The sequence below is a fragment of the Citrobacter sp. Cpo015 genome, from assembly GCF_030333035.1.
GTDB classification, from domain to species: Bacteria; Pseudomonadota; Gammaproteobacteria; order Enterobacterales; family Enterobacteriaceae; genus Citrobacter; species Citrobacter portucalensis.
Genome location: NZ_JAOWGS010000028.1, coordinates 171,980 through 229,650 on the forward strand (window position 1 = coordinate 171,980; position 57,671 = coordinate 229,650).

The following is a 57,671-nucleotide window of genomic DNA, read 5'->3' on the forward strand; positions in this document are numbered from 1 at the left end:
GACAAGATAAGCGCCAAACCATTTACGATTCGGGTGATACAATTTTGGTGGTAAGATAATGAAATTTATTATTATCTTCTTTCTATTTATGCTTTCGGGTGCCTCCTGCGCTGCAGAGCATACTGCACCTCAGCTTCTGCAGATGATAAATGAAAAAGGAGCAAATGCTGTTGTACACACACTTTATAATGACAATGAATCAGAATGGTGGAACCATATTATTCCTGAAATTAGCAAAGGTAATAATGACTGGTTAACGGTGGCAAGTGCTTTGGAACCCGGAGTTGATGCCAGTACTGCGGAGGATTTGCAGGGGGCGGTTTCTGAAGCCATTCCACATAACCCAGTCGGTGTTCTGGCTATTCTCAACGATAACAGACCATTGCTGACTATTGAGCAGATATGTGCATTTGCCTCTTTTTATGAGTCAGAAGAGGAAATGAATAAGCTATTTGTTAATTCCATCAGGGAAATGTATAAGGTCAAAACGGCAGAAGGGAAGCGGTGTATTGCGGTAATGATCAATACTGTCGAAAATTCTGTCCCATTTAATAAGGCGATGTAAATGGCGAGACCTGAGTTATCGCTTAAAGGCTTGAACAAACGGCTCCTCAGAAACTGTGGGGCTGATGACAAATCAGCGCCTGATGGCGCTTCGCTTATCAGGCCTACATGAGATCTACACAACGTGTTGATATTACAATACATGTAGGCCGGGTAAGACGTAGCCACCACCCGGCACAAACGCGAATCTATACTTTAGCGCCGTCTAGCATCTGAGAATTTATCCCTGCTTGCGCGGCTTCGCCGAAATCACGTTGATAAACTCCTGCACCTGCTGTTGCTTACGCGCGGACAGCTTGCATACTCGACGCAGCGACTGCAGTAACGCCGGTTCTTCCGGCTCCGGCAGTTTTGTCGTTAGCACAATACAGCCTGGCATCACTCTGACATCGAATTTGCAGCCGGTGGCGAAACCGGCGGCTTCCAGCCACTGGCCTTTCATAATAATTGCCGGAACATGCGTGTAATCCGGATAACGACTCGCATAAGTGACGGTACCCAGACGATTATTTGTTGGGGAGACTTCTGGATCGGTGAATTCTGCAATAGAATGCGGGGTAGTCATGGTCTCTATTCCTTTTCAATAGGGATTGTGATTAGCGAGGCGCTCGTGTTGCAGCACGGGCGTCTTGCGAAAAATAACACCTGTAAATCTAACCAGTAAATAAAAATAAAGCCAGCTAAAAATAGACAATAATAAACGCGTAACTGGAAATATAAATACGGGAATTAAATCGAAGGGAAATATAAAGTAGGCCGGATAAGCAAAGCGCCATCCGGCCATAAAATTAGTGCAGTGTAGTTATATGGTGCTGCTTAAAATTCTCCGCCTGCGACAGCACGCCCATATACACATCATCATTCGCCACCGGCGGGAACTTGTGTTTGTGCAGCAGTAGGATCAGCTCCACCTTCAGCTTCGCCTTAATATCATCACGCTTGCTCCAGTCCGGATACTTCGAGGTGTTATCGACCACCGCCTTCATCTCTTTCGCCAGCGCCAGCATCTTGTCTTCTTCATAGGTGAACTGATACTTATCGCGCATATGCGCCAGGATGTCGTAAAAGGCTTTCTCTTCGATATCAATCCCCATCTCGGCATAGGTGCCCATCTCGGTTTTAATATCGTAGATAATATCGGTCATCTCCTGGCTAAAGGTATCAAACTCTTCGCCGTTGAGGACGTCATCTTCCCGGCGCTCGTTATATTTATCCATAATCGACTGGAAACGACGGGTGAAGTTGATCCCCTGAAGCTGGTTGATCTGTTTAAAGTCGCTGATGGCTTTTTCCAGCAGCTTTTGCAGCAGTTGGATCTTTGTTGCCGGCAGTTTGATCTTATTAATGCGCGCCAGATAATCGTCGTCGAAAATATCGATCGACTCCGCTTTCTTATCGCCGAGGAAAAACAGCTCTTCCACGCCGTCGGCTTTCAGCGCTTCGGCGATCATCTCGCGCACGCGGGCGTTCATCTGCGTGACGTCCGGCGCGTCGCCTTTGGTCAGTTTGAAGACGATAGAGCGCACGGCAATATAAAAATGGATATGGTCGCGCTCGGCCTGCGACAGCGCCTCGCTGCCGCAGCAGACGTCATAGGCCGCTTTCAGCCGCTTCACCAGCCCCATAAAGCGGCGTTCCTGCTTCTGGGTGCGCATGACAAATTCTGCCGCGAAGTTCAGGCAGGCAAGCTGCGCCTGCGGCTCGCCGCTGAAATAAGGGCGGCTGTCGAATTCATGGAACATCTGCGCCAGCAGATCGAGATGATTTTTCACCTCAATCACCGACTGCTGAATATCTTCAAAGTTGGTGGCATCGATGCGTGAATACATCGCCAGCGCCTGGTTCATCTGGCGTTTAATACCGATATAGTCGACGACCAGCCCTTTGCTTTTGCCTTCCAGCTTGCGGTTAACGCGGGAGATGGTCTGGATCAGGTTATGCTTTTGCAACGGCTTATCGATATAAATGGTGTCCAGCTCCGGCACGTCAAAACCGGTCAGCCACATGTCCACCACGATGGCGATTTTGAAATTCGACTTGGCGTTTTTGAACTGTTTATCCAGCTCTTTGCGGTACTCTTTACTACCCAGCAGCTCGTACAGTTTCGCGTCATCGTCTTTACCGCGCGTCATCACCATCTTGACCATTTCGGACGGCGGCAGCTCTTTCTCCTCCTGCTCGGTCAGCTCAACCCCATCCGGGGCCTGCTTAACCTCAAACCATGCCGGACGAAAGTCTTTCAACTGACAATAGAAATCCCAGGCAATCTCGCGACTGGCGCAGACAAACATTGCTTTGCCTTTCACCGTTGAGCCTTCGGCGACACGTTTTTCATAGTGCTTCGCAAAGTCTTCCGCCAGCGCTTTCAGGCGGTCTTCATCGCCAAGAATGGCGTTCATGGTGGCGCTGGCTTTTTTGCTCTCGTCGATTTGCCACTCGTTGGTACCGGCATCAGCGCACTCTGCGTAGTATTTTTCCACCTCTTCCAGCTTGCGAGCATCAAGAATCACTTTCGCAGCACGGCCTTCGTAGACGATGCGCACGGTGATCTCATCCTGCACGGATTCGGTCATGGTGTAGCTGTCGATGATGTTGCCAAAGACTTCCATCGTGGCGTCGATAGGCGTGCCGGTAAAACCAACGTAGGTGGCCTGCGGCAGTGAGTCATGCAGATATTTGGCGAAACCGTAGGTTTTGCGCACCCTGCCGCTTTCTTTATCGACGATCACTTTCTGATCGAGGTTGACCTGGCTGCGGTGCGCTTCGTCGGAAATACAGATGATATTGCTGCGCCCGGAGAGCAGTTCAGTGTCTTCGGTAAATTTATGGATAGTGGTCAGGAAGACGCCGCCGCTGTTGCGACCGGCCAGTTTCTCCCGCAGATCGTCGCGGCTGGTGACGGGCACTACGGTGTCGTCACCGATATAGTTTTTGGCATTACACATCTGCGCCGAGAGCTGATCGTCCAGATCGGTGCGGTCGGTGATCAGCACGATCGTCGGGCTGGCGAACTCGACGCTTTTCATCAGCAGGCGGGTTAAGAACTGCATGGTGTAGCTCTTGCCGCAGCCGGTCGCGCCAAAGTAGGTGCCGCCCTTGCCGTCGCCGAAAGGTTTACGCGCTCGTTCGATGCTGTAGTACAGCTTGCGCGCCGCATAGTACTGTGGGTAGCGACAGCAGATTTTCACTTCATGTTTGGCTTTATCCGGGAAGCAGATAAAGTTTTTGATCACGTCCAGCAGGCGGACCGGATGAAACAGCCCCTGAATCATCGAGTGCAGGGAAGGGATGCCGTCCTGCTCGCGGTTTTCATTGCCGGTGACTTTGCGCCAGGAATAGAAATACTCGTACGGCGCAAACAGGTTGCCCATGCGGTTATTGACGCCGTCGCTGATAATGCACAGCGCGTTATAGACAAACAGCTGCGGAATATCGCGGCGATAGCGGGTGCAGAGCTGTTTATAGGCGTCGCCAATACTGGCTTCCTGCTCGCGCACCGCGCTTTTAAATTCGAATACTACTAATGGCAGGCCGTTGATATACAGAATGGCATCCGGAATGCGCGGCTGATTTTCTTTGCCGGTGATGGTCAGCTGATTGACGATTTTTACCCGGTTCAGCGGCTGGGTAAGATGATAACTTGCCGGCGTTTCCGCGGCCTGTTGCAGCGAAACCTCTTCGGTATCGAACAGTTCACGCAGCGCGGCGGGCAGATGCCGGGTGTCGAGCAGTTCGATATAAAGATCTTTCTGCTGGCGATCGTCACGTTTAAACAGGAAACCGTTGGCCAGCCAGGTGCAGAAGGTTTTATTACTTTCGTAGAGATCGGAGGCGGGCAGGGTGGTGAACTGTTTGATCAGCCGCTGGATCTCTTCTTCGGTGATGCCGTCGGCCTGATAACGTGCGGCGAGGTAGTGGCGAAGATCGTCTTCGATAATCACCTGATCGAGGCTGGAACGCGGCACATTGTCGCCGATCAGGTGCTGATAGCCCTGATCTTGTAACAGTTCAATTATCGCCTGTTCTAACTTCGCTTCACTGAATGAGAGATGCATATCCCGCTCCGGCCCTGGCTGGTTTTCTGGTAAGGGTTCCTGTAACAGAGAAAACCTTAACAGAAAGCCCCTGATTTTTCAGGGGCAAAATGCGTTATGCGGCTTCGGTTTTAGCTACTAAGTTTGGCAGATCCTCCAGGGACAGCTCGCCGGAGATGAGTTTTGGGAGCAGGGTGTCGCGGAGGTTAATTAAGTTTATATTCGCTTTTTTCGTTTCAATTATTTTATTATAAGCTGGTGCTAGATAACTATTAATAAATAACTTCATGATCTTATCATTATTTGGCATTATGAAACTAATAAATTCTAGTTCTTTAAAAGTTATTTGTGGGAAAGTACCAGATCTTAGCTCAGCAATTCGTTGTAATTTTTTAGTATTATCTTCAAGTGTTATAATAAAATATGGCAGCAAAGGGTTTATTTCATTTTTTGCACGTAATACCATTAACTTTGTTGATACAACATAATCATCTGATTCAAAATGAACAAAGGCATATCTTTTATTTTCTGGTCTAATTTCACTAAAGAGTATATCGCCTTTTTTTATCGATTTTTTAGCTTGACCAGGTAATCCTTCTGTCTTGGAGTAGTTTTGGTGTAGGAAAGATCCCTTTTCAATATCACCAGTATTGAGGAATATGACCTTATCTGTTTTGCTCAATGGGAATGTAATTGAGACACTTTCGACGAGATCATGCATTGACTTAGTTTGCCAACCTTTCGGCACCCAACCCAACTCTGTTTCTTCAAACTCAGCCGGGAAAAGTGCACGAATATCCGCCGGGAGTGGTTTGAAATCTGCACTATTGCGTACTTTTTGACGCAGTTCGGCGCGAGATTGCAGCGCTTCTGGGATTGGGTTTCCCGCATCCAGCGCGTTATCAATCACTGGATCGAAATCCACAAACCAAGATTTGAACAGGGTTTGGGACATTTGTTCTAAGGCTGAGTTAATTAATTTATTACAATTTATTTTCTCAAATATAATGTTGTTGATTTTTGATATGAATTTTCTTTTTTCACTTGAAGCTAATTTAAATTCATAATCTAAGATGGCTTTTCTGTCACCTCGTGGCATTTTTGTGCCTTTTGAGGTAAGAACAGTATGATCAATGAATTTCGGATCTATTAATACTGAGAAAATATATTCAGGCTCAATGTTGTCTTTAGGGCGAAAAACAATTACATCATTCGAACAAGCTCCAGGCCTATCTGCTAACCATATTTTCTTAAAATATGTTCGTATATTAGAAAATAGAATATCACCTTGACTAAATCTTGTTATTTTTCCGGTGTTAGGGATACTATTGGCCAAAGTAATACCCTGAAAATCAGTAAGCATATTTTCAGTCGAAATATAGTCTGAGATATTGATCAGGGATGCGTCAACTTTAGAGGTGATGACATCTACAACCTCTTTGAGTTTCACTATATTGCACTTACTCCCCATAACCCAGCGCCTCCAGGTTCTGGCGAATCGCGTTATCCAGTTCTTCCGCCTGCTTCATCTGCGCAAACAACGTCTGCGACAACTCGCGCATTTTGGTTTCAAACGCCACGCCGTCGTCTTCCTGCTCGGCGGCACCGACGTAGCGGCCCGGCGTCAGCACATAGTCGTTAGCCTTGATCTCTTCAATAGTGGCGACCTTGCAGAACCCGGCCTGATCGTCGTATTGCGCCAGTTTGCTGTCGCCGCGCTTGACGCGCTCGGCCAGCTCTTCCGGTGTGCTGCGCCATGCGTGGTAGGTATCGGCAATGGTGGCGATATCATCCGCCGTCAGCTCTTTGGTGGTGCGGTTCATCATGGTGCCAAGGTTACGCGCATCGATAAACAGCGTTTCGCCCTGACGGTTGCGGTAGCCTTTGGCCGGATCGGCTGCTTTCGATTTGGTCATAAACCACAGGCACACCGGGATCTGGGTGGTGTAGAACAGCTGCCCGGGCAGGGCAATCATGCAGTCGATCAGATCGTTTTCGATCATCTGCGCGCGGATCTCGCCTTCGCCGCTGGTGTTGGAGCTCATTGAGCCGTTCGCCAGCACAAAACCGGCGGTGCCGCTGGCCGACAGCTTGGAGAGCATATGCAAAATCCAGCCGTAGTTGGCGTTGCCGGTTGGCGGCGTGCGGTAGCCGGCAAAGCGCGGATCTTTGGTCAGCTCGGCGTCGTTACGCCAATCTTTCAGGTTAAACGGCGGGTTGGCCAGAATATAGTCGGCTTTCAGGTCCGGGTGCTGGTCGCTGAAGAAGGTATCCGCCGGGCGCTCGCCAAGGTTGGCGGAGAGGCCGCGAATGGCGAGGTTCATCTTCGCCAGCTTGTAGGTGGTGGCCGTCAGCTCCTGGCCGTACAGGGCGATATCGCGGCTTTTCCCCTGATGGCTTTCAACAAACTTCACCGACTGGACAAACATCCCCGCCGAGCCGCAGCACGGGTCATAAATTTTGCCCTGGAACGGTTCGAGCATTTCGGTCAGCAGCGTCACCACGCATTTTGGCGTATAGAACTCGCCGCCGCCTTTGCCTTCGGTGGCGGCAAACTTGCCGAGGAAGTATTCGTACACGCGACCGACCAAGTCTTCTTTCGACAGCGCTTCCACGTCGGTTTCGTGGGCCAGCGTTTCGATGTTATCGATGGTGTCGATAAGCGACGCCAGCTTCTTGGTTTCCAGATTCTGACGGCTGAAGTAGTTGTCCGGCAACGCGCCTTTCAGCGACGGGTTGCGCTTCTCAATGGTGGAGAGCGCGGTATCAATGCGCACGGCAATATCATCCTGCTTGGCGTGCTGTTTGATGAACGACCAGCGCGCCTCTTCCGGCAGATAAAAGATGTTGTCCTGCTGATAGAAGACTTCCATTTCGAGGAAATCGCCCTGGCCTTCGTCTTTCATCTTCTGACGGCGAGCCTCAAACTTATCGCTGATAAATTTGAGGAACACGAGGCTCAACACCACGTGTTTGTACTCGGAGGATTCTACGCTGCCGCGAAGCTGGTTCGCGGTATCCCATAATGTGTCTTCAAAGCCTTTCTTTGCTTTGGCTTTTTTCGTTGGTGCTTTGGCCATGATGAACTCAATCAGGAAAAATTTGTGGGCTATTGTAACGGTAAAAGCGGTGAAGTTCGCCCTTTAGTCGATTTCCAGTTCGTCGAACAACTGCAAATCCACATCCAGCAGCTCAACCGCATTGCTGCGTCGAATGCCGACGTTATTTTCAATCAACAGCTCCAGCAGGCGATCGCCGTCGATTAACGTAATCGGCGCGGCACCCGGAAACAACGCTGCTTCCGCGCATTTGGCAGCAAATTTCCCGGTAGTGATCAGCGTGCCGCGAATGGCTTTGTGATAGGGCAGAGCGCCGCGCAGCTGATCGATATACGGACGGGTAATGGTATTTTGCATCCGCTTCACCTGTACGACTTCGGTGATGGTGGTGATGCCCACCTGAACCTGACCAATCACATCCACGCCTTTATCGCCGGAGGCTTTGGTCACTTCAACCTGTTCGTAGCCCATCGCTTCCAGTAATTGCCCGACCAGATGCTCAAACTTGTACGGATTCATGGTGCTGATTTGCTCGCGCAGCAGTTCTTTTTGCTGTTCGTTATAGCGCTTCACGGCGTCCAAAAGCTCTTTACGCGGATCGCTTTTTCGCGCTGGCAGCGCTTTTCCGAGCCAGGCTCGCCCGGCATCAGTGATGCGATAGCTCATGCCTTCGCGGTTCACCATTTCGCGATCGATCAGGTTATTGAGGCGAGAGTAGAGCGTGCTCTTAACGGAACTGACTGAAGCGAATTTGGAGTGCTGGTGCAAAAAGGCCTGCCATTCGGGAAGTAAATCCGCGCGACGCGACATTTCCCGGCCTGCCAGTAGCTCCAGAAGCTGCAAGATGCCTTCCTGATCGTCTAACGAACGCAATGTCTTTTCGTCATCGTGCAGAAATTGTTGCCCACGAGGAGTCGGTTGCCAGACATCATCTGGCGTGCTTTTCATCAGGTCAAACTGAGGGTAGTTGAGGAACAAATAGCAGCCGTAGCTGTGGCGTGGGTTCAGAATATGGTTATCGGTATCCCAGATACGGCGGGCGATTTCGGCATCTTCACCTGACAAGCGCTCGCTGATCCACAGATCCGGTTCGGACCAGTCAACGGGTTGTTGCGGGGTTCCGGTTTGCTCGTGAATGGCGGTAATCATATCCCGCACTGCTTTCAAGGAATAGCCTGAAACGGCTTTCATCATCGCTTTTACCTGGGCGTAGGTCGGAAAAAGCGGGGTAATCACTTTGTAATTTTTCACGTTGGTCCCTTAACGAGTGCAATGGCAATAGCTTGCCACACCAGGTGAAAAATTCCATGGGATGAATCACTTATCGGAATGAAAACTGCCAATGCCGGATGGCGGCTGCGCCTTATCCGGCCTACAAGGAGCAGGATTTCCAGGCCCGGTAAGCGTAGCGCCACCGGGCAATTCAGCAGGGGATTACTTCTTCAATCCCGCAAACGCGGCTCTGATCTCGTCTTCCGGCAAATTAATGCCGATAAACACCAGCAGGCTGTGTGGTTGTTCGTCGCCCCACGGGCGGTCCCAGTCGGCGCTGTACAGGCGCTGGACGCCCTGGAACAGCAGGCGGTTTGGCTCGCCTTCAATCCACAGCATACCTTTGTAGCGCAGCAGCTTCTCGGCGGATTCCAGCAGCAGGTTTTCCATCACTCGCGACACGTCGCTGATGTTTACCGGGTAATCCAGCTCGACGACGATCGAGGAGATATCGTTTTGCTTGTCGGCGATAAAGTGGAAGCGCGGTTTGGCGCTGACTACGTTCTCTTCCAGCATAAAACCGTTGGTATCGAACAGCAGGGAGAGGTCGATATCACCATGTGTCACGGTGTAAATCGGCGCACGGGCGTTGATGCGCGCCAGGCGCTCACGCAGTTTTTCGCTTTCACCTGCGACGTCGGTTTTGGTCAGCAGGATCCGGTCTGCGTAGCCTACCTGCGACTGGGCGATGGTGAACTGGTTCATCTGCTCGTCGGCATGTACCGCGTCAACCAGCGCAATTACGCCGTCCAGCAGGTAGCGTTCGCAAATCACTTCATGGGAGAAAAAGGTCTGAATGATCGGGCCGGGGTCGGCCATGCCGGTGCACTCGATCACCAGACGGTCGAAATTGATGGCGCCTTTGTCGAGGTTGTCGAGCAGATCTAACAATGCGTCTTCCAGTTCACTGGAGCGGGTACAGCAAATACAGCCGTTGGTCAGGGTTTTGATCTGCGTGGCGCGATCGCCAATCAGCTGATCGTCCACCGAGACTTCGCCGAATTCGTTTTCGATAACGGCAATCTTGTAACCGTGCTGCTCGTTGAGAATATGGCGCAGCAGGGTGGTTTTACCCGCGCCAAGAAAACCGGTGAGTAGGGTAACTGCAATCGGGGTCATTCACTTCTCCTTCTAACAGCAACTGCTTCCGCCGCTACCGTAGCGGGCTTCCTGGCGCTCGCGGAAGAATTCTTCATAGGTCATGTACGGCTTATCGGGATGGTTGGTCTTCATGTGCTCGACATAGTTGTCGTAGTCCGGAATGCCAATCAGCATCTTCGCCGCCTGACCGAGATATTTTTTAGCTTGCCCTAAAGTACCAAACATAAACAATCCTGATAAGCGAAAAGCCCCGCCGGAGCGGGGCTGAATACATCTTAGTGATGTGAAGAGGTCTTCACGCCGCCTTCCGGCACCGGCACATACGGTGTCTCTTTATCAGAGCGACCGTTGATGGCGCGGGCTTTCTGCCAGGTACGGAACCCGTAGAAGATGATGCTGTACACCACCACCAGGAACAGAATACTCAGACCTGCGTTGGTGTAGTTGTTGACGACGATATGGTTCATATTGGCAATCTGCTGAGCGGTCAGTTCGCCGCCGTTAGCAATCTTCTCTTTGTACTGATTCGCCATGAAGAAGAAGCCTTCCATCTGCGGGTTGGTGCTGAACAGTTTCAGACCCAGCGCCCAGGTGGTGCAGATAAGCAGCCATACTGCCGGAACAACGGTAACCCAGATGTATTTGGTGCGCTGCATTTTAACCAGCACCACGGTGCCGAGAACCAGTGCCACGGCAGCCAGCATCTGGTTAGAGATACCGAACAGCGGCCACAGGCTCTTAACGCCGCCCAGCGGGTCAACAACGCCTTGATACAGCAGGTAACCCCACAGGCCTACGCAGCCCGCAGTACCGATGATACCCGCAACCAGGGAGTCGGTTTTCTTCAGGAACGGCACGAAGTTACCCAGTAAATCCTGCAGCATAAAGCGGCCAGAACGGGTACCGGCATCCAGTGCGGTCAGGATGAACAGCGCTTCGAACAGAATACCGAAGTGGTACCAGAAGCCCATATCGGCCATCGGCAGCACTTTGTGGAACACGTGAGCGATACCAACAGCCAGCGTCGGTGCGCCACCTGCGCGGTTCAGAACGGACGGTTCACCGATATCTTTCGCGGTTTGCAGGATCTGCTCAGGCGAAATGACGAAGCCCCAGGAGCTGACGGTCGCTGCCGCATGTGCGGTGACGTCTTTCAACTGCGCCATAATCAGCGGTGCGTTTTCGCCGCTCATTTCATGCAGGTTCGGCATGGTGATGCCAAGGCCCGCAGGCGGGGTGTTCATCGCGAAGTACAGACCTGGTTCGATGATAGACGCGGCAACCAGCGCCATAATTGCGACAAAGGATTCCATCAGCATCGCGCCGTAACCGATAAAGCGCGCGTCGGTTTCACAGGCCAGCAGCTTCGGTGTGGTGCCGGAAGCAATCAGCGCGTGGAAGCCAGATACCGCACCACACGCGATGGTGATGAACAGGAACGGGAACAGAGCGCCTTTCCACAGCGGGCCAGTACCATCAACGTACTGCGTCATTGCCGGCATTTTCAGTTCCGGGTTGAGGATAACAATCCCCACCGCCAGACCGACGATAACGCCGATTTTCAGGAATGTAGCCAGATAGTCGCGCGGGGCGAGGATCAGCCATACCGGCAGCAGCGCAGAGATAAATGCGTAGCCGATCAGGGTAAAGGTAATGGTGGTGTCTTTAAAGGTCAGCGCCGGGCCCCAGTATGGGTCGTGCGCAATCACGCCGCCGAAGTAGATAGAAGCAACCAGCAGCACAATACCAATCACCGACACTTCGCCCACGCGTCCCGGTCGCAGGAATCGCATGTAGATCCCCATGAACAACGCGATAGGTACGGTTGAGCAGACGGTGAACACACCCCACGGGCTTTCCGCCAGCGCTTTTACCACGATCAACGCCAGTACTGCGAGGATGATGATCATGATTAAGAAGCAGCCGAACAGCGCAATGGTTCCCGGTATCGGGCCCATCTCTTCTTTGATCATCTCACCCAGAGATGCACCGTTACGGCGGGAAGAGATAAACAGTACCATGAAGTCCTGCACCGCACCGGCCAGCACGACGCCTGCCAGCAGCCACAGCGTACCAGGCAGGTAGCCCATCTGCGCAGCCAGTACCGGCCCAACCAGCGGACCAGCACCTGCGATAGCGGCAAAGTGGTGACCAAACAAGACGTTACGGTTGGTTGGAACGTAGTTCAGACCGTCATTGTTGATGACCGCCGGCGTGGCACGCGTTGGGTCAAGTTTCATCACCTTTTGGGCGATGTACAGGCTGTAGTAACGATAGGCCACCAGATAAACAGAAACTGAGGCGACAACGATCCACAGGGCACTAATGTGCTCACCCCGACGTAATGCCACTACCGAGAGGCAGAATGCACCGATGATTCCGAGAATCACCCAGGGTATGTGCTTGAATATCTTTTTCGTATCCATAGTAAAACCTGGTATCTAATTAATAATTGGCCGAAGCCGCGTGGGTTTGATCTTGTGTTTGAGGAGGTAAATTGACTGCTATGTTGGGGGGATCTTGCCAGAGAATTACGCGCGTAAAGTAAGGTAAATAAGTGAGCGGTTGTATGTCAGCTTAAGCGGTCCCAAGTGTCAGTGAGCGGTAAACTGCGGGGGGAACGGGGAAATTTATGTGATTGAGATCACTAATAAACCCGCTTAGCGCTTTGGCAGACGGCGTGGATCGACGAATCGTCGATGCTGAGATCGATTCAACTAGCACAAATTTCATAAAGTTTTCCCTTTCCAGGCCGAAAATTCTGACATCTGTCTAGCGGAAAGAGAAAACATGTTAAAACGAATGAAGATTGTTACCAGCTTACTGCTGGTATTGGCGCTATTTGGCCTTTTACAGCTCGCCTCTGGCGGCTTGTTTTTTAACTCACTTAAGAATGACAAAGAGAACTTTACCGTTCTGCAAACCATTCGCCAGCAACAGTCTGCGCTGAACGCCACCTGGGTTGAGCTGCTGCAAACGCGTAACACCCTGAACCGGGCAGGCATTCGCTACATGATGGATCAGAGCAATATCGGCAGCGGCGCGACCGTTGCCGAGCTGATGCAGGTGGCGAGTACGGCGCTGAAGCTGACGGAAAAAAACTGGGCGATTTACGAGTCGCTCCCACGCGATCCGCGTCAAAGCGAAGCCGCTTTCCAGGAGATCAATCGCACCTATGACATCTACCACGGCGCGCTGGCGGAGCTGATCCAGTTACTGGGTGACGGGAAGATCAACGCGTTCTTTGATCAACCGACGCAGAGCTATCAGGATGGCTTTGAGAAGCAGTACATGAGTTACATGCAGCAGAATGATCGCTTGTATGACATCGCGGTGGAAGATAACAACAGCTCTTACAGCCAGGCGATGTGGGTGCTGATCTGCGTGCTGATTACCGTACTGGCGGCGATTATTGCGGTCTGGTTTGGTATCAAGCTGACCCTTATCTCTCCTATGAACCGTCTGATCGACAGCATTCGTCATATCGCCAGCGGTGACCTGGTGAAACGTATTGAAGTGGAAGGGTCCAACGAGATTGGGCAACTGGCGGAAAGCCTGCGTCACATGCAAGGTGAGCTGATGAATACCGTGGGTGACGTGCGTAACGGTGCCAACGCGATTTACAGTGGGGCCAGCGAGATTGCGATGGGCAATAACGATCTCTCCTCCCGTACCGAGCAGCAGGCTGCATCTCTGGAAGAAACCGCAGCCAGCATGGAACAGCTGACGGCGACCGTGAAGCAGAACGCCGAAAACGCGCGTCAGGCCAGCCATTTGGCGCTGAGTGCTTCTGAAACCGCGCAGAAAGGCGGCAAAGTGGTGGATAACGTGGTGCAAACCATGCGTGACATCGCGTCCAGTTCGCAGAAAATCGCCGACATTATCAGCGTCATCGACGGCATTGCCTTCCAGACTAACATTCTGGCACTCAACGCCGCGGTAGAAGCAGCCCGTGCAGGCGAGCAGGGCCGTGGATTTGCGGTGGTTGCGGGTGAAGTGCGTAACCTGGCCCAGCGTAGTGCGCAGGCCGCGCGCGAGATCAAGAGCCTGATTGAAGACTCGGTCAGCCGCGTGGATGTCGGTTCAACCCTGGTAGAAAGCGCCGGTGAAACCATGGATGAGATCGTCAATGCGGTAACCCGCGTGACCGATATCATGGGTGAAATCGCCTCTGCTTCTGATGAACAGAGCCGCGGTATTGACCAGGTGGGTCTGGCCGTTGCCGAGATGGATCGCGTGACGCAGCAGAACGCCTCGCTGGTGGAAGAATCCGCTGCCGCCGCTGCGGCGCTGGAAGAGCAGGCCAGCCGCCTGACTCAGGCCGTTGCCGTGTTCCGTATTCAGCATGACCAACAGCGCGCGCGTGACGTTGCGGCCGCTAAACCGGTTTCAACGGTCCAGCCGCGCAAAGCCGCGGTAACGGATGCCGGGGATAACTGGGAAACGTTCTAAGCCTGTGATGCCGGATGGCGCTATCGCTTATCCGGCCTACGGGAAAGATACGTGGTTGCCGAATGGTGCTGCCGCTTATCGGCTTACCGGAAATGTTACGTAGGCCCGATAAGGCGTAGCCGCCATCGGGCAATTAGCGCAACATCAGGTGCATGGCGCAGCGCGATTCAAATGCCAGTCCATGCGCCGCTTCCTCTTCTCTTTTCTGGCGCAACTTTGCAGGCAGCGTCTCGTCAGCCAGCATTTCAAATCCCAGTCGCGCGTACCATGGCGCATTCCACGTCACATCGCGGAAGGTGGTCAGCGTGAGCGACGTGTAACCTTTCTCGCGCGCCTGTTCGGCAACATACTCAATCAATCTGCGGCCAATTCCTTTTCCCTGCCACTCTTGATGCAGCGACAGTTCAGCAATAAACAGCGATGATCCCAGCGTTTCGGCAACCAAAAAACCGACCGGAAGCGCATCGACCTGCGCCAGCCAGCTCATGCCTGCGGCGGCAAAAGCCTGATGCTGAGCAGCCGATAAAATCTGGTCTTCAGCAATCCACGCCAGTTCGGGGATGCGTAAAAAACGTTGCCCCGCAGATCGTTCGATGGCGGGAAGAGCGGCAGTGTCTGCCAGAGTAGTAGCGCGCAAGGTGATGTTCATACGAGGAGCATAACATGCCCGATAAACGCGGTGTTATCGGGCATCTGGAGGATTAATCTTTACGCGGATCGCTGATGGGTTGGCGAACCAGGAAGATGTAGGCGAGGGCACCCACCATGGTGACGCAGCCGCAGATGATCAACGCCAGGCGGAAAGAGTTGGTGGTATCAACAATAAAACCGGTGACGATCGGTGCGAACGAGGCGCAGATAAAGCTGGCAAAGTTCTGGATACTGCCCACGGAAGCGGTCATACGTGAGGCGACGGCGACGTGGATCAGACCCCAGCACGAGGTACCTGCGAAGTGGATACAGAACAGCGCCATACCGATCAGTAACACGGCGGCCATTGAAGTTGTGGCCTGCGGCACGACGAAGGTGAAGGCTGCGGAGCAGAACATCCCGGCGATAATACAAATCTTACGGCTCTTAATCGGTGCCATACCGCCTTTCACCAGCCAGTCGGTGACAAAACCGTTAATCAGCATGCCGGCTGCGCCAAACAGGAACGGGATCGCCGCCATTAATCCGGTGCTTTTTAAATCCAGGTTGTAGGAGGTTTGCAGGTAGCCCGGCAGCCAGGCCAGGTATAACCATGCAGTGTAGTTGATGCCGCTAAAGCCCAGCATCATGCCCCACATGGTACGGTTGCGGAACAGGCTGCGCCATTCGGCAAAGCTCAGCGGATCGCGGCGGGCATTGACGCTACCGGCGTTCAGGTACGCTTGTTCCGTGGCGCTCAGTTCAATTTGCTCGCGGTTGCGGTACAGCATGTACCAGCCGATGGCGAGGAAAATACCCAGCACGCCAATGGTGATGAACATCCAGCGCCAGCCCATTACCAGCATCATGGCAGCCAGAATCGGCGGGCTAATGGCAACCCCGATGGTGGAGGCGGCGTTGAATAATCCCATCGGGCGGCCGCGCTCTTTGATGTTAAACCAGTCGTTGATGACCTTTACGCCGCACGGGTTCATTGGCGCTTCGCCGATCCCCATCCCGATACGCACCAACACAAACTGGGTGAAGCTGTGCACCATGCCGGACATCGCCTGAAACAGCGACCAGAAGAACATCCCCAGTCCCAGCATAATGCGCGGACCTTTGCGGTCCAGCAGCGGACCGCAGGGCAGTTGCGCAATACCGTAAGCGAGAGAGAATACCGACAGCAGCACGCCGATTTGCGTGGCGCTCAGCCCCAGTTCTTCACGAATCGTTAAGTTGGCGACAGACAGTGAACTGCGGTCGAGGTAATTAATCACCGCAGCAAAAAATAATAAAATCATTGCTGTGGTCTGGATACGTTTAATTCGGCTACTGCGTTGCACCATGCCCTCAGGCGGAACATTAATATCCGCAGATGACGACGTGCCAAACGAAGAACTTGGGTCGAGGGTAATATTATTTTTTTCCACGCCGGACTCCTGAACCTCAATAATTTATTTTTCACACAGCTGGACTGTGCAGTATTGAAAAAATACCAGTGATGAATCAATTTGCTCATCACCGCTCACAAAAGTTTTTAATGCAGTCGACTTAGCGTGAGCATAGGCAAGAGGTATTTTTCAGGCGTTTTTATTTTTATAAAATCGTGCTCCCGGTAATGATTTGCTGTTTTTTATCGGTACTTAATGAGCGACGTTACAACCCTGGTTGATGGAGCGAATCATCGATTGTTTGGCTGAATTCAAATGGTTACAGAGCGCGAGGGTGGCATCCAGGTCGCTGCGACAGATCAGCGCGCTGAGGATGGTCATATGCTCATCAATGGCAATGATGTTACGCTGCTTGAGGTCGCTCTCATCCCACTGATAGTGGAAGTGGAAAATCACGGAGATGATTTCAAGTGATTGATTAAAAAATACATTATCGGCAGCAGAGAGTAGCAAAGCATGGAACTCACGATCTAACTGCGAGAACATGCGAAAGCTGCTGCCGATGCTGTCGCGCAGGATCCGATGGCGCTCCAGCAGCGTTTTAGCCTGCAACCAACGCGGGTCATCATCGGGCAGATTGAGGAAATGCTGCAGAGAATGCGTTTCCAGCATCTCTCTGAGTTCAAACAGCTGTTCAGCATAGGCCTGATCGAATTGCTTCATGCTCCACTGACCGCGTTTTTCGTTTTTAATCAGGTTGTAACGCTCGAATTTTAAAAGATATTCCCGCACTACCACCGGGCTGACGCCTGCGGCTCTGGCAAGCTGCAGTTCGGAGAAGCTCTCGCCTGCACGCAGCTGTCGCTGGTTGATCATGGTGAAAAACGCCTGCTCAAAAATCCGGTTTTGCTCGGTCATGGAGGCAGTGGTGCAGGCAAAACCGTCGTCATGGTCGGGTTTTCGCACGATGACATAGTGGCTGCCGACCTGGGTCAGCACGCCGCACTCGCCTAAGTGGCTCAGCATATGGCGCACGGTGGTGCGGCTGATGTTGTACATCTCCGCCAGTGCGCTTTGTGAGGGGAGTGGGGAAGGGATATGACCACGCGCCATATCATCGATTATCTGGTTAATCACATTGTGGCGTAAGTTCTGCGAACGGCTCATGGCTTCTCCTTTTTATCTATTAAAACCCGATTTAAAACATTTTTATGCGCTGGAATTCACAGATTGTGTTTCTGCTTTCTCCGTCTTTTTTATTTTCGTTGATATCTGAGGCAACAAAAAAACAGGAGAGCAGAATCATGTCTACGATGAATACGTTGATTTGCCAGGAACCTAAAAAATTAGTCTGGAAAGAGCGCGAAATACCTATTCCGGGTGAGGGTGAAGCATTAATTAAAATTAAGTCGGTAGGAATTTGTGGTACTGATATTCATGCCTGGGGTGGCAATCAACCTTTTTTCAGCTACCCGCGTGTATTAGGGCATGAAATATGTGGGGAAATTGTCGGTCTGGGTAAGAATATACAGAATCTGAAAAATGGTCAGCAGGTGGCGGTTATTCCTTACGTGGCCTGCCAGCAGTGTCCGGCATGCCTGAGCGGGCGCACCAACTGCTGCGAGAAGATTTCAGTGATTGGCGTGCACCAGGATGGCGGTTTCAGTGAATATCTGTCCGTTCCGGTGACCAACCTGCTGGATGCGCAGGGGATTGACCCGCAGGCGGCGGCGCTGATTGAGCCTTACGCTATCAGCGCTCATGCGGTACGCCGGGCGGCGGTGGCTCCGGGTGAGCAGGTGCTGGTGGTCGGCGCGGGTCCGATTGGTCTGGGGGCGGCAGCGATTGCCAAAGCCGATGGCGCACAGGTGGTGGTCGCCGATACCAGTCCAGCACGCCGGGAGCACGTGTCTTCCCGGTTGGGACTCCCGGTTATCGACCCATCCGCTGAAGATTTTGATACGCAGTTGCGTGACCAGTTTGGCGGTTCGTTGGCGCAAAAGGTTATTGATGCCACGGGGAATCAGCATGCGATGAACAACACGGTGAATCTGATTCGTCATGGCGGCAGCATCGTTTTCGTTGGGCTGTTCAAAGGCGATTTGCAGTTCTCTGACCCTGAGTTCCACAAGAAAGAGACCACCATGATGGGCAGCCGCAACGCCACGCCGGAAGATTTCGCCAAAGTGGGCCGTTTGATGTCGGAAGGCAAACTTACCGCCGACATGATGCTCACGCACCGTTACGCGTTTGCCACACTGGCAGAAATCTACGAACGGGATGTGATTAACAACCGTGAGCTGATTAAAGGCGTGATCACGTTCTGAGAGGGGAAATGCGATGAAGACATTGAATCGACGTGATTTTCCGGGGGCCAGCTACCCAACGCGCGTGATCCAGTTTGGTGAAGGTAACTTCCTGCGGGCGTTTGTTGACTGGCAACTGGATATCCTCAACGAGCAAACCGATCTGAACGCTGGCGTGACCATCGTTCGCCCGATCAATACCGATTTTCCGCCGTTGCTGAATACCCAGGACGGGCTGTATACCACGCTGATACGCGGGCTTAACGAGCAGGGTGAGGCAGTGAGTGAGGCACGGCTTATCCGTTCGGTGAATAACGAAATCAACCCGTATCAGGATTTCGCGGCGTATCTGGCGCTGGCGCACAATGCGGACATCCGTTTTGTGTTTTCGAATACCACCGAAGCCGGAATTAGCTATCACGCAGCGGACCGTGTGGATGATGCGCCGCCGGTGAGTTTTCCGGCCAAGCTGACACGCCTGCTGCTGGAGCGTTTTAACCACTTTGCGGGCGCGGTGGATAAGGGCTGGGTAATTATCCCGTGCGAGCTTATCGACTATAACGGTGAGGCGCTCAAAACCCTGGTGCTGCGCTATGCGCAGGAGTGGCAACTTCCTCCGGCATTTGCCGACTGGGTGGAGACGGCAAACACGTTCTGTTCCACGCTGGTCGACCGTATTGTCACCGGCTATCCGCGCGAAGAAGCCGCTGCGCTGGAGGCTACGCTAGGCTATCACGATGCGTTTCTCGATACCGCGGAGCATTTTTACCTGTTTGTGATCCAGGGACCGCAGTGGCTGGCAAAGGAGCTGAAGCTGGCGCAGTGTCCGCTGAATATCCGTGTGGTGAGTGATATCAAACCGTACAAAGAGCGCAAGGTCGCTATCCTCAATGGTGCGCATACGGCTCTGGTGCCGGTCGCGTGGCTGTGCGGGCTGGAGACCGTTGGCGAGGCGATGCAGGATGCTGATGTCCGCCGCTTTGTCGAGCGGGCGATTAGTGAGGAGATTATTCCGGTGTTGGATCTCCCGGCGGACGAATTGCGTGAATTTGCCGATGCGGTGAGCGGGCGTTTTCAGAACCCCTACATTCGCCACCAGTTGCTTTCCATTGCGCTTAACGGGATGACCAAATTCCGCACCCGAATTTTGCCGCAGCTGCTGGCGGGTCAGCACAATGGGCGCTGGCCCGTGCGGTTAACGTTTGCCCTCGCTGCGCTGCTGGCGTTTTATCGTGCAGAGCGCGACGGGGAACGCTATCCGATACAGGATGATGAGCAGTGGGTAAGCCTGTATGCCAGCCTGTGGCCGCGAGTTGGCAACGATTTAACGTTGCGTGAACTGGTGGATGCCGTGCTTGGCGATGCGGCACACTGGGGAGAGGATTTGACGTTGTTACCTGGGCTTGCCGGGCAGGTGACGGCCAATCTGGAGATGATTCTGGTACAGGGGATACGCCAGGCGGTGAACGGTCTGGAATAAGGTTGCCATGCAGCGCCCGGTGTGGTGTTGGGCGCTGTTTTTTTTTCAGACAATACATTCGGTTTACGATAGGCCTGATAGGCAAAGCGCTATCAGGCCTTTCATGTTACGAACCCTGAGCCACGACTTTGATTTCAACCATCCCGATCCCCAGCTTACGCGGTGAGTGACCGAGAATATTGCCTTCGTTGGTGGCGACCGGATCGGGTGGAACAATTACCAGCGTATCGGCATCCGCCGGGTTATCAAAATGTAAGGTGGTGGTGCTGACGTCATGGCCTAACACCAGCGTCTGCTCCTCGTTGCCAACGCGCACGGGGATCGGACGATTGGCATTGTCACCGAAGGCTTTCGCGGTAATGACCAGATCGAATTTCTTCGGTAGCGGGGCTTTGTACTCAATCGTTACTTCTTCGCTGAGCTGCGCATTGGACCAGCGTCCCCAGGATTCGGGGCGTGAAATGCCGCTAAACTGTTTGACTTCTTCCGGCGCGCCCGCCACGTTGAAAACGAAGCTATCTGCTTTGTAGCGAATGTCGTTATCGACAATTTTCAGCGTATCGACGTTACCTTTATAGCGCTCCATGTCGATCACCGTGTCTTTAAATACGGTTTTACTTTTCCACTTGGCTTTATCGACGTGCTGTACGATTTGCTGTCCGCCCAGCTGCCCCTGTGATACGCACCAATCGGTAGAAAGTGCCAGCTCCGGCGCCCACAGTTGCGCCATTTTGTAGCAGCGATCGACCCAGACGAAGTTATCGCGTGGGGCGAAATCTGCCAGCTGGAAGCGCAGCGGGGCCGAGTATTCGCTTTCCGGCAGCGGCTCGACGCGTTTGTCCGATACGCGCAGCAGCAGCGGCAGGCGGAAATGACTGCCGGAGAAAGAGATCATATTTTTGTCCTGGTCGACGGTGAACTCTTTCATCTCTTTCGGGAAATTCCACAGGCGAATGATATCGGGCTTCCACGCCAGCATTTTTTCTTTGATGTTCAGGAACACTTCCGAGACGGATTCGCTCGACAAGCTGCTGCGGCCAAGGCCGATAAAGTTATCGCCGCCGAGAATATCCAGTACCGTTGCGCCGTTATCCATCGTGTTACGCTTTACCGCCAGCGTGTCCTGTTGCGGTTGATCGCCGCGCAGCACGAAGAACAGGTTGTTGCGGTCCTGCTTGTTCAGATACTTCCATGCGGTGTTGTTCATCGCCAGATGATCGGAAGACACCACGATAACGGTATCTTTAAACCACGGCGATGCTTTGATTTTATTGATAAATTCGGCAATGTTTTCCTGGCTGCAGCTGACCGCGCTGAACGATTGGTTGGCCTTCCCGTCGATGTCATAACGTTTACGGTTGCAGCTACGGGAGATAAATCCATCCGGATGATGGGTATCCACGGTCAGGGTAAACAGTGAAAAACGCTGGCCCGAGCGCGAAAGCTCTTCGAATTTTTTCCACGCTTCGTCCAGCACGGTATCGTCGTAGAAGCCCCAGTCGTTACGATAGGTCGGGTCCGCCACCACGCTTTTTAACTCTTCCGCACCATACAGATGGTCAAAGCCGTGAGATTTCAGGAACACGTCTTTGCCAGCAAAGCGCAGGTTGGCACCCTGCACAAAGTAGTTCTGATAGCCGGAGTTTTTTAGGATATCGCCCAGACAAATATTGTTAGGGAAGAAACTTGAAACCGACGCAGAGGCGTTGCCTTCAAACGGCGCAAACAGCGGAATACCGCACTGGGAGGCGACCATGCCCGCGATGGTGTAATCCGTACCCGGCAGCTGCATGGTGTTGCTGAAATCCAGACCTTCGTTTTTCAACGCGCCGAGTTCCGGGGTCAGATCCGGGAATGCGTCGTTATTAAAATAGGTGCGTTCGAGGCTCTCACCGTAGATATACACCAGGTTCAGCTTCGGATTGGGAATGGTTTTCGATGGCTCTTTATAATACGTCGGGAAATCCGGGTCGCCATCGCGTGACTGCGACTTCACCAGTTCGGTTATCTGGTGAAATGCCGGGCTAGCGTCAACGGAGGCCAGCGCCAGCAGCAGGGCCAGCAGACTGTAACCCACATGATGTGGATGATGGCGACGGCGGCGTAGGATCCAGCCGAGAGCGACAAAAACGGTCGTCAGCGCTAGCGCGATCCCAACGCCCGGCAGAATATATTTGCCGATGCCTGCGCCGGTCAGGCTGTTGGTCAGCGTATAGAGAACCGCGTCATTGATCCCGTCGCCGGTGAAATAGTCACTGGCATAAAGCGTGATATTCAAGACAATAAAAATCCCCAGCACCGTTAACGTGGCGGCAAACCACCAGGTGTTGCGACCCGCTTTCCAGGCATAAATCAGCACTGAAGCGAGAAACAGAGTGATGGAGACTAATTCTGACAACGGTCGATCCTCAGTAAACCGGGCAATTGCCTGGCAGGCTAATCATTTGGTGAGAGAACAATGTAATAGCGTTGTTACATTGCTGCAATTGTAGTGACATTAAATTACGTTGTTATTCAGAATTGGTTTAGATATGCGCGTTTTTGTGGGGAAATACTGTTTATTTGGAATGTGAATGTATTGTCGAAAATAAATAGATGCCGCGCAGGTTATACGCGGCATGTCGTGCGTCAGGAAATGAAGTTCATGCCCTGTTTTAACACCAGATCGCAGGCCTTGGTTTTTACCTGCTGTGCCAGTGAGCTGTTACCGATCGTGCTCAGGTTCAGCTGTTGACCATCTTTGGCGTTGAGCAGCCCCTGAATCCCGTCCATATAGTTGGTATCTTGTTTCTGCTCTGGCGCGCTGAGTCCCAGTTTATCCAGCACCTGGTTTTTGACGTTTTGCGCGTCGGTGACCGAGGCCAGTTTCTGTTTAGCGCAGTATTCCAGGATCCCGGCGACGTTATTCATGCTGCTGGAGGTCAAAGACTGATTGCTGCCGTTCAGCAGGCTGGTCAGGGAAGAGAGCGACGAGCTGCTTTGCGAGCCGGAGCTTTGTTTGCTCAGCTCACTGGCCGCGCTGGAGAGCGAATCCTGCCAGGAGGCGGCGAAAACGCTGGTAGATATGAGCGTGCTGGCGGCAAGCGCACAGCACAGCAGACGTTTGGTAGTTTTCATCATTATATGCAACTCGTGTTATGCCTTTTCAGCGCAGTATAGCGCTGGCAGTCTTAGGAGTGGTCCTAATACGTTAATACTCTTTACCGGTTACCCGACTACGGTAGCTTTCCCAGTTAAAAATGACCCACAGGCTGTTGCCAAGGCGCATACGATCCATCACGCGCTCACCCAGCAGCTTGTTCATTTCATCCATATTGCTGTTAGTTAACATACCGGTCGGACGTTTTGAGGACGAACGGCGATCGACAATCTGATTAATGATCACTTTTTCATAGCGGGATTCGGTCTGCATGCCGATCTCGTCGATCACCAGCAGATCCACATTGCTCAGATCGTTGAGCAGCTGTTCTTCGCTGGTTTCACGATTACTGAACGTTTCTTTCATCGCCGACATGATATCGGCCACGGTAATGATCAATACCGACTTGCCGCGCAGCAGCAGTTCGTTGCAGATGGCGGCGGCTAAATGGTTTTTGCCGGTGCCGGGTTTACCGGAGAAGATAAAGCTGGCGATGTTGCCGTCAAACTCTTCAACATACTGGCGGGCTTTGCTCAGGGCGTTCATCTGACCTTCGCACTCTACCCGATAGTTTTCGAACGAACAGTTCTGATGCAGCGGACGGATACCGGAACGGTTGAATGTGCGCTGCATTTTCATCGCCCGGTTTTCGCGGGCCAGCGCTGCGGCACGAATTTCACCTTGCTCTTTTTGCCATGCCAGCAGTTCTTCGCCCGTTTTAAAGGCGGGCTCGACATTAGGTGGCATCATTTTTTGCAGACGTTTCATCAGGTCGCCAACGTTTTTCATCGTTATCCTCTAAAACCCGGTGGAATGTGGCTGTCAGGTTCACTGACGCTGTTCACATCGCGCTTTGGCATTCCGCCATTGCTGGCCCGTCCAATCTGAATGCTGCGCGCCAGTTTTTGCTGCCACTGAATATGGTGAAAGACTTTTCCTTCAGCCTGCCAGTAGGCAACAAATGAGGCCAGCTCTTCAGCAGTAACCGGCTCTCTCAACGCTACGCCCCATAAAGCGGCCTGACGCTGAAAGTCGGCATCAGGCTGCCAGGCAGCGTACATCGCAAATTTCCCCATTGGTACGGCAACGGGAGCGGCTTGCGGCTCTTCATAAAATTGATCATCTAATGTCACATCGCTTCCCGGGCGTGACAGTTTCTCCTCAAGCGCCAACAGCTCAGCCAGTCTCGCAGGCGTCACCGCGTAAAACGCTGGAGCATTGTTAGCGAATACGGCTACGGCGCCACCCGCAGACTTGGCCAGCACGGCGTGGTGATCGTGTAGTAAGGCGTCAATGCTAGTGACGTCTGGCGTCAAAATTTTGCAGGGCATAATGTTTCTCAATACTGAACAACAACCGAGAAGGGGACTGCTTTTATAGTAACACAGAGAAGAAGGAGAGCAGCAGATGAGGGGGAGATTCCCCTCTCTGCAGGGTATTAAAGAAAGTGCACCGTCAAACGCGTGGGCGTTTGCGATACAGCCATAATCCTGGCACGGATAGCCCGATGGAGAGCGCGCCGACAATCGATGAGGCTTTCAGGAAATTGGTCAGCAGGGTGATCATCAGCGCTTCGCTGTAGCCAAAATGACCGATTTTTACCGCCGAGATCATGGCGGTGTAGGCGGAGATCCCAGGGAACATCGGGATCACTGCCGCAACGGTAAAGACTTTCGGATGCGCCAGATACCAACGTGACCACTGGATCCCAATGCAGCCGACCAGCAGCGACGCCATAAAGGTCGACCATTCGATATTAAACCCTGCGCTCATCATTACCATTCGCGAACCGTGGCCGAGCGCGCCGAGTAACGCACACCAGGGGAGCGCCCGATGAGGGACATTAAATACCATGGCAAAGCCTAACGCCGGGATTGCCGATAGGATCATGTCCTGCATTAACGCCAATATGAAATCGATCACGCCCATCCGCGCAGCCCCCATAAGGTCATCGACATGACCACGCCAATGCAGGTTGCCAGTGTCAGCAAACTGGCAATCGCCCAGCGGGCGAGCCCGGTATTAATGTGTCCCTTAAACATATCCGCGACGGAGTTGATCAGCGGAAAGCCCGGAACCAGCAGCAGCACGCTGGCGGCCATAGCGATGGTCGGGGTGTGGTTAAACGTCGGTAGCGTCAGCAGCAGACCAGAAATCGTTGTCGCCACAAACGCGGTGATGCAAAAGTTAATTTGCGGGTGCAAATGCCGGGACGCCAGAATCTGGCGGATATACATTGCCACCATGCTGGCGAAAAAGGTGATCACCGCACCATCCCATCCGCCGTTATTGAGCTTACAAAAGCAGGCGCAGGACAAGCCGACCATGAAGGCGACCAGCCATCTTGGATAGCGTAGCGGCTTAATCTGGCTAAAGCGTTTCTCTACCCCTTTAATATCCAGCAGTTTATGTTCCGCCAAAATGACAATGTGCTGCACTTCCGTCACGACGTGCATATTAATGCCGCGATCCTGATTTTTTCGCGTTGATGTCAGGCATTGCCCGTCTTTAATGGTGGTCAGGACGATAGCGTTAGAGGAGATGGCGCTTTCTACGCTATCCATGCCAAGTGCCAGCCCGAGGCGGGTGGATAACTCGTCAACCAGAGCGCTTTCTGCCCCATGCTGAAGTAAAAAAAGTCCGCATTGAATACATAACCGTGTAACCGTTCGCTGTGACGACTGCTCTGTTTGCATGGCTCGCTCTGACTGAAAAGGATCTCTTTGAGTGACGAATGTCTTCTTTTTATCATGAAGCATGAGCCCGCTGGCTCTGGCTAAGATCAATCTTTGTGTCGAAAAAAGACACAGGTGATACGGTTGTGGCATCTTAACGCCCCCGTTCGCTAAGGTACGAGAGGGAGACATGATTGAAATGTAGCGCTATTTTCCCGGATGGCAAATACGTAAGCCATGCTAACGATCTATTGTAGTTATTATAATTGTACAGATAATGTATTTATACGTAATTGTGCAATAATAGCTTAGAATTTGGCGCTATTTGGATGGTGCCGTCAATACTTTTTGAAATAAATACCAAGGATAACAATTCACCCCGCTTATTGTTCGGAGTATTTTCCTGTGAGTTAAGATTATTAATCCACCCGGGAAAATTTAATTAAGTACGATTGCGGACTGGTGAGTGTGGAGGGGATATGTTGCCAGGACGCTGCAAAAACGCAATTATTATTAGTAAATCACCGATTATACAAACTGGGCTTAAAGGTATAATGCAGGGAAAGTTCTCCGATTACGAACTTACCTACTGTCGTTCTGTTGAAGAACTGACGTTATTACAGCTACGGTGTGCTGATTTGGTAATTGCTGATTTAACCGGAGACTGCAATCATCCACGTGCAGTTTGCGAACAATATTATTCTTTATTATCTCAATACCGTGATATTCACTGGGTATTTCTCGTATCTCGTATCTTTTATCCTCTGGCGGTTGAACTACTGATGTGTCCTGTCAGCTCGCTGCTCTCTGACGCCGAGCCGATTGAAAGTTTAGTGAATGTTATTCACGCGGGAAATACACGAGCAGAGAGAATAAGCAAGGCGCTGCTCTCTCCGCCTGCTATGCCGCAATTGTTAGACCATAGCGCACGATCTATCGTTCTCACTCTCTCTGAAAGAAAAGTATTGCGCCTCCTTGGGAAAGGATGGGGGATTAACCAGATTGCGGCGTTGCTGAAAAAAAGCAATAAAACAATCAGTGCCCAAAAGAATAGCGCTATGCGTCGCTTGTCGATAAATAGCAATGCAGAAATGTATGCCTGGATAAATAGTTCTCAAGGATCGCGAGAACTTAATTTACCTTCAGTTTATGGAGAAACCACGGAATGGAAAGCAGAATCATCAAAAGAAACGTTGCACTGGTAGAAAAGTGCACGATGAGCAGCGTGGGTATTAAGAGCTTATTTAATACCATGCCGGATGACCAATATAAACTTCATCTCTTTTCAAACCAGCCCGCTTTTAGCCAGGCAATGTTAAAGATGTCGTTTTCGGCAGTTATTTTTTCCCTCTCTGCAATCAGAACCGATCGAAGAGCAGGGTTGGCCTATTTAACGGAGCTGGCGATAAATTATCCGCGGATTCGCCGTGTGGTGATTGCCGATGATGACGCTGAAGCGCGTTTAATTGGTTCCCTATCCCCCTTGCCGTTAGATGGCGTTGTGAGTAAAGCTTCTTCGTTAACGGTGTTGCAGGACGCGTTATTTACGGCGTTAAGCAGCCCTGGTCGGGGAACCGAAGGCACGAAAAACCATTGGTATATTAATCAAAGCCGTATGCTCAGCCCGACAGAACGAGAAATACTGCGCTTTATGTCGAATGGTTATTCGATGCCACAGATTGCTGTTCAGCTTGAACGGAACATCAAAACCATTCGGGCACACAAATTCAATGTGATGTCCAAACTGGGGGTCAGCTCGGATGCCGGGTTACTGGATGCCGCCGACATCCTGCTGTATCTGCGTGCTGGCGAGCCAGCGCCTTTTATGCAGGCGGTTTCGTGACGGGCAACGTTGACGTGTTTCTTGCCGGGCTTGGTCGCCGGTTTAGTGTGTGGAACATTACTGACACACGTCAACCCAGGTGGCAGAAGTCAATTCAGCCATCCTTTCAGGCGTGATGCGAACTGCGCTGTGGATGGCACCTGCGGCAGGCAGCACTTCAGCGTAGTGCTTCAGAGAAACATCACAGTACACTGATATCGGTGTTTCTAATCCGAAGGGGCAAACGCCGCCAACGGGGTGCCCCGTCGCGTTCACGACCTCATCACTACTTAACATTCGGGCTTTGGCGCCGAACGTACTCTTTAGCTTTTTATTATCCAGTCGGGCATCGCCTTTTGCCACGACCAGGATGATATCGTTCTTCACCTTTAGTGAAAGTGTTTTAGCTATTTGGCCAGGTTCAACGTTATGGGCTTTTGCTGCCAGATCAACGGTTGCTGTGCTCTGGTTTAATTCGATGATCTCGATATCTGGTGCATGTTGCGCCAGGAATTGGCGTACTGATTGCAAACTCATTCTTCTCTCCCTATCGCTTACAGATAGCCCTGCACAGCAGAAAACTGCAGGATGTAATTTGTCATAGGGGCAACCACACTGTAAATATTTTATTGTAACAACATAGCAACATTAGCAGTTTTTCGATCGTCTTCACAATCAAAGAAACCGGTTACAGTAACCGGTTGCAGAATGCTGAAATGACGATTAATACTGAAGTTGTCACTTCCTCTGTATCACATAATAAGAGCCATCTATGAAACTTAACTCGAAAAGCGGTAGCGCTGGTGTTCCTCCCGGCACGGTTGCGAAAAGTGGTAATGGGCTTTACGTGGTGGCGGTGTTGATGCCAGCGCGGTTGCAGGGTTTTGCACAACGGGAGAACGGCTATGTCTACTAACCATGCTGTGTTTAACGTGATTTTCCGCTTTGTTGAAAATTACGTCAGCCCTGTTGCCGGGCGCATCTCTTCGCAACGACATGTAATGGCCATTCGCGACGGTTTTATTTCGGCGATGCCTTTTATGATTGTAGGCTCTTTTCTGCTGGTTTTTGCCTACCCGCCTTTTTCTCCGGATACCACCTGGGGATTTGCTCGCGCGTGGCTGGATCTGGCAAAACAGTTTGAAGGCCAAATCCTCACACCGTTTGATATGACGATGGGGATTATGTCGGTCTACATATGTGCGGCTATTGCTTATAACCTGGGCAAGCACTATGTGAAGTCGCATCAGTTAGATCCGTTTATGTGTGCGATGCTATCAATCATGGCTTTTTTGCTGATTGCCGCGCCAAAAACCAAAGGCACAATGCCGGTTGATAGTCTGGGAGGAACGGGGATTTTCACCGCCATCCTGGTGGCCATTTACTGTGTTGAAATGATGCGCTTCCTGAAGGCGCACAACATCGGCATCCGTTTACCCGATCAGGTGCCGCCGATGATCAAAAACTCTTTCGATCTGCTGATCCCGGTGCTGGTGGTAGTACTGACGCTGTACCCGCTGAGTCTGGTGATACAGTCGCAGTTTGACATGCTGATCCCGCAGGCCATTATGGCCATCTTTAAACCACTGGTGTCGGCTGCAGATTCTCTCCCGGCGATACTTCTGGCGGTATTGATTGGCCATCTATTGTGGTTTGCGGGTATTCACGGCGCGGCAATTGTGTCGGGAATGCTGCAAATGTTCTGGCTAACTAATCTTGGGATGAACCAGTCGGCGCTGGCGCAGGGCGCGCCGTTACCGCATATCTTTATGGAAGCGTTCTGGACGTTCTTTATTGTGGTCGGAGGGTCAGGTGCAACGATGGGGTTGGTGATTTGCTATCTGCGTAGTCGTTCGGCTCATCTACGCTCGATTGGGCGTCTGAGCGTAGTCCCCAGCATTTTTAATATTAACGAACCGGTGATTTTTGGTACGCCGATTGTCATGAACCCGGTGTTTTTTATCCCCTTCCTGCTGGCCCCAATGGTGAATGCGGTACTGGCCTGGGCGGCGATGAAACTGGATTTAATTGGGCGGGTCATTTCAGTGGTTCCCTGGACAGCACCGGCACCGGTTGGCGCGGCATGGGCATTAGGCTGGGATTATCGTGCGGCTATTCTGGTGGTGCTGTTGGCGCTGGTGTCGGCCGTTATCTACTTCCCATTCTTTAAGGTCTACGAAAAGCAGCTATTGGCGCAGGAAAAAGAAGAAGCGCAGCGTATGGAAGAGGAAAACCAGCAGGTTGCATAAATATCTGGCGAGGGGCTACGGCTCCTCGCTTACTTCAGCGTGCAGTCTCCGCATTGCTGAACGTCAGGCAGGCGATAGCGTTGGCAGCAGGTTCTGCGTACTAACAGCCCCTCACGCGGAACAACGGTTCGCCATAGAGGGTTATCCTGACCGCAGGAGAGTTGTTTCTCAAAAAAGCAGGTCTGGCGCAGCGTGGCCAGCAGTTCCTCACCTAGCAACGGCTTCATTTCCGTTAAATACCAGTGAATTAAATATCCGGTGTTGCTCCAGATAAGCTTCGCGTTGATCTCGCCAGTAGCTTCCAACGCCTGCACAACCGGCGTCAGCGCTGAGAGAATCAGCGTTTCCATGCGTTGTTGAGGAGACAGGGCTGTAGCCTGGTGATCCTGATGGACGTCGATCCAGAAGCAGGCCGCACGGCCCGTTTCGTGAAACTCTACGCGCATATGTTCAGGAGAGACGTCGATAGCCTCTTTTTGCGTCAGTAGGGCCACCATTAACGGAGGCATCATCAGGCCGATATACCATTGCGCCCAAAGAGAAATCAGGGGCTTATTTTCGCGGGGTAGCGTGGGTTGGTTGCGATAGATATGGTCTGAATAAACGGCCAGCAGCGAGCTAAGCGTCGCCGGTTGCATCCATTCATGCAGCGTCATTGCACCTGGCACAGGCGTTTCGTCAAGACGAATGAAGTCCAGCAGGTGCTCGCGAGTTTTGGCTATCGTTGCGCGTACGGCAGCAGCCAGCGAGGGCATCTCTGAGGGGAGATGGCTACGCCAGATGACATCTTCAACGATCGGTGCGGAACGATAAGCCATGTCGATATAAGGATGTTAATCTTAATGATAATGATTGCTAATCCTATAATTGACATTGAGCGATGGCAAGATCTTTGTCGCCATCCCGAGCGGCAGCGCACAGAAAGCTCAGGTAGAGGGGCAGTTTACCCGCAGCTCATCGCTGACCAGGGTATTGTTACGCCCAAGATTCTTGGCCTCGTAAAGGGCTTTATCCGCTTTGGCGATAGCAGCATCAATATCCTGTTCTACCAGAGGTGCAATGCCGATACTGACGGTTACGTTGGTTGCCACGCTCTCATTAAACATGTGAGGGATTTTAAGGTCGTACACTTTTTGGCGGATACGTTCGGCGGCAGCCTGGGCCTGCTGTGGATCGACCGCGGTCAGCAAAATCATAAATTCTTCACCGCCAAAACGTGCCACCACATCCCGGGAGCGTACGGAGTCTCGGATGGCGGCAGAAACACGGATCAACGCCTGGTCGCCCATCATATGTCCGTAATGATCGTTATAGGATTTGAAATGGTCGATATCCAGCAGCAGAACGAAGTGCCTCGAATTACTCAGAGCCAACAGCGTATCGAGCCGGTGTTGCAGCCCCCGGCGATTATACAAACCGGTTAGCGGGTCGAGCATGCTGAGCCCGTTCAGGGTTTCCCTTTCCTCCAGCAGTTTGTACATCAGTTGCTGAGCGAATCCATCGTAGCGCTTTTGTATCACATGCTGGATGGCGATACCGGCCATAGGCAGCGCCATAAAATAGAAAATCCGCAAACCATGTTCGCTGCCGTTAAGCCATAAACAAACGGCGACGGAGGGGAGTGAGTGGAGCGTAAACGCGATGATATTATTGGCAAAAGCGATAGAGCCAATAAACAGTACGCTGAGCAGCGCTATTAACAGGAAATAATAATCATTCTGACCTAGAGCGTTATATTTCAAGAATATATGTAACGCCCATAACAAGCCAAAAACGATTGAAATAAAAGGGAGATTAATTCTTTTATCCGCGTATTTCCCATGCCATACCAGCAGCAGTGTACTCATCACCAGCATCAGCAACGCCGGTACTGATAAGGCTTTGACCGCAAACAGAGGGAAAAAAAGCGTAAACAGCGCGGAGACTGCGTTGAGCAGTAGAAACAGTCGTAAAGAGAGTTGGTATTTTTTTGTGCGCAGAGTTCGCCAGGATTGTACTGTCATAGGTAAATATTGTTAGTTATCTGCAATGTACGAAGGTGTGTTGGTAAATAAAACAAATAACGAACGGGGTATCATTCGCAGAGGATTTTATTGTTTTTAGTTGAAGAGCTAACCGGTGAGCAATTTATCACCTTGGATTATTCATGTCATCAATCGTTAAGTAAAACTCATATAATTGATAGTGCTTCACGGCTGACAAATGAGAAATTTTATCATATGATATTGGTTATCATTATCAGTGTTATAGGTGAAATCATGTTGCAACGTACGCTGGGCAGTGGATGGGGTGTTCTGCTGCCGGGAATGCTGATTGCCGGGATGGCATATAGCGACCTGTCGGTCTACGTATGGAAGGTGATGATTGTATTAGGATTACTGCTGACTTCGCTCATGCTGTACCACAAACGTTTACGGCACTTTGTTTTGTTACCTTCATGCGCGGCACTGATTGGTGGCATTGTTTTGGTAATGATGAACTGGAATCAGGGATGAACAAAACAGAGAAGGAAATCGAGAGGGAAATAAGATAATTGGTGCGAGGGGGGGGACTCGAACCCCCACATCCTAAGGACACTAACACCTGAAGCTAGCGCGTCTACCAATTCCGCCACCTTCGCACTGTCATCTTATTTTTTTGATATCGCCTCGTTGGTGCGAGGGGGGGGACTCGAACCCCCACATCCTAAGGACACTAACACCTGAAGCTAGCGCGTCTACCAATTCCGCCACCTTCGCCCAGTGCGAGCAATATCAACGTGGATTATGGTGCGAGGGGGGGGACTTGAACCCCCACGTCCGAAAGGACACTAACACCTGAAGCTAGCGCGTCTACCAATTCCGCCACCTTCGCATACCATCGACACTCAAAAAGTATCGTTACCACGGGGGCGAATTCTAGAGATTTTATGCAGGGCGTCAACAGTTAATTTTCGAACTTAACGTGATTGCCGAAAAAAAAGGCGTTTCTTCGGTTTTTGGCGTTTTATGCAGGCCGGATAAGCGATAGCGCCATCCGGCGTTGCTCGGTATCACGCCGGATGGCGGCGTAAACGCCTTATCTGGCCTACAGCCGTTAGGCTTTTTTCGCCTGGCGCGTCATCACAGTGCGATAGACCTTGAAACGTCCGGTCTGCGCGATAACTTCATGGAAGCCAAACACTTCATCCAGAACCTTCGGATAAGGCAGGAAGGCGTTCGCCACAATACGCAGTTCACCACCGCTGTTGAGATGACGCACTGCGCCACGAATCAGCGTTTGTGCGGCATCAAGGCTGGTCTGCATACCGTCGTGGAACGGCGGGTTGGAGATGATCATATCAAAACGACCCGTCACGTCAGAAAAGACGTTACTGGCGATGACGTCACCTTCAATGCCGTTGGCTGCAAGCGTTGCGCGGCTGGCTTCAACGGCGGCGGCGCTAACATCGCACAGGGTTAAGCGCACTTTCGGCGAGTGGCTGGCTAAGGCGACGGAGAGAACGCCTGCGCCACAGCCGACATCCAGCACTTTGCCTTTGGTGTGCGGCGTCAGCGTGGAGAGCAGCAGTTGGCTGCCAACATCCAGACCGTCACGGCTGAAGACGCCCGGCAGCGTTTTGATGGTCAGATTTTCTGTCTGGTATTCATCCCAGTATTTTTCTGCATCAAAGACTGGCTGTTTTTCCAGACGACCGTGGTACAGGCCACAGCGACGTGCGCTGTCGACTTTGTTTAACGGTGCGTATTCGGCAAGCATCTGCTCTGCGCTACGTACGCCGCTGCGATTCTCGCCGACAACAAAAATATCGGTGCCCACCGGTAACAGCGACAGAATGTTCATCAACTGGAACTGGGCTTCCGGCTTATTCTTCGGCCAGTAGTAGATCAGCGTATCGCTATCGGCAACGTCATCGGCCTGCGCGACGAGGCTGAAGCGGACGTTGTCACCCATCTGGCGGTTAAGCACCTGCCAGTGGTGAAGTTGCTGGGTGTGCGCACGGCTGGCGGCGCTTTCAAAATGGGCAGGCAGGTCATCCTGCAAATCACCGGCAAACAGAATACGGCTTTGTTCGAAATCATCACTGTGGCGCAGCAAGACTTCACTTGCCGGGGTAAAAGCAGACATGGAATGCTCCTTAAATTGTACAGCGGGGGATTATAGTTGTTTGATGGCACGGATTCGACAAATTTGCTATATTTGCGCCCCTGATAGACAGGAGTGTTTCGCTATGACATCCCGACGAGACTGGCAGTTACAGCAACTGGGCATTACGCAGTGGTCGTTGCGTCGTCCTGGCGCACTGCAGGGCGAGATCGCGATTTCCATTCCTGCGCATGTCCGTTTGGTGATGGTTGCTGCACAGTTACCCGCGCTAACCGAACCGTTGATCAGCGATATTTTACGCGCATTAACCGTTAGCCCGGCTCAGGTTTTACAACTGACGCCTGACCGTGTCGCCATGCTGCCGCAAGGCAGTCGCTGTAATAGCTGGCGGCTGGGAACCGAAGAGCCGCTGCTGCTGGAGGGCGCTCAGGTCGAGAGTCCTGCGTTTAATGAATTACGGGAAAACCCAGCGGCACGCGCCGCGTTATGGCAACAAATCTGCGCATATGAACACGATTTCTTCCCTCGAGCCGACTGATTTACCAGCAGCATTTCAGATTGAAAAACGCGCCCACGCTTTTCCGTGGAGTGAAAAAACATTTGCCAGCAACCAGGGCGATCGCTACCTCAATTTTCAGTTGAGGGTTGACGACGTGATGGCCGCCTTTGCAATTACGCAGGTCGTACTGGATGAAGCGACGTTGTTCAATATCGCCGTCGATCCTGACTTTCAGCGCCGGGGCCTGGGGCGTGAGCTGCTGGAGCACCTGATCGATGAGCTGGAAAAGCGTGGCATTTTGACCCTGTGGCTTGAAGTGCGCGCCTCGAATGCGGCCGCTATCGCGCTGTACGAAAGCTTAGGCTTTAACGAGGCGACGATCCGCCGCAACTACTATCCAACGGCCGATGGTCACGAAGACGCCATCATCATGGCGTTGCCAATCAGCATGTAAGACAAGGTGTAATGATGAAGAAGTGGGACTGGATTTTCTTTGATGCCGACGAAACGCTGTTTACGTTTGACTCGTTTACCGGCTTACAGCGGATGTTTCTCGACTATAGCATTACCTTTACCGCTGAAGATTTTCAGGACTACCAGGCCGTGAATAAACCGCTGTGGGTGGATTACCAAAACGGCGCGATTACCTCATTACAACTGCAGCATGCCCGTTTTCAGAGCTGGGCCGAACGCCTGAAGGTTGAACCGGGCCAGCTTAATGACGCATTCATCAATGCGATGGCGGAGATCTGCTCACCGTTGCCGGGGGCAGTTTCTCTGCTCAATGCGATTCGCGATAAAACGAAAATCGGCATCATTACTAACGGCTTTACCGCGTTGCAGCAAATCCGCCTTGAGCGGACGGGGCTGCGCGACTATTTCGACCTGCTGGTGATTTCTGAGCAGGTTGGGGTGGCAAAACCCGACCCCCGTATTTTTGACCATGCGCTGGAGCAGGCGGGTAATCCTGACCGTTCTCGCGTGCTGATGGTGGGTGACACCGCAGAGTCCGATATTCTTGGCGGCATTAACGCCGGGCTATCCACCTGCTGGCTAAATACGCACCACCGCGAGCAGCCAGCGGGCATTCAGCCGACCTGGACCGTAGCGTCATTAAGCGAACTGGAGCAGCTCCTGTGTAAACACTGATTGCCTCCCCCCCGTTGATGGGTAAAATAGCCGCAATTTTTCGTATTCAACTTGCCCGGCCCGTTGCCGTGCTTACCTAAGAAGATTTGACTATGACGTTGTCTCCTTATTTGCAAGAGGTGGCCAAACGCCGCACTTTTGCCATTATTTCTCACCCGGATGCCGGTAAAACGACAATTACTGAAAAGGTACTGTTATTCGGACAGGCCATTCAGACCGCCGGTACGGTAAAAGGTCGTGGCTCCAGCCAGCATGCAAAATCTGACTGGATGGAAATGGAAAAGCAGCGTGGTATCTCCATTACCACCTCTGTGATGCAGTTTCCGTATCATGACTGCCTGGTGAACCTGCTGGACACCCCGGGGCACGAAGACTTCTCCGAAGATACCTATCGTACTCTGACGGCGGTGGACTGCTGCCTGATGGTTATCGATGCCGCAAAAGGCGTCGAGGATCGTACCCGTAAGCTGATGGAAGTTACCCGTCTGCGCGATACGCCGATCCTGACCTTTATGAACAAACTCGACCGTGACATCCGCGATCCGATGGAGCTGCTGGATGAAGTCGAGAACGAACTGAAAATCGGCTGTGCGCCAATCACCTGGCCGATTGGCTGCGGTAAGTTGTTCAAAGGTGTCTATCACCTTTATAAAGATGAAACTTACCTGTATCAGACCGGTAAAGGACACACCATTCAGGAAGTGCGTGTTGTTAAAGGTCTGAACAACCCGGAACTTGATGCTGCCGTGGGTGAAGACCTGGCGCAGCAGCTGCGCGACGAGCTGGAGCTGGTGCAGGGTGCGTCCAACGAGTTCGACCATGAGCTGTTCCTCGCGGGCGAAATCACCCCGGTCTTCTTCGGTACCGCGCTGGGTAACTTCGGCGTTGACCATATGCTGGACGGCCTAGTGGAGTGGGCGCCTGCGCCGATGCCGCGTAAAACCGACACCCGCGTCGTTGAAGCCTCAGAAGAGAAGTTCACCGGTTTCGTGTTTAAAATTCAGGCCAACATGGACCCGAAACACCGTGACCGCGTGGCGTTCATGCGTGTGGTATCCGGCAAGTATGAGAAAGGCATGAAAATGCGCCAGGTGCGCATTGGTAAAGACGTGGTGATCTCCGACGCACTCACCTTTATGGCCGGTGACCGTTCTCATGTGGAAGAAGCGTATCCGGGCGATATTCTCGGTCTGCATAACCACGGCACTATCCAGATCGGCGATACCTTTACCCAGGGCGAAATGATGAAGTTCACCGGTATTCCGAACTTCGCACCGGAGCTGTTCCGTCGTATTCGCCTGAAGGATCCATTGAAGCAGAAACAGCTGCTGAAAGGGCTGGTTCAGCTGTCAGAAGAGGGCGCAGTGCAGGTATTCCGTCCGATCGCCAATAACGATTTGATCGTGGGCGCTGTCGGTGTGCTGCAGTTTGACGTGGTGGTTTCACGTCTGAAGAGCGAGTACAACGTTGAAGCGATTTATGAATCCGTCAACGTGGCGACTGCGCGCTGGGTAGAATGTTCTGACGTGAAGAAATTCGAAGAGTTTAAGCGTAAGAACGAAATTCAGCTGGCGCTGGATGGCGGCGATAACCTCACCTATATCGCACCAACCATGGTTAACCTGAATCTCACCCAGGAACGTTACCCGGACGTTCAGTTCCGTAAAACACGCGAACACTAATCGACCTTCCAGGGCACGGTATCCGCCGTGTCCTGCAACTTTTCCAGTCTTTTAAATCCCTTGCGGAATGTTCTTAAAACCTCGCGTTTTTCTTTTGTTTGCCTGTTTTTTAATCAATTTTGACTGCGATCACGAAATCGTGAACTATATTTAACAATGTGATGACATAAATATCGGCGTTAAATGCTTTTTAGGCTGCCTGTTGCAGCGTCTATTGCTGATATTTATTTCACTTACAAGATTAGTTGCTGGTTCAGGCCGTGTAACGGCAGAGCATAGCTTTTAGCAAAACATACAGGAATACATCGATGACAATGACAGGACTTAAGATTTCTAAAACGCTGCTGGCCGTGATGCTGACCTCCGCTGTTGCAACGGGTTCTGCTTATGCAGAAAACGCCACGATGGATAAAGCGCAATCCGGCGTCGAAAGTGCGGGGCAGAAAGTCGATAGCTCTATGAACAAAGTCGGTAATTTCATGGATGACAGCACCATCACCGCGAAAGTAAAAGCCGCGCTGGTGGACCACGAAAGCATTAAGAGCACCGATATTTCCGTCAAAACAGATCAAAAGGTGGTGACACTAAGCGGGTTTGTTGAAAGCCAGGCGCAGGCCGAAGAAGCGGTGAAAGTGGCGAAAGGCGTTGAGGGCGTGACCTCCGTTAGCGACAAACTGCATGTGCGTGATAGTAAAGAAACCTCCGTTAAAGGCTATGCGGGCGATACGGCAATCACCAGTGAGGTAAAAGCCAAGCTGCTGGCCGATGATATCGTCCCTTCCCGCAAGGTGAAAGTTGAGACCACCGAGGGCGTTGTGCAACTTTCAGGCACCGTCGATTCACAGGCTCAAAGCGATCGTGCTGAGAGCATCGCCAAAGCGATTGATGGCGTGAAAAGCGTCAAAAACGATCTCAAAACTCAGTAATTAGACTTAATTCGTCCTCCTGACGTTTGTCGGGAGGCGTGTTGTGCACCACACTGAAAATATCGCCGATGGGCAGCCTGAGCGCTCATATCAAGCGGTGAAATTAACTATGGTAAAGGAGAAGCATATGTTTCGATGGGGCATCATATTTCTGGTTATCGCGTTAATTGCCGCCGCACTCGGTTTTGGTGGACTGGCGGGTACTGCAGCCGGCGCAGCGAAAATTGTTTTCGTGGTGGGGATCATTCTGTTTTTGGTCAGCCTGTTTACAGGGCGTAAACGACCCTAGCCCATAGCCGTAAAGAAAAATTGCTACCAAGCCAGTCCAGTGGACTGGCTTTTACGGTTTTAGCGTCAGGCAATTTGCGTTACTTTGTTGTTCTATTACAAAACAACAGGAAGGCAGAGGTGGGGCAGAGAATACCCGTCACGCTCGGTAATATTGCGCCGTTATCGTTACGTCCGTTTCAACCAGGCAATATGGCGCTGGTGTGCGAGGGTGGGGGACAAAGAGGTATCTTTACCGCTGGCGTACTGGATGAATTCATGCGCGCGCAGTTTAACCCTTTTGAGCTCTTCTACGGGACGTCCGCTGGCGCGCAAAACCTTTCAGCCTATCTCTGTAACCAGCCCGGTTACGGTCGCAAAGTTATTATGCGATACACCACCCGACGCGAATTTTTTGACCCGGTACGCTTTGTGCGCGGGGGAAACTTAATCGATCTCGACTGGCTCGTGGATTCGACCGCATCCCAGATGCCGCTGGCGATGGATAACGCCGAGCGTTTGTTTGCCGCAGGGAAAGCGTTTTATATGTGCGCCTGTCGGGGCGATGATTACACGCCCGGCTATTTTTCGCCGAACCGGCAAAACTGGCTCGACCTCATTCGAGCCTCCAGCGCGATTCCCGGGTTCTACCGCACAGGGGTTGTATTGGACGGCGTGAACTATCTGGATGGAGGCGTTAGTGATGCCATACCTGTGCAGGAGGCAGCGAAGCAGGGGGCAAAAACGTTGGTAGTGATTCGCACTGTGCCTTCGCAAATGTACTACACCCCGCAGTGGTTCAAACGTATGGAGCGCTGGTTGGGTGAAAGTAGCCTGCAACCGTTTCTGAATCTGGTGCAGCATCATGAGACCAGCTATCGTGCTATCCAGAGCTTTATTGAGAAGCCGCCGGGCAAGCTGCGTATTTTTGAGATCTATCCGCCAAAACCACTCCATAGCATGGCGTTGGGCAGCCGTATTCCGGCACTGAGGGAAGATTACAAAACCGGACGCCTGTGCGGTCGTTACTTTCTGGCGACAGTCGGCAAACTGTTGGCGAAAAATGCGCCGCTGCCTCGTCAGACGCCGAAGATTGTGGTGCCGGGACCGGTGGTAGTTCCTCCCGCGCCGGTGGCCAACGATGCCCATGTGCCAGTGGTGACCAATGCGCCTCAGGCGAACGACACAACGTTTGATAATGAGGATTTGGCGTGAGTTATCGTTTTATCGATACGCATTGTCACTTTGATTTCCCGCCGTTTACCGGAGATGAATCTGCCAGCATTCAGCGCGCGGCGGAGGTTGGTGTACAGAGCATTATCGTTCCGGCCACCCAGGCGGCGAATTTTCCCCGCGTACTGGCGTTAGCGGAAAATTATCCTCCATTGTTTGCCGCGCTTGGTCTGCATCCCATTGTTATTGAACAACATAGCGATGACTGCCTGGACCAGTTGCAACAGGAGCTGGATAAGCGCCCACAAAAGCTGGTGGCGCTAGGCGAGATTGGATTGGATCTGTATCGGGACGATCCGCAATTCGAAAAGCAAGAGCGGGTGCTGGAAGCGCAGCTAAAGCTGGCGAAGCGGTATGAATTGCCGGTGATCCTGCATTCGCGGCGCACCCATGACAAGCTGGCGATGCACCTGAAACGTCATGCTTTGCCGCGAACTGGCGTGGTGCATGGTTTTTCCGGGAGCGTGCAGCAGGCAGAGCGCTTTGTGCAACTGGGATACAAAATTGGCGTGGGAGGCACCATTACCTATCCGCGCGCCAGTAAAACCCGCGAGGTAATAGCGCAACTGCCGCTGGAATCGCTGTTGCTGGAAACCGACGCGCCGGATATGCCGCTCAACGGCTTTCAGGGGCAGCCTAACCGCCCGGAGCAGGTAGTCAGAGTCTTCGACGTCTTATGCGAACTGCGCCCGGAACCTGCGGACGTGATCGCTGACGCGCTGTATCGTAATACCACGGCGCTGTTTAACATGTGATTGGATGGCGTAGCCAGCCGACAAAAGTGTCCGCTTCGTAGGCCTGATAAGCGAAGCGCATCAGGCATAACTTCGCTGGATCGCGGCTGCGCCTTATCCGGCCTACAAAAGTATGCGCTTCGTAGGCCTGATAAGCGAAGCGCATCAGGCATATCTTTGCCGGATGGCGGCTGTGTTTTTTCCGGCCTGCAAATGATGTAGCCGCATCCGGCAATCACAGGTACAGCGCCGGGAAGATCAAATTATCCACCCTGCGCTCGCGCAATCTTTGCGCCAGGTGTTCCACATCCTTCGGCGTGGCGCTCGGCCAGTCCTTCGCTTCGCCATACACCCCGTGCGCATGAAAGGCATTCAGCCGTACCGGTACGTCACCGGTGCGTTTGATAAACGCCGCCAGCGCATCGATATGCTGTAGATAATCTTCCTGACTAGGAATAACCAGCAGGCGGAGTTCCGCCAGTTTTCTCTGCCCGGACAAAAAGCTAATGCTTTGTTTAATCAGCGTGTTATCGCGGCCGGTAAGCTGCCGATGACACGTGCTGTCCCAGGCTTTTAAATCCAGCATTACGCCGTCGCACACCGGCAGCAGCTTCTGCCAGCCGGTTTCGCTCAGCATGCCGTTGCTGTCGACCATGCAGGTCAGGTGTTGCAACTGCGGATCGGTTTTTATCGCGGTAAATAGCGCCACAATAAAGGGGAGCTGGGTAGTCGCTTCACCGCCACTAACGGTTATCCCTTCGATAAACAGTGACGCTTTACGAATATGTTGCAGCACTTCATCAACGCTCATACTCTGCGCCATCGGCGTGGCCTGCTGGGGGCACATATGCAGGCAGGTGTCACACTGCTGACACACATCGGACTGCCACCACACTTTCCCTGCGCTCAGGCTCAGCGCCTCATGCGGGCAATGCAGCACACACTCCCCGCAGTCGTTGCAGCGTCCCATCGTCCAAGGATTGTGGCAATTTTTACAGCGCAGATTACATCCTTGCAGAAACAGAGCCAGGCGACTGCCCGGCCCATCGACGCAGGAGAAAGGAATCAGCCTACTGACTAAAGCGCATCTGCTGTTCATGGCTAATCACGCGAGGTTGTCGTTCCAGAATGCGCGTATTGCGCGCGGCTTCTTCGCCAAGCCAGGTGGTGTTGGTTCGTGACCCTTCGGCGCGATACTTTTCCAGATCCGACAGGCGCACCATATACCCGGTGACACGGACCAGATCGTTGCCGCTCACGTTGGCGGTAAACTCGCGCATTCCGGCTTTAAACGCCCCGAGGCACAACTGCACCAGCGCCTGAGGATTACGCTTGATGGTTTCATCCAGCGTGAGAATGTCGCTGATCCCGGCGTGATAAAACGCGTGATGTGGCGCGACGGTTTGCAGATGGGTGATCGGGTCCGGCTCATCGCCGTAAGGCAGGCGTGCACCTGGCGTGGTGCCGATGTCAGAACTGATCCCCGACTGTGCATGCAGCATCGCGCGCTGCTTCCAGCCATATTTCACCGGGGTATTTTCGACAAACTCCGCCAGGTAGGCGCTAATACGATAGCCGAGCTGATTGGCGAACTCATCTTTCCCATAGCGCGCATTCTGTCCCGCCTTATCGCACAGCAGGTTCACCGCCTCCGCCAGACCATACATCCCGAACATAGGCACAAAACGTTCGGGATCAATCAACCCTTCCTGCACCAGGAAGCTATTCTCAAAGAAATGTGATTTCTCATAGAGAAATTCACATCGTGAATCAATGATGGCGATTTGCTGCTGGCAGTAGTGCGGTAGGGTGCGCGTAAAGAAGTCATCGACAGAGGTGCTGCGCTCTGCGATGGCTTTCAGATTAAGCCTGACCAGCGTGCTTCCACCCCCGGCGAGCGGCAAAGAGTTGTAACAACTGACGACGCCATACTGACCTTTTGTGAAAATTTTATCATTTTCAGGGCCGTTGGAAATATGCGGCTTACTGCACTCACAGATATTTTGCGCCACGTTGAGCAGCAGATCGTCAGGTGTGATTTGCGGGTCATAAATGAATGTCAGATTAGGCGAAACCTGCTTTAACTCTGCATCCGCGCGTAAAATTGCACGGGTGACTGGTGTATCGGCGGGGCCGATATTGGCATGCATAAACGCGTCTGGCAGGGTTCTGTCGAGATAACGCCAGAAACGTTTTATTCGAATATCGATCTCGTCTTGTGTTAGAATTCTAACATACGGTTGCAGCAGGGCATCGAGCTGGCCGAGATAAACCGGCATCGACGTCACTGACGGAACATGGTGGTAAAGAATAGTGAGTAAGGACAACGCGTCATCAAGATCCCTGGCGCCTTCCAGCTCCAGCCACGATGAGCCATTGGCCAGAAAACGCGCGTAATCGGGTAAAACATAGCGCGGTTTGAACGGGGCATGACCTTCGTACATATCGCAGATTACCCCATCATCCAGCGCCTGACGTGCCTGTGCAGGCAGTTGCGGGTAAGGCAGCGCGTTTTCAGCTTCCAGCGCCAGAAAGTGGCGTTTCTGCTCAGGGCTGAGCACTGGGCTGGTCACGATTTGTTGGCAACGCTGTTGCAGCGCGAGTTCGCTTGAAGTGGGCATCGTTGATTCCTTTTTATCCCGAAGGTGTAACGCCATTGTAGAAAGCAACGCCGCCGCAACCTTTGATCCGGATGCGCCTGATGCCACCGCATCCCTTTAGAAAAGGTGATTTATTTGAAGTAGATCTCATTAGAGTAATGCAAATCTGTATGTGGTTTTCATTAACTGTGATGTATATCGAAGTGTAATTGCGAGCGGATGTTAGAATACTAACAAACTCGCAAGGTGAAATTTTATACGGCGATGCCGTTGGAGAATGTTATGACCGATTTAACAGCAAGCAGCCTGCGTGCACTGAAACTGATGGACCTGACCACTCTGAATGACGACGACACCAATGAAAAAGTGATCGCGCTGTGTCATCAGGCGAAGACCCCGGTTGGCAACACTGCCGCAATCTGTATCTATCCGCGTTTCATCCCTATTGCGCGTAAGACCCTGAAAGAGCAGGGCACGCCGGACATCCGCATTGCAACCGTAACCAACTTCCCACATGGCAACGACGACATCGAGATTGCGCTGGCTGAAACCCGCGCGGCGATTGCTTACGGCGCAGATGAAGTTGACGTGGTGTTCCCGTACCGTGCGCTGATCGCCGGTAATGAGCAGATTGGTTTCGATCTGGTTAAAGCCTGCAAAGACGCGTGTGCGGCGGCAAACGTGCTGCTGAAAGTCATCATCGAAACCGGTGAGTTGAAAGAAGAAGCTCTGATTCGCAAAGCGTCTGAAATCTCCATCAAAGCTGGTGCTGATTTCATCAAAACCTCTACCGGTAAAGTGCCGGTCAATGCGACGCCGGAAAGCGCACGCATCATGATGGAAGTGATCCGCGACATGGGTGTTTCTAAAACTGTAGGTTTCAAACCGGCTGGTGGCGTGCGCACTGCAGAAGATGCACAGCAGTTCCTGGCGATTGCCGATGAACTGTTTGGCGCTGACTGGGCTGATTCTCGTCACTACCGTTTTGGCGCATCCAGCCTGCTGGCGAGCCTGCTGAAAGCGCTGGGTCACGGCGACGGCAAGAGCGCAAGCAGCTACTAAGCCTTATATTGCCGGAGCTGTAGCGACGTAGGCCGGATAAGGCGTAGCCGCCATCCGGCATTAAGACGACTGCCGGGTGGCGCGTTGCTTGCCCGGCCTACAACGGCCTTCTACTCTTTTCCCCTGGGGGTTACCGTGTTTCTCGCACAAGAAATTATTCGTAAAAAACGTGATGGTCATGCGCTGAGCGATGAAGAAATTCGTTTCTTTATCAATGGTATTCGCGACAACACCATCTCTGAAGGGCAAATCGCCGCCCTGGCGATGACCATTTTCTTCCACGATATGACAATGCCTGAGCGAGTTTCGCTGACCATGGCAATGCGTGATTCAGGAACCGTGCTGGACTGGAAAAGCCTGCAGCTGAACGGCCCGATTGTGGATAAACACTCTACCGGCGGTGTAGGTGACGTAACGTCACTGATGTTAGGCCCGATGGTCGCAGCGTGCGGCGGCTATATTCCGATGATCTCCGGGCGTGGCCTAGGGCATACCGGCGGTACACTCGATAAACTGGAAGCGATTCCTGGATTTGACATCTTCCCGGACGACGCGCGCTTCCGTGAAATTATTAAAGACGTGGGTGTGGCGATTATTGGGCAAACCAGCTCGCTCGCACCGGCGGATAAACGTTTTTATGCCACCCGCGATATTACCGCGACGGTGGATTCCATCCCGCTGATTACCGGTTCCATTCTGGCGAAAAAACTGGCGGAAGGGCTGGATGCGCTAGTGATGGATGTGAAAGTGGGCAGCGGCGCCTTTATGCCGACCTACGAGCTTTCTGAAGCTCTTGCTGAAGCGATTGTCGGTGTGGCAAACGGTGCGGGTGTACGTACCACCGCGCTGTTAACCGATATGAATCAGGTGCTGGCCTCCAGCGCAGGTAACGCGGTCGAAGTTCGCGAAGCGGTGCAGTTCCTGACCGGTGAATACCGCAATCCACGTCTGTTAGACGTCACCATGGCGCTGTGCGTGGAAATGCTGATCTCCGGCAATCTGGCGAAAGATGACGCCGAAGCCCGTGCGAAATTGCAGGCGGTGCTGGACAACGGTAAAGCGGCAGAGATTTTTGGTCGCATGGTTGCGGCGCAAAAAGGCCCGACCGATTTCGTCGAAAATTATGCGAAGTATCTGCCGACGGCAATGCTCAGCAAAGCGGTATATGCTGATACCGAAGGCTTTGTCAGCGCGATGGATACCCGCGCGCTGGGGATGGCGGTCGTTTCCATGGGTGGCGGTCGTCGTCAGGCTTCGGACACCATTGATTACAGCGTTGGCTTTAGCGATATGGCGCGTCTGGGCGACAGCGTAGACGGACAACGCCCGCTGGCGGTGATCCACGCGAAAGACGAAGCCAGCTGGCAGGAAGCGGCGAAAGCGGTCAAAGCGGCAATTAGCCTTGACGATAAAGCGCCAGAAATTACACCGACAGTCTATCGTCGTATTACCGAATAACTGTATACTGATCTGATCGCTTTTTTGCGGCGCAGATGTATGGAGAACAAGATGAAACGTGCATTTATTATGGTGCTGGACTCCTTTGGTATTGGTGCGACTGAAGATGCGGATCGCTTTGGCGACGTAGGTTCAGACACTATGGGACACATTGCAGAAGCCTGTGCGAAAGGTGAGGCTGACAATAGTCGCAAAGGTCCACTGAATCTGCCTAACCTGACCCGTCTGGGCCTGGTGAAAGCTCACGAAGGTTCTACCGGTAAAATTGCTGCTGGTATGGACGGTAACGCGGAAGTGATTGGTGCCTACGCATGGGCGCATGAACTTTCTTCCGGGAAAGACACGCCGTCTGGCCACTGGGAAATCGCGGGTGTCCCGGTTCTGTTTGATTGGGGTTATTTCTCCGATCATGAAAACAGCTTCCCGCAGGAACTGCTGGATAAACTGGTAAAACGTGCCAACCTGCCAGGCTACCTCGGCAACTGCCACTCTTCCGGTACCGTGATCCTGGATCAACTGGGTGAAGAGCATATGAAAACCGGCAAGCCGATTTTCTATACCTCCGCTGACTCCGTGTTCCAGATTGCCTGCCACGAAGAGACGTTTGGCCTGGATAAACTCTACGAGCTGTGCGAAATCGCACGTGAAGAGCTGACCGAAGGTGGTTACAACATCGGTCGTGTTATCGCACGTCCGTTCATCGGTGATAAAGCCGGTAACTTCCAGCGTACCGGTAACCGTCACGACCTGGCCGTTGAGCCGCCAGCACCGACCGTGCTGCAGAAACTGGTCGACGAAAAAGACGGTCACGTGGTTTCCGTCGGTAAAATTGCGGATATCTACGCTAACTGCGGCATCACCAAAAAAGTGAAAGCCACCGGTCTGGACGCGCTGTTCGACGCCACCATCAAAGAGATGAAAGAAGCAGGTGATAAGACCATCGTCTTCACCAACTTCGTTGATTTCGACTCTTCCTGGGGACATCGTCGCGATATCGCCGGTTATGCTGCGGGCCTGGAACTGTTCGACCGCCGTCTGCCTGAGCTGATGGAGCTGGTGGGTGAAGATGACATTCTGATCCTAACCGCTGACCACGGCTGCGACCCAAGCTGGACCGGCACTGACCACACCCGTGAACACATCCCGGTACTCGTCTACGGCCCGAAAGTGAAACCAGGTTCTTTAGGTCACCGTGAAACCTTCGCGGATATCGGTCAGACGCTGGCGAGCTACTTTGGTACGTCACCAATGGACTACGGTAAAAACATGCTGTAATACCCGTTGTCTTTCGCGCTGTAGATGCGTTGACTTCATTCGCTCACCCCGGTCACATAGTGAATCTATGCTCCCGGGGATTCACGAATTCGTCGCCTTCCTACAACGCGAAATCCTTAGGGTATTTCACTGTTTTGCATACGTTTTGTAGGCCTGATAAGGCGTAGCCGCCATCAGGCAATAACAACGAAATAAGGACAAAAAATGGCAACTCCACATATTAATGCAGAAATGGGTGATTTCGCTGACGTCGTATTGATGCCGGGCGACCCGCTGCGTGCAAAACATATTGCTGAAACTTTCCTCGAAGATGTTCGTGAAGTGAACAACGTTCGCGGTATGTTAGGTTTCACCGGTACTTACAAAGGCCGTAAGATCTCCGTTATGGGTCACGGTATGGGTATCCCGTCCTGCTCCATCTACACCAAAGAGCTGATCACCGATTTCGGCGTGAAGAAAATCATTCGCGTAGGCTCCTGCGGCGCTGTGCGTATGGACGTTAAACTGCGTGACGTGGTTATCGGTATGGGTGCTTGCACCGACTCCAAAGTTAACCGTATCCGTTTTAAAGATCATGACTTCGCTGCTATCGCTGACTTTGACATGGTGCGTAACGCGGTTGATGCGGCAAAAGCACTGGGTGTAGACGCGCGCGTGGGCAACCTGTTCTCTGCTGACCTGTTCTACTCTCCGGACGGTGAAATGTTCGACGTGATGGAAAAATACGGCGTGCTGGGCGTGGAAATGGAAGCGGCGGGCATCTACGGTGTTGCTGCGGAGTTTGGTGCAAAAGCGCTGACCATCTGCACCGTTTCCGACCATATCCGTACTCACGAGCAGACCACTGCCGCTGAACGTCAGACGACCTTCAACGACATGATCAAAATCGCGCTGGAATCCGTTCTGCTGGGCGATAAAGAGTAAGGGTTGTTGTGGCCCGGTGGCGCTTCGCTTACCGGGCCTACGGGAATGCCGCTATTAATGCCTGATGGCGCTTCGCTTATCAGGCCTACAGGAGCGGTCTTGTAGGCCGGATAAGGCGCAGCCGCCATCCGGCAATTCGCCACTAATCGCTTAACGCACGGCCTTCGCCACCCACGCTGCCAGTTCACGCAGCTCGTTTTCCTGATCCGCATATTCCGTAACCAGCGCTTCGCAAGTCTGCTGTAAAACAACGGCGCGGTACTGGCAGCCCTGTAGCCGCTCCGCCAGCGCTTCTAACGGCGCGGGATTGAGACTGTCGGTAAACACCTGTGTGCGCGTGATATGACCTTTTTCGACGTCGAAATGCAGCTCAACGCCACCCCAGGTGAAACGCTCGTCCAGCAGATGCGAGAAAGCAGGTGCCTGACCAAAATTCCATTCCCAACTGCTCTGGCGGGCAAAGGTTTCGGCAAAATTTGGCAGATCCGGCGTTTTATCCGGTGAGATCACTTCCGCTTCAACGCGTTCGCCATAATGAGCAAAAAAGGCTTCCGTGATGGCCTGACAGACCTGTTCATGGGTGATGCCCGGTAACAGCTCCGTCAAATTCGCCACCCGTGAGCGGACAGAGGTGATCCCCTTTGCCGCGAGTTTCTTTTTGTCGGGATTGAGATAATTTGCCAGGCGGCTGAGATCGGCATTTAGCAGCAGCGTGCCGTGGTGGAAGCCGCGATCTTTCGTTTCCCGATAAGCAGAGCCTGAAACCTTGCGATCGCCGTCTGGCGTTTTCACAACCAGATCGTTACGCCCGGAGGCGTCCGCCGTCACACCCAGAGAATTCAATGCGTTGAGGACAATCGCGGTGGAAATGGTTTTGTCGTATTCCGGTTTACCGGCCATAAAGGTAAAGCAGGTATTGCCTAAGTCATGGAACACCGCGCCGCCGCCGCTGCTACGGCGGGCGAGCCGCACGTTGTCTTCCTCCATACGGCGGGTATTACACTCTTTCCACGGGTTTTGCGCCCGGCCAATCACCACCGTATCGGCGTTACGCCACAAGAACAGGACGCGCTGCGTGGCGGGCATCTGGCGAAAAATGCACTCTTCGACCGCGAGGTTAAACCACGGATCGTAAGAGTCTGAGATAAGCAGGCGTAGTGTAGTCATGGTTGATTTCCCTTCTGTTTTACAGTTTTTACTGCTTTTACTCTTTTTTCTCGTTGTCTTCTTCCTGCACCGGTTTGTTGGCGGTCAGCAGGAAAGGGGATTGCTGCCAGCGGGTACGCTTGCCTTGCAATAAGGTACGGGTGAGCACGACGCCAATCGCCAGCGCCAGCAGCAGCATCAGGCGTAAGATATTGGTGGTGTTATCTACCTGCTTCGCCTCGGTGGCGAGGGTGTGGGTATCCAGCGTCAGACGCAAATAGCCCAGCGGACCATTTTTCCCCTGAATGGGTTCGACAATCTGCTGGTTAAAATAACCCCCGGCTTTTTTGCCGTCGAGCGCCAGTCGGTCACGAACGTTGACGCTCTCGCCGGTGCGCGTAATCAGGTCTCCCTGTTCATCGTATACGCCAGCGTCCAGAATACGGCTACTTTCCGTCAGCTGTGTGAGTACCGCTTTGATGCGATTTTCATCCGGCGTTTCGGTACGCATTAGCGGAGCAACATTTAGCGCCACCTGGCGGGCCAGCGTACGGGCCAGCTCTTCGAGCTGCGGATTACGCTGCTGCTGGTGACTTTGACTAAACCAGGATGCGCCCTGCATCAGGGCGACGAGCAGCGCAAGACAGAACAATACAATCACTGCACGATGAAGTCGGAATTTTAGTTTTGCGCGAGCCATATTCCACCTGCTGAAAATTTGAGACTTAATGTTGCCAGAAGCGCTGGTTACAGGGTAGCCTCATGCGTTATTTTCCCCTGATGATTCCGACCCGAACGATTTTACAGGAGCTTTAATGCCTAACATAACCTGGTGCGATCTACCTGAAGATGTTTCTCTGTGGCCAGGTCTGCCTCTCTCTTTAAGTGGCGATGAAGTCATGCCGCTGGACTACCACGCGGGCCGCAGTGGCTGGCTGCTGTACGGTCGTGGGCTGGATAAACAACGTTTAACGCAATACCAGAGCAAACTGGGTGCAGCGATGGTGATTGTTGCTGCCTGGTGCGTCGAGGATTATCAGGTGATTCGCCTGGCGGGTTCGTTAACGCCGCGCGCGGCAAAACTGGCGCATGATGCCAAACTGGATGTTGCCCCGTTAGGCAAAATTCCGCATCTGCGCACACCGGGTTTACTGGTGATGGACATGGACTCAACGGCAATCCAGATCGAATGCATTGATGAAATTGCTAAACTGGCTGGAACCGGTGAGATGGTTGCGGAAGTCACGGAACGTGCAATGCGCGGCGAACTGGACTTTACCGCCAGCCTGCGTAGTCGCGTGGCGACGCTGAAGGGCGCTGATGCCAATATTCTGCACCAGGTGCGCGAAACGCTACCGCTGATGCCAGGCCTGACACAGCTGGTGTTAAAACTGGAAACGCTCGGCTGGAAAGTGGCTATTGCCTCTGGCGGCTTTACCTTCTTTGCCGATTACCTGCGTAATAAACTGCGTCTGACGGCGGCTGTAGCAAACGAGCTGGAGATCATGGACGGTAAATTTACCGGCAACGTGATCGGCGATATCGTCGATGCCCAGTACAAAGCCAATACCCTGACTCGCCTGGCACAAGAATATGAGATCCCGATGGCGCAGACGGTGGCGATCGGCGACGGTGCTAACGATCTGCCGATGATCAAAACGGCCGGGCTGGGTATTGCGTATCATGCTAAACCGAAAGTGAATGAAAAGACGGAGATTACTATCCGCCACGCTGACCTGATGGGCGTGTTCTGCATTCTCTCCGGCAGCATGAACCAGAAATGATTAAATTGCCCGATTGCAAGGTGTCCGTAGGCCGGATAAGCGCCTGCGCCATCCGGCAAAAGCGTTAACGAAAGAGGTAAAACGTGGCCAAAGCTCCAAAACGCGCCTTTGTTTGTAATGAATGCGGGGCCGATTACCCGCGCTGGCAGGGGCAATGCAGCGCCTGTCAGGCCTGGAATACCATTACCGAGGTGCGCCTTGCCGCATCGCCAACGGTGGCGCGTAACGAGCGGCTCAGTGGCTATGCCGGGAATGCGGGCGTGGCAAAAGTGCAGAAGCTGTCTGACATCAGCCTTGAAGAACTGCCGCGTTTTTCCACTGGATTTAAAGAGTTTGACCGCGTGCTGGGCGGTGGTGTGGTACCCGGCAGCGCTATTCTGATTGGCGGTAACCCCGGCGCGGGGAAATCAACGCTGCTGCTGCAAACGCTGTGCAAGCTCGCTGAGCAGATGAAAACTCTGTACGTCACCGGTGAAGAGTCACTGCAGCAGGTGGCGATGCGTGCGCACCGGCTCGGTTTGCCGACAGCGAATCTGAATATGCTGTCGGAAACCAGTATCGAACAAATTTGCCTGATTGCCGAAGAAGAACAGCCGAAGCTGATGGTGATCGACTCCATTCAGGTAATGCACATGGCGGATATTCAGTCTTCGCCGGGCAGCGTGGCGCAGGTGCGTGAAACGGCGGCTTACCTGACGCGCTTTGCCAAAACGCGCGGCGTGGCGATTGTCATGGTCGGCCACGTCACCAAAGACGGCTCGCTGGCCGGGCCGAAGGTGCTCGAACACTGTATTGACTGTTCGGTACTGCTCGACGGTGACGCCGATTCCCGTTTCCGTACTCTGCGTAGCCATAAAAACCGCTTTGGCGCGGTGAACGAACTGGGCGTCTTTGCTATGACCGAACAGGGCCTGCGTGAAGTCAGCAACCCTTCCGCTATCTTCTTAAGCCGTGGCGATGAGGTCACCTCCGGCAGTTCGGTGATGGTGGTCTGGGAAGGTACGCGCCCGCTGCTGGTAGAGATTCAGGCGCTGGTCGATCACTCAATGATGGCGAACCCGCGTCGCGTGGCGGTCGGTCTGGAACAGAACCGTCTGGCGATTCTGCTGGCGGTGCTGCATCGTCACGGTGGCTTGCAGATGGCGGATCAGGACGTGTTTGTTAACGTAGTCGGCGGCGTAAAAGTTACCGAAACCAGCGCCGACCTGGCGTTGCTGCTGGCAATGGTCTCCAGCCTGCGTGACAGACCGCTGCCACAGGATTTAGTGGTCTTTGGCGAAGTGGGGTTGGCGGGCGAAATCCGTCCGGTACCCAGCGGGCAGGAGCGTATTTCGGAAGCGGCGAAGCACGGCTTTCGCCGGGCGATTGTCCCTGCCGCTAACGTACCGAAAAAAGTACCGGAAGGCATGCAGGTCTTTGGCGTTAAGAAGCTTGCGGATGCGTTAAGCGTGTTTGACGACCTATAATCAAATACCCGTACATACTGATTTTGTAGGCCTGATAAGCGAAGCGCCATCAGGCAGTGTTACGCGATTTTTCCAGCAGGAGGCTCTTGTGTCATTTGAATATCTGAAAACCGCCATAAAGCAAAAGGGCTGTACCCTGCAACAGGTGGCGGATGCCAGTGGCATGACCAAGGGATACCTAAGCCAACTGCTGAATGCCAAAATCAAAAGCCCCAGCGCGCAGAAGCTGGAGGCGTTGCACCGTTTTCTCGGGCTGGAGTTTCCGCGCCAGCAGAAAAATATCGGTGTGGTATTCGGCAAGTTTTATCCGCTGCACACCGGCCATATCTATCTTATCCAGCGCGCCTGTAGCCAGGTCGATGAACTGCATATCATCATGGGCTATGACGACACGCGCGATCGCAGCCTGTTTGAAGACAGTGCCATGTCGCAACAGCCTACGGTGCCCGATCGTTTACGCTGGCTGCTGCAAACCTTTAAGTATCAGAAAAATATCCGTATTCATGCCTTCAACGAAGAGGGCATGGAGCCGTATCCGCACGGCTGGGACGTGTGGAGCAACGGGATCAAAACGTTTATGCAGGAGAAAGGGATCCAGCCAAACTGGATCTACACCTCTGAAGAATCAGATGCCCCGCAGTATCTCGAACATCTGGGGATCGAAACCGTGCTGGTGGATCCTAAGCGGACGTTCATGAGCATCAGCGGCGGGCAAATCCGTGAAAACCCGTTTCGCTACTGGGAGTATATTCCGACCGAAGTGAAGCCGTTTTTCGTGCGCACCGTGGCGATCCTCGGCGGGGAGTCGAGCGGTAAATCGACGCTGGTGAACAAGCTCGCCAATATTTTTAATACCACCAGTGCGTGGGAATACGGGCGTGATTATGTCTTCTCCCATTTGGGCGGCGATGAGATGGCGTTGCAGTATTCTGACTACGATAAAATCGCCTTAGGACAAGCGCAATACATTGATTTTGCTGTTAAGTACGCCAATAAAGTGGCGTTCATCGACACCGATTTCGTGACCACTCAGGCCTTCTGTAAAAAGTATGAAGGGCGTGAACACCCGTTTGTGCAAGCGCTTATTGATGAGTATCGCTTCGACCTGGTGATCCTGTTGGAAAACAACACCCCGTGGGTGGCGGATGGCTTACGCAGCCTTGGAAGCTCAGTTGACAGAAAAGCGTTTCAGACGCTGCTGGTCGAGATGCTGCAGGAAAACAATATCAATTTCGTGCACGTTCAGGAGCCTGACTACGACGGTCGCTTCCTGCGCTGCGTGGAGTTGGTGAAAGAGTTGATGGGCGAGCAGAGGTAGGTTTTAATGCCGGATGCGCTGCGCTTATCCGGCCTACAAGTCGCACTAACCTCATAGACAGGATGGCGCTGCGCTTATTCGGCCTACAAGTCGCACTAACCTCGTAGGCCGGATAAGGCGTAAAGCCGCCATCCGGCACTTAACGCTAATTACTTAGAAATACGCTTGTACTTAATACGTTTCGGCTCCAGCGCATCGGCGCCCAGCGTACGTTTCTTGTACTCTTCGTATTCGGTAAAGTTACCTTCGAAGAACTCAACCTTACCTTCATCCTGGTAATCCAGAATGTGGGTGGCGATACGGTCGAGGAACCAACGGTCGTGCGAGATAACCATCGCGCAGCCCGGGAATTCCAGCAGGGCGTTTTCCAGCGCGCGCAGGGTCTCGATATCCAGGTCGTTGGTTGGTTCATCGAGCAGCAGCATGTTGCCGCCAACCTGCAGCAGCTTCGCCAGGTGCAGACGGCCACGCTCACCACCGGACAGCTCGCCGACGCGTTTGCCCTGATCCACACCTTTGAAGTTGAAGCGGCCCACGTAGGCACGGCTTGGCATCTCGGTGTTGCCGATTCGCATGATATCCAGCCCGCCGGAAACTTCTTCCCACACGGTTTTGCTGTTGTCCATGGCGTCACGGAACTGGTCAACGGAGGCCAGTTTGACGGTTTCACCCAGCGTGATGGTGCCGCTGTCAGGCTGTTCCTGACCGGACATCATACGGAACAGGGTAGATTTACCCGCGCCGTTCGGACCGATGATGCCGACAATTGCGCCTTTCGGTACGGAGAAAGTCAGATCGTCGATCAGAACGCGATCGCCGTAGGATTTACGCAGATTGGTGACTTCAACGACTTTATCGCCCAGACGTGCTCCAGGTGGAATAAACAGTTCGTTGGTTTCGTTACGTTTCTGGTATTCGGTGTTGTTCAGCTCTTCAAAGCGTGCCAGACGGGCTTTACCCTTAGACTGACGACCTTTAGCGCCCTGACGCACCCACTCCAGCTCTTTCTCAATGGATTTACGGCGAGCCGCTTCCTGAGAGGCTTCCTGGGCCAGACGCTGATCTTTCTGCTCCAGCCAGGAAGAGTAGTTACCTTCCCACGGAATACCTTCACCACGGTCCAGCTCCAGGATCCAGCCCGCAACGTTGTCGAGGAAGTAACGGTCGTGGGTAATCGCCACTACGGTGCCTTCGAAATCGTGCAGGAAGCGTTCCAGCCACGCGACGGATTCCGCATCCAGGTGGTTGGTCGGTTCGTCGAGCAGCAGCATGTCTGGTTTTTCCAGCAGCAGGCGGCACAGAGCAACGCGGCGGCGTTCACCACCGGAGAGATTCTCAATTTTAGCGTCCCAGTCCGGCAGACGCAGGGCGTCAGCGGCACGCTCAAGCTGCACGTTCAGGTTATGGCCGTCGTGCGCCTGGATAATTTCTTCAAACTTGCCCTGTTGTGCGGCCAGTTTATCGAAGTCGGCGTCCGGCTCGGCGTACTTGGCGTAAACTTCATCCAGACCTTTCAGTGCACTAACCACTTCGGCAACCGCTTCTTCAACGGATTCACGAACGGTATGTTCTGGGTTCAGTTTTGGTTCCTGCGGCAGGTAACCGATTTTAATGCCTGGCTGTGGGCGAGCTTCACCTTCGATATCGGTATCAATACCGGCCATGATGCGCAGCAGGGTAGATTTACCCGCACCGTTCAGACCGAGAACACCGATTTTGGCGCCCGGGAAGAAGCTCAGTGAGATGTTTTTAAGAATATGACGTTTCGGCGGAACGACTTTGCCGACACGATGCATGGTATAAACGAATTGAGCCACGTGGACTTCGCCTCTTTTATAGTGATGAATAGAGTTTTCAAAGGCGAAGTGTAGCCTTTTTCATTGCCCAATCCCAGCCAGCAGATCTCACTCGCAACAAAAGTAAAAAAGTGTCCGTGACGTGGCGCATTCTGCAATGTCTGGTTAGCATGAATTAATTAAGCGGCATGATGCTGCACAGACGTAACATGAGAAGAGGAAGAGCTTGTGGACAAAGCCAATCAATTTACCTGGCGCCTGCTGGCAGCCAGCGTATGTCTGCTGACGGTCAGTCAGGTGGCGCGAGCCGACTCCCTGGATGAGCAGCGCAATCGTTATGCGCAAATCAAGCAAGCCTGGGACAACCGACAGATGGATGTCGTAGAGCAGATGATGCCCGGCCTGAAGAACTATCCTCTGTACCCGTATCTGGAATATCGTCAGATCACTGACGATCTGATGAATCAGCCCACCATTACCGTTACCAATTTTGTGCGTGCCAATCCGACACTGCCCCCTGCGCGTACGCTGCAATCGCGTTTCGTGAATGAACTGGCGCGCCGCGAAGACTGGCGCGGACTGCTGGCGTTCAGCCCGGAAAAACCGGGTACCACGGAAGCGCAATGTAACTATTACTTCGCGAAATGGAGTACCGGGCAAACCGAAGAAGCCTGGCAGGGCGCGAAAGAGCTGTGGTTGACCGGGAAAAGTCAGCCGAATGCCTGTGACAAATTATTTGGCGTATGGCGCGCCTCAGGCACTCAGGATCCGCTGGCGTATCTGGAGCGTATTCGTCTGGCGATGAAAGCCGGGAATACCGGTCTGGTGACGGCGCTGGCCGGACAGATGCCCGCGCAATACCAAACCATTGCCTCTGCGATCATCTCGCTGGCCAACGATCCGAATTCGGTGATGACTTTTGCACGTACCACCGGCGCCACGGATTTCACCCGACAGATGGCGGCGGTCGCCTTTGCCAGCGTGGCGCGTCAGGATGTGGAAAACGCCCGCCTGATGATCCCGTCCCTGGTGCAGGCGCAACAGCTCAATGACGAGCAAACCCAGGAACTGCGCGACATTGTTGCCTGGCGCCTGATGGGCAATGACGTCACCGACGAGCAGGCCAAATGGCGTGATGATGCGATTATGCGCTCCAATTCCACCTCGCTTGTGGAGCGTCGCGTGCGCATGGCGCTGGGAACCGGCGATCGTCGTGGCCTGAATACCTGGCTGGCACGTCTGCCAATGGAAGCAAAAGAAAAAGACGAGTGGCGCTACTGGCAGGCTGATCTGCTGCTGGAGCGCGGACGTGATGCGGAAGCCAAAGAGATCCTGCACCAGCTCATGCAGCAGCGTGGTTTCTATCCGATGGTGGCGGCACAGCGCCTGGGCGAAGAGTACGAGCTGAAAGTGGATAAAGCGCCAGCGAACGTTGATTCTGCGCTGACTCAGGGGCCAGAAATGGCACGCGTACGCGAGCTAATGTACTGGAACATGGATAATACCGCGCGCAGTGAATGGGCGAATCTGGTTACCAGCCGTACCAAGTCCGAGCAGGCTCAGTTGGCACGTTACGCGTTCAACAATCACTGGTGGGATCTGAGCGTTCAGGCGACGATCGCCGGTAAGCTGTGGGATCATCTGGAAGAGCGCTTCCCATTGGCCTATAAAGACCTGTTTACCCGTTACACCAGCGGCAAGGATATTCAACCAAGCTATGCGATGGCGATAGCGCGTCAGGAAAGCGCCTGGAACCCGAAAGTGAAATCACCGGTCGGCGCCAGCGGGCTGATGCAGATTATGCCAGGCACGGCGACGCATACGGTGAAAATGTTCTCGATTCCAGGTTACAGCAGTCCGAGCCAGCTACTGGATCCTGATACCAACATCAACATTGGTACCAGCTATTTGCAGTACGTATATCAGCAATTCGGCAATAACCGCATCTTTGCGTCGGCAGCCTATAACGCCGGTCCGGGGCGCGTTCGCACCTGGCTTGGCAATAGCGCTGGCCGCATTGATGCTGTGGCGTTTGTCGAAAGTATTCCATTCTCAGAGACGCGTGGTTACGTGAAGAATGTGCTGGCTT

General features: G+C 52.8%; 51 protein-coding genes, 3 tRNA genes and 1 pseudogene (2 of these 55 running past the window's edge). 26 read left to right on the forward strand and 29 right to left on the reverse strand.

What is annotated here, in order from left to right; genetic code table 11:
- Positions 1–59: pseudogene (locus OGY67_RS10065) on the forward strand (tlde1 domain-containing protein); its annotated part reaches 226 nt to the left of the window's first position; the annotation flags it as partial.
- On the forward strand, positions 59–565 hold the full coding sequence (locus tag OGY67_RS10070) for a hypothetical protein (RefSeq protein WP_137377278.1): 507 nt from the start codon (positions 59–61) through the stop codon (positions 563–565). The pseudogene OGY67_RS10065 and the gene OGY67_RS10070, both read left to right, overlap by 1 nt.
- Positions 566–784: 219 nt before the next feature.
- Here OGY67_RS10070 and symE read toward each other — a convergent pair whose 3' ends face one another.
- The 8 genes from symE to btsT form a co-directional block, all read right to left on the reverse strand.
- Positions 785–1,129 carry an endoribonuclease SymE gene (gene symE, locus OGY67_RS10075; protein WP_137377279.1) on the reverse strand — a complete coding sequence of 115 codons (345 nt, stop codon included), beginning with the start codon at positions 1,127–1,129 and terminating at the stop codon, positions 785–787.
- A 223-nt stretch (positions 1,130–1,352) separates the two neighbouring features.
- Complete coding sequence (locus OGY67_RS10080; protein ID WP_286573924.1) at positions 1,353–4,619, reverse strand: type I restriction endonuclease subunit R; 3,267 nt, start codon at positions 4,617–4,619, stop codon at positions 1,353–1,355.
- Positions 4,620–4,713: 94 nt separating this feature from the next.
- Positions 4,714–6,069 carry a restriction endonuclease subunit S domain-containing protein gene (locus OGY67_RS10085; RefSeq protein ID WP_462561947.1) on the reverse strand — a complete coding sequence of 452 codons (1,356 nt, stop codon included), beginning with the start codon at positions 6,067–6,069 and terminating at the stop codon, positions 4,714–4,716.
- On the reverse strand, positions 6,059–7,678 hold the full coding sequence (locus tag OGY67_RS10090) for a class I SAM-dependent DNA methyltransferase (protein ID WP_286573926.1): 1,620 nt from the start codon (positions 7,676–7,678) through the stop codon (positions 6,059–6,061). The genes OGY67_RS10085 and OGY67_RS10090 overlap by 11 nt, the downstream gene beginning before the upstream one ends.
- A gap of 63 nt (positions 7,679–7,741) precedes the next feature.
- Positions 7,742–8,908: a restriction endonuclease gene (locus tag OGY67_RS10095; protein ID WP_149607588.1), complete on the reverse strand. Its 1,167-nt coding sequence runs from the start codon at positions 8,906–8,908 to the stop codon at positions 7,742–7,744.
- A gap of 183 nt (positions 8,909–9,091) precedes the next feature.
- Positions 9,092–10,048, reverse strand: a complete 957-nt coding sequence (gene yjiA, locus OGY67_RS10100) for a GTPase (protein ID WP_008786109.1) — start codon at positions 10,046–10,048, stop codon at positions 9,092–9,094.
- Between the two features lie 12 nt (positions 10,049–10,060).
- Complete coding sequence (locus tag OGY67_RS10105; RefSeq protein ID WP_003830038.1) at positions 10,061–10,255, reverse strand: YbdD/YjiX family protein; 195 nt, start codon at positions 10,253–10,255, stop codon at positions 10,061–10,063.
- 50 nt (positions 10,256–10,305) lie between these two features.
- Positions 10,306–12,456: a pyruvate/proton symporter BtsT gene (gene btsT, locus OGY67_RS10110; protein WP_003830033.1), complete on the reverse strand. Its 2,151-nt coding sequence runs from the start codon at positions 12,454–12,456 to the stop codon at positions 10,306–10,308.
- Between the two features lie 364 nt (positions 12,457–12,820).
- On the opposite strand from btsT, the gene tsr reads away from it, so the two are divergent.
- On the forward strand, positions 12,821–14,482 hold the full coding sequence (tsr, locus tag OGY67_RS10115; RefSeq protein WP_048227144.1) for a methyl-accepting chemotaxis protein: 1,662 nt from the start codon (positions 12,821–12,823) through the stop codon (positions 14,480–14,482).
- Between the two features lie 133 nt (positions 14,483–14,615).
- On the opposite strand, the gene OGY67_RS10120 is transcribed toward tsr, so the two are convergent.
- The 3 genes from OGY67_RS10120 to OGY67_RS10130 all read right to left on the reverse strand — a co-directional run bounded on the left by OGY67_RS10120 (position 14,616) and on the right by OGY67_RS10130 (position 17,673).
- Positions 14,616–15,131 (reverse strand): GNAT family N-acetyltransferase, encoded by a 516-nt coding sequence (locus tag OGY67_RS10120; RefSeq protein ID WP_286573927.1) that lies wholly within the window; start codon positions 15,129–15,131, stop codon positions 14,616–14,618.
- Between the two features lie 52 nt (positions 15,132–15,183).
- Positions 15,184–16,545: an MFS transporter gene (locus OGY67_RS10125; RefSeq protein WP_003845612.1), complete on the reverse strand. Its 1,362-nt coding sequence runs from the start codon at positions 16,543–16,545 to the stop codon at positions 15,184–15,186.
- A gap of 213 nt (positions 16,546–16,758) precedes the next feature.
- Positions 16,759–17,673: a GntR family transcriptional regulator gene (locus OGY67_RS10130; RefSeq protein ID WP_003830023.1), complete on the reverse strand. Its 915-nt coding sequence runs from the start codon at positions 17,671–17,673 to the stop codon at positions 16,759–16,761.
- Between the two features lie 137 nt (positions 17,674–17,810).
- Here OGY67_RS10130 and OGY67_RS10135 point away from each other — a divergent pair, with 137 nt between their 5' ends.
- Both OGY67_RS10135 and OGY67_RS10140 read left to right on the forward strand, forming a co-directional pair.
- Positions 17,811–18,833: a zinc-binding alcohol dehydrogenase family protein gene (locus OGY67_RS10135; protein WP_048215005.1), complete on the forward strand. Its 1,023-nt coding sequence runs from the start codon at positions 17,811–17,813 to the stop codon at positions 18,831–18,833.
- A 13-nt stretch (positions 18,834–18,846) separates the two neighbouring features.
- Positions 18,847–20,292, forward strand: coding sequence for a tagaturonate reductase (locus OGY67_RS10140; RefSeq protein WP_286573928.1), 1,446 nt, complete (start codon positions 18,847–18,849; stop codon positions 20,290–20,292).
- 106 nt (positions 20,293–20,398) lie between these two features.
- On the opposite strand, the gene opgB is transcribed toward OGY67_RS10140, so the two are convergent.
- From opgB to OGY67_RS10170, 6 genes are all read right to left on the reverse strand, one after another.
- Positions 20,399–22,690, reverse strand: a complete 2,292-nt coding sequence (gene opgB, locus OGY67_RS10145) for a phosphatidylglycerol--membrane-oligosaccharide glycerophosphotransferase (protein ID WP_137377287.1) — start codon at positions 22,688–22,690, stop codon at positions 20,399–20,401.
- A 230-nt stretch (positions 22,691–22,920) separates the two neighbouring features.
- A complete protein-coding gene (locus OGY67_RS10150) occupies positions 22,921–23,412 on the reverse strand; it encodes a YjjA family protein (RefSeq protein WP_048236182.1) in 492 nt (163 codons plus the stop codon).
- A 70-nt stretch (positions 23,413–23,482) separates the two neighbouring features.
- A complete protein-coding gene (gene dnaC / locus OGY67_RS10155; RefSeq protein WP_003019133.1) occupies positions 23,483–24,220 on the reverse strand; it encodes a replicative helicase loader DnaC in 738 nt (245 codons plus the stop codon).
- 2 nt (positions 24,221–24,222) lie between these two features.
- Positions 24,223–24,762, reverse strand: coding sequence for a primosomal protein DnaT (gene dnaT, locus OGY67_RS10160; RefSeq protein ID WP_008786116.1), 540 nt, complete (start codon positions 24,760–24,762; stop codon positions 24,223–24,225).
- Between the two features lie 124 nt (positions 24,763–24,886).
- Positions 24,887–25,360 (reverse strand): threonine/serine exporter, encoded by a 474-nt coding sequence (locus OGY67_RS10165; protein WP_016151589.1) that lies wholly within the window; start codon positions 25,358–25,360, stop codon positions 24,887–24,889.
- Positions 25,351–26,127 (reverse strand): threonine/serine exporter family protein, encoded by a 777-nt coding sequence (locus tag OGY67_RS10170; RefSeq protein ID WP_003830006.1) that lies wholly within the window; start codon positions 26,125–26,127, stop codon positions 25,351–25,353. The genes OGY67_RS10165 and OGY67_RS10170 overlap by 10 nt, the downstream gene beginning before the upstream one ends.
- A 458-nt stretch (positions 26,128–26,585) precedes the next feature.
- Between OGY67_RS10170 and OGY67_RS10175 the strand changes: the two genes are divergently transcribed.
- Together OGY67_RS10175 and bglJ are read left to right on the forward strand one after the other, a co-directional pair.
- Positions 26,586–27,311: a helix-turn-helix transcriptional regulator gene (locus OGY67_RS10175; RefSeq protein ID WP_008786119.1), complete on the forward strand. Its 726-nt coding sequence runs from the start codon at positions 26,586–26,588 to the stop codon at positions 27,309–27,311.
- Positions 27,272–27,949 (forward strand): DNA-binding transcriptional activator BglJ, encoded by a 678-nt coding sequence (bglJ, locus tag OGY67_RS10180; RefSeq protein ID WP_048214999.1) that lies wholly within the window; start codon positions 27,272–27,274, stop codon positions 27,947–27,949. Before OGY67_RS10175 ends, bglJ begins: the two co-directional genes overlap by 40 nt.
- A 57-nt stretch (positions 27,950–28,006) precedes the next feature.
- Here the strand turns inward: bglJ and OGY67_RS10185 are convergent, their stop codons facing one another.
- Complete coding sequence (locus OGY67_RS10185) at positions 28,007–28,465, reverse strand: YbaK/EbsC family protein (protein ID WP_003830001.1); 459 nt, start codon at positions 28,463–28,465, stop codon at positions 28,007–28,009.
- Positions 28,466–28,700: 235 nt separating this feature from the next.
- Here OGY67_RS10185 and OGY67_RS10190 point away from each other — a divergent pair, with 235 nt between their 5' ends.
- Both OGY67_RS10190 and OGY67_RS10195 read left to right on the forward strand, forming a co-directional pair.
- Positions 28,701–28,844: a hypothetical protein gene (locus tag OGY67_RS10190; RefSeq protein ID WP_020996240.1), complete on the forward strand. Its 144-nt coding sequence runs from the start codon at positions 28,701–28,703 to the stop codon at positions 28,842–28,844.
- Positions 28,834–30,177, forward strand: a complete 1,344-nt coding sequence (locus OGY67_RS10195; RefSeq protein ID WP_003829998.1) for a PTS cellobiose transporter subunit IIC — start codon at positions 28,834–28,836, stop codon at positions 30,175–30,177. Before OGY67_RS10190 ends, OGY67_RS10195 begins: the two co-directional genes overlap by 11 nt.
- Positions 30,178–30,206: 29 nt before the next feature.
- Here the strand turns inward: OGY67_RS10195 and fhuF are convergent, their stop codons facing one another.
- Positions 30,207–30,995 (reverse strand): siderophore-iron reductase FhuF, encoded by a 789-nt coding sequence (fhuF, locus tag OGY67_RS10200; protein WP_286573929.1) that lies wholly within the window; start codon positions 30,993–30,995, stop codon positions 30,207–30,209.
- A gap of 108 nt (positions 30,996–31,103) precedes the next feature.
- The gene (locus tag OGY67_RS10205) at positions 31,104–32,180 is read right to left on the reverse strand and encodes a GGDEF domain-containing protein (RefSeq protein WP_003829994.1); all 1,077 of its coding nucleotides are present in this window, start codon (positions 32,178–32,180) and stop codon (positions 31,104–31,106) included.
- A gap of 255 nt (positions 32,181–32,435) precedes the next feature.
- On the opposite strand from OGY67_RS10205, the gene OGY67_RS10210 reads away from it, so the two are divergent.
- On the forward strand, positions 32,436–32,672 hold the full coding sequence (locus OGY67_RS10210; RefSeq protein ID WP_003019100.1) for a DUF1435 domain-containing protein: 237 nt from the start codon (positions 32,436–32,438) through the stop codon (positions 32,670–32,672).
- Positions 32,673–32,711: 39 nt separating this feature from the next.
- Here the strand turns inward: OGY67_RS10210 and OGY67_RS10215 are convergent.
- From OGY67_RS10215 to rsmC, 4 genes are all read right to left on the reverse strand, one after another.
- Positions 32,712–32,797, reverse strand: a tRNA-Leu gene (locus OGY67_RS10215).
- Positions 32,798–32,829: 32 nt separating this feature from the next.
- A tRNA-Leu gene (locus OGY67_RS10220) sits at positions 32,830–32,915 on the reverse strand.
- Between the two features lie 28 nt (positions 32,916–32,943).
- Positions 32,944–33,030 (reverse strand) — tRNA-Leu (locus OGY67_RS10225).
- Between the two features lie 222 nt (positions 33,031–33,252).
- Complete coding sequence (gene rsmC / locus OGY67_RS10230) at positions 33,253–34,284, reverse strand: 16S rRNA (guanine(1207)-N(2))-methyltransferase RsmC (RefSeq protein WP_008786123.1); 1,032 nt, start codon at positions 34,282–34,284, stop codon at positions 33,253–33,255.
- A 103-nt stretch (positions 34,285–34,387) separates the two neighbouring features.
- On the opposite strand from rsmC, the gene holD reads away from it, so the two are divergent.
- From holD to OGY67_RS10270, 8 genes are all read left to right on the forward strand, one after another.
- Entirely contained in the window at positions 34,388–34,801 is a 414-nt protein-coding gene (holD, locus tag OGY67_RS10235) for a DNA polymerase III subunit psi (protein WP_286573930.1), read from the forward strand.
- Positions 34,770–35,216, forward strand: a complete 447-nt coding sequence (gene rimI / locus OGY67_RS10240) for a ribosomal protein S18-alanine N-acetyltransferase (protein ID WP_003829985.1) — start codon at positions 34,770–34,772, stop codon at positions 35,214–35,216. Before holD ends, rimI begins: the two co-directional genes overlap by 32 nt.
- Positions 35,217–35,230: 14 nt before the next feature.
- Positions 35,231–35,911, forward strand: coding sequence for a pyrimidine 5'-nucleotidase (gene yjjG, locus OGY67_RS10245; protein WP_008786125.1), 681 nt, complete (start codon positions 35,231–35,233; stop codon positions 35,909–35,911).
- 92 nt (positions 35,912–36,003) lie between these two features.
- Positions 36,004–37,593 (forward strand): peptide chain release factor 3, encoded by a 1,590-nt coding sequence (gene prfC / locus OGY67_RS10250; RefSeq protein WP_003829982.1) that lies wholly within the window; start codon positions 36,004–36,006, stop codon positions 37,591–37,593.
- A gap of 308 nt (positions 37,594–37,901) precedes the next feature.
- Positions 37,902–38,519, forward strand: a complete 618-nt coding sequence (gene osmY / locus OGY67_RS10255; RefSeq protein WP_048214994.1) for a molecular chaperone OsmY — start codon at positions 37,902–37,904, stop codon at positions 38,517–38,519.
- A gap of 127 nt (positions 38,520–38,646) precedes the next feature.
- A complete protein-coding gene (locus tag OGY67_RS10260; protein ID WP_003019081.1) occupies positions 38,647–38,808 on the forward strand; it encodes a DUF1328 domain-containing protein in 162 nt (53 codons plus the stop codon).
- A gap of 119 nt (positions 38,809–38,927) precedes the next feature.
- Entirely contained in the window at positions 38,928–40,001 is a 1,074-nt protein-coding gene (locus OGY67_RS10265) for a patatin-like phospholipase family protein (protein ID WP_032942313.1), read from the forward strand.
- Positions 39,998–40,774, forward strand: coding sequence for a metal-dependent hydrolase (locus tag OGY67_RS10270; RefSeq protein ID WP_174770728.1), 777 nt, complete (start codon positions 39,998–40,000; stop codon positions 40,772–40,774). Before OGY67_RS10265 ends, OGY67_RS10270 begins: the two co-directional genes overlap by 4 nt.
- 214 nt (positions 40,775–40,988) lie before the next feature.
- On the opposite strand, the gene OGY67_RS10275 is transcribed toward OGY67_RS10270, so the two are convergent.
- Positions 40,989–41,852, reverse strand: coding sequence for a YjjW family glycine radical enzyme activase (locus OGY67_RS10275; RefSeq protein WP_286573931.1), 864 nt, complete (start codon positions 41,850–41,852; stop codon positions 40,989–40,991).
- On the reverse strand, positions 41,824–43,374 hold the full coding sequence (locus tag OGY67_RS10280) for a YjjI family glycine radical enzyme (protein ID WP_111466148.1): 1,551 nt from the start codon (positions 43,372–43,374) through the stop codon (positions 41,824–41,826). The genes OGY67_RS10275 and OGY67_RS10280 overlap by 29 nt, the downstream gene beginning before the upstream one ends.
- Positions 43,375–43,635: 261 nt before the next feature.
- On the opposite strand from OGY67_RS10280, the gene deoC reads away from it, so the two are divergent.
- The 4 genes from deoC (at position 43,636) to deoD (ending at position 48,072) form a co-directional block, all read left to right on the forward strand.
- Complete coding sequence (deoC, locus tag OGY67_RS10285; protein ID WP_003019042.1) at positions 43,636–44,415, forward strand: deoxyribose-phosphate aldolase; 780 nt, start codon at positions 43,636–43,638, stop codon at positions 44,413–44,415.
- A gap of 135 nt (positions 44,416–44,550) precedes the next feature.
- Positions 44,551–45,873 (forward strand): thymidine phosphorylase, encoded by a 1,323-nt coding sequence (gene deoA, locus OGY67_RS10290; protein WP_016151609.1) that lies wholly within the window; start codon positions 44,551–44,553, stop codon positions 45,871–45,873.
- 51 nt (positions 45,874–45,924) lie between these two features.
- Positions 45,925–47,148, forward strand: a complete 1,224-nt coding sequence (gene deoB / locus OGY67_RS10295; RefSeq protein ID WP_219987405.1) for a phosphopentomutase — start codon at positions 45,925–45,927, stop codon at positions 47,146–47,148.
- A gap of 204 nt (positions 47,149–47,352) precedes the next feature.
- Positions 47,353–48,072 (forward strand): purine-nucleoside phosphorylase, encoded by a 720-nt coding sequence (gene deoD / locus OGY67_RS10300; protein ID WP_000224864.1) that lies wholly within the window; start codon positions 47,353–47,355, stop codon positions 48,070–48,072.
- 150 nt (positions 48,073–48,222) lie between these two features.
- On the opposite strand, the gene lplA is transcribed toward deoD, so the two are convergent.
- Both lplA and OGY67_RS10310 read right to left on the reverse strand, forming a co-directional pair.
- Entirely contained in the window at positions 48,223–49,239 is a 1,017-nt protein-coding gene (lplA, locus tag OGY67_RS10305) for a lipoate--protein ligase (RefSeq protein ID WP_286573932.1), read from the reverse strand.
- A gap of 37 nt (positions 49,240–49,276) precedes the next feature.
- The gene (locus OGY67_RS10310; protein ID WP_286573933.1) at positions 49,277–49,918 is read right to left on the reverse strand and encodes a YtjB family periplasmic protein; all 642 of its coding nucleotides are present in this window, start codon (positions 49,916–49,918) and stop codon (positions 49,277–49,279) included.
- Positions 49,919–50,033: 115 nt separating this feature from the next.
- Between OGY67_RS10310 and serB the strand changes: the two genes are divergently transcribed.
- The 3 genes from serB (at position 50,034) to nadR (ending at position 53,786) form a co-directional block, all read left to right on the forward strand.
- Positions 50,034–51,002, forward strand: a complete 969-nt coding sequence (gene serB, locus OGY67_RS10315) for a phosphoserine phosphatase (protein WP_003829946.1) — start codon at positions 50,034–50,036, stop codon at positions 51,000–51,002.
- Positions 51,003–51,085: 83 nt separating this feature from the next.
- A complete protein-coding gene (gene radA / locus OGY67_RS10320) occupies positions 51,086–52,468 on the forward strand; it encodes a DNA repair protein RadA (protein ID WP_003829944.1) in 1,383 nt (460 codons plus the stop codon).
- Positions 52,469–52,556: 88 nt separating this feature from the next.
- Positions 52,557–53,786 carry a multifunctional transcriptional regulator/nicotinamide-nucleotide adenylyltransferase/ribosylnicotinamide kinase NadR gene (gene nadR / locus OGY67_RS10325; RefSeq protein ID WP_003829942.1) on the forward strand — a complete coding sequence of 410 codons (1,230 nt, stop codon included), beginning with the start codon at positions 52,557–52,559 and terminating at the stop codon, positions 53,784–53,786.
- A 149-nt stretch (positions 53,787–53,935) separates the two neighbouring features.
- Here the strand turns inward: nadR and ettA are convergent, their stop codons facing one another.
- Positions 53,936–55,603 (reverse strand): energy-dependent translational throttle protein EttA, encoded by a 1,668-nt coding sequence (ettA, locus tag OGY67_RS10330; protein ID WP_032942320.1) that lies wholly within the window; start codon positions 55,601–55,603, stop codon positions 53,936–53,938.
- Between the two features lie 207 nt (positions 55,604–55,810).
- Here ettA and sltY point away from each other — a divergent pair, with 207 nt between their 5' ends.
- Positions 55,811–57,671, forward strand: partial view of a murein transglycosylase gene (gene sltY / locus OGY67_RS10335; protein WP_057067007.1) — the 5' portion only. 77 nt of this gene lie beyond the right edge of the window; 1,861 of the gene's 1,938 nt are visible here — the first part of the coding sequence; its start codon is at positions 55,811–55,813; its stop codon lies off the right edge, out of view.

Bases quoted from the DNA above. Each gene is read 5' to 3' on its own strand.
- OGY67_RS10070 (WP_137377278.1), top strand. From the start codon at position 59: ATGAAATTTATTATTATCTTCTTTCTATTTATGCTTTCGGGTGCCTCC.
- symE (WP_137377279.1), bottom strand. From the start codon at position 1,129: ATGACTACCCCGCATTCTATTGCAGAATTCACCGATCCAGAAGTCTCC.
- OGY67_RS10080 (WP_286573924.1), bottom strand. From the start codon at position 4,619: ATGCATCTCTCATTCAGTGAAGCGAAGTTAGAACAGGCGATAATTGAA.
- OGY67_RS10085 (WP_462561947.1), bottom strand. From the start codon at position 6,069: ATGGGGAGTAAGTGCAATATAGTGAAACTCAAAGAGGTTGTAGATGTC.
- OGY67_RS10090 (WP_286573926.1), bottom strand. From the start codon at position 7,678: ATGGCCAAAGCACCAACGAAAAAAGCCAAAGCAAAGAAAGGCTTTGAA.
- yjiA (WP_008786109.1), bottom strand. From the start codon at position 10,048: ATGACCCCGATTGCAGTTACCCTACTCACCGGTTTTCTTGGCGCGGGT.
- OGY67_RS10105 (WP_003830038.1), bottom strand. From the start codon at position 10,255: ATGTTTGGTACTTTAGGGCAAGCTAAAAAATATCTCGGTCAGGCGGCG.
- btsT (WP_003830033.1), bottom strand. From the start codon at position 12,456: ATGGATACGAAAAAGATATTCAAGCACATACCCTGGGTGATTCTCGGA.
- tsr (WP_048227144.1), top strand. From the start codon at position 12,821: ATGTTAAAACGAATGAAGATTGTTACCAGCTTACTGCTGGTATTGGCG.
- OGY67_RS10120 (WP_286573927.1), bottom strand. From the start codon at position 15,131: ATGAACATCACCTTGCGCGCTACTACTCTGGCAGACACTGCCGCTCTT.
- OGY67_RS10130 (WP_003830023.1), bottom strand. From the start codon at position 17,673: ATGAGCCGTTCGCAGAACTTACGCCACAATGTGATTAACCAGATAATC.
- OGY67_RS10135 (WP_048215005.1), top strand. From the start codon at position 17,811: ATGTCTACGATGAATACGTTGATTTGCCAGGAACCTAAAAAATTAGTC.
- OGY67_RS10140 (WP_286573928.1), top strand. From the start codon at position 18,847: ATGAAGACATTGAATCGACGTGATTTTCCGGGGGCCAGCTACCCAACG.
- OGY67_RS10150 (WP_048236182.1), bottom strand. From the start codon at position 23,412: ATGATGAAAACTACCAAACGTCTGCTGTGCTGTGCGCTTGCCGCCAGC.
- dnaC (WP_003019133.1), bottom strand. From the start codon at position 24,220: ATGAAAAACGTTGGCGACCTGATGAAACGTCTGCAAAAAATGATGCCA.
- dnaT (WP_008786116.1), bottom strand. From the start codon at position 24,762: ATGCCCTGCAAAATTTTGACGCCAGACGTCACTAGCATTGACGCCTTA.
- OGY67_RS10165 (WP_016151589.1), bottom strand. From the start codon at position 25,360: ATGGGCGTGATCGATTTCATATTGGCGTTAATGCAGGACATGATCCTA.
- OGY67_RS10170 (WP_003830006.1), bottom strand. From the start codon at position 26,127: ATGCAAACAGAGCAGTCGTCACAGCGAACGGTTACACGGTTATGTATT.
- OGY67_RS10175 (WP_008786119.1), top strand. From the start codon at position 26,586: ATGTTGCCAGGACGCTGCAAAAACGCAATTATTATTAGTAAATCACCG.
- bglJ (WP_048214999.1), top strand. From the start codon at position 27,272: ATGGAAAGCAGAATCATCAAAAGAAACGTTGCACTGGTAGAAAAGTGC.
- OGY67_RS10185 (WP_003830001.1), bottom strand. From the start codon at position 28,465: ATGAGTTTGCAATCAGTACGCCAATTCCTGGCGCAACATGCACCAGAT.
- OGY67_RS10190 (WP_020996240.1), top strand. From the start codon at position 28,701: ATGAAACTTAACTCGAAAAGCGGTAGCGCTGGTGTTCCTCCCGGCACG.
- OGY67_RS10195 (WP_003829998.1), top strand. From the start codon at position 28,834: ATGTCTACTAACCATGCTGTGTTTAACGTGATTTTCCGCTTTGTTGAA.
- fhuF (WP_286573929.1), bottom strand. From the start codon at position 30,995: ATGGCTTATCGTTCCGCACCGATCGTTGAAGATGTCATCTGGCGTAGC.
- OGY67_RS10205 (WP_003829994.1), bottom strand. From the start codon at position 32,180: ATGACAGTACAATCCTGGCGAACTCTGCGCACAAAAAAATACCAACTC.
- OGY67_RS10210 (WP_003019100.1), top strand. From the start codon at position 32,436: ATGTTGCAACGTACGCTGGGCAGTGGATGGGGTGTTCTGCTGCCGGGA.
- rsmC (WP_008786123.1), bottom strand. From the start codon at position 34,284: ATGTCTGCTTTTACCCCGGCAAGTGAAGTCTTGCTGCGCCACAGTGAT.
- holD (WP_286573930.1), top strand. From the start codon at position 34,388: ATGACATCCCGACGAGACTGGCAGTTACAGCAACTGGGCATTACGCAG.
- rimI (WP_003829985.1), top strand. From the start codon at position 34,770: ATGAACACGATTTCTTCCCTCGAGCCGACTGATTTACCAGCAGCATTT.
- yjjG (WP_008786125.1), top strand. From the start codon at position 35,231: ATGAAGAAGTGGGACTGGATTTTCTTTGATGCCGACGAAACGCTGTTT.
- prfC (WP_003829982.1), top strand. From the start codon at position 36,004: ATGACGTTGTCTCCTTATTTGCAAGAGGTGGCCAAACGCCGCACTTTT.
- osmY (WP_048214994.1), top strand. From the start codon at position 37,902: ATGACAATGACAGGACTTAAGATTTCTAAAACGCTGCTGGCCGTGATG.
- OGY67_RS10260 (WP_003019081.1), top strand. From the start codon at position 38,647: ATGTTTCGATGGGGCATCATATTTCTGGTTATCGCGTTAATTGCCGCC.
- OGY67_RS10275 (WP_286573931.1), bottom strand. From the start codon at position 41,852: ATGAACAGCAGATGCGCTTTAGTCAGTAGGCTGATTCCTTTCTCCTGC.
- OGY67_RS10280 (WP_111466148.1), bottom strand. From the start codon at position 43,374: ATGCCCACTTCAAGCGAACTCGCGCTGCAACAGCGTTGCCAACAAATC.
- deoC (WP_003019042.1), top strand. From the start codon at position 43,636: ATGACCGATTTAACAGCAAGCAGCCTGCGTGCACTGAAACTGATGGAC.
- deoB (WP_219987405.1), top strand. From the start codon at position 45,925: ATGAAACGTGCATTTATTATGGTGCTGGACTCCTTTGGTATTGGTGCG.
- deoD (WP_000224864.1), top strand. From the start codon at position 47,353: ATGGCAACTCCACATATTAATGCAGAAATGGGTGATTTCGCTGACGTC.
- lplA (WP_286573932.1), bottom strand. From the start codon at position 49,239: ATGACTACACTACGCCTGCTTATCTCAGACTCTTACGATCCGTGGTTT.
- OGY67_RS10310 (WP_286573933.1), bottom strand. From the start codon at position 49,918: ATGGCTCGCGCAAAACTAAAATTCCGACTTCATCGTGCAGTGATTGTA.
- serB (WP_003829946.1), top strand. From the start codon at position 50,034: ATGCCTAACATAACCTGGTGCGATCTACCTGAAGATGTTTCTCTGTGG.